The 56,445-nt window shown below is 63.6% G+C and carries 55 protein-coding genes and 1 pseudogene (1 of these 56 only partly in view); 30 read left to right on the forward strand and 26 right to left on the reverse strand.

The annotated features are described in order from the left end of the window. A pseudogene (locus F3H26_RS19655) lies at positions 1-245 on the forward strand (hypothetical protein); the annotation flags it as partial. On the opposite strand, the gene speB reads toward F3H26_RS19655, so the two are convergent. From speB to F3H26_RS12635, 10 genes are all read right to left on the reverse strand, one after another. Then, positions 242-1,084, reverse strand: a complete 843-nt coding sequence (speB, locus tag F3H26_RS12590; RefSeq protein ID WP_149776393.1) for an agmatinase — start codon at positions 1,082-1,084, stop codon at positions 242-244. The pseudogene F3H26_RS19655 and the gene speB overlap by 4 nt on opposite strands. Continuing rightward, positions 1,081-2,250 carry a carboxynorspermidine decarboxylase gene (gene nspC / locus F3H26_RS12595; RefSeq protein WP_149776394.1) on the reverse strand — a complete coding sequence of 390 codons (1,170 nt, stop codon included), beginning with the start codon at positions 2,248-2,250 and terminating at the stop codon, positions 1,081-1,083. The genes speB and nspC overlap by 4 nt, the downstream gene beginning before the upstream one ends. A gap of 104 nt (positions 2,251-2,354) precedes the next feature. Beyond that, positions 2,355-3,566, reverse strand: a complete 1,212-nt coding sequence (locus F3H26_RS12600) for a saccharopine dehydrogenase family protein (protein ID WP_149776395.1) — start codon at positions 3,564-3,566, stop codon at positions 2,355-2,357. Between the two features lie 23 nt (positions 3,567-3,589). Further along, positions 3,590-5,479, reverse strand: coding sequence for a biosynthetic arginine decarboxylase (gene speA / locus F3H26_RS12605; RefSeq protein WP_149776396.1), 1,890 nt, complete (start codon positions 5,477-5,479; stop codon positions 3,590-3,592). Between the two features lie 99 nt (positions 5,480-5,578). After that, positions 5,579-6,667, reverse strand: a complete 1,089-nt coding sequence (locus F3H26_RS12610; RefSeq protein ID WP_149776397.1) for a DUF1513 domain-containing protein — start codon at positions 6,665-6,667, stop codon at positions 5,579-5,581. Between the two features lie 3 nt (positions 6,668-6,670). Further along, a complete protein-coding gene (locus tag F3H26_RS12615) occupies positions 6,671-7,681 on the reverse strand; it encodes an imelysin family protein (protein WP_149776398.1) in 1,011 nt (336 codons plus the stop codon). 3 nt (positions 7,682-7,684) lie between these two features. Further along, positions 7,685-9,178: a di-heme oxidoreductase family protein gene (locus F3H26_RS12620; protein WP_149776399.1), complete on the reverse strand. Its 1,494-nt coding sequence runs from the start codon at positions 9,176-9,178 to the stop codon at positions 7,685-7,687. A 13-nt stretch (positions 9,179-9,191) separates the two neighbouring features. Further along, on the reverse strand, positions 9,192-9,677 hold the full coding sequence (gene bfr, locus F3H26_RS12625; RefSeq protein ID WP_149776400.1) for a bacterioferritin: 486 nt from the start codon (positions 9,675-9,677) through the stop codon (positions 9,192-9,194). Then, complete coding sequence (locus F3H26_RS12630; RefSeq protein ID WP_149776401.1) at positions 9,625-9,918, reverse strand: (2Fe-2S)-binding protein; 294 nt, start codon at positions 9,916-9,918, stop codon at positions 9,625-9,627. Before F3H26_RS12630 ends, bfr begins: the two co-directional genes overlap by 53 nt. 120 nt (positions 9,919-10,038) lie before the next feature. Next, positions 10,039-11,310, reverse strand: coding sequence for an imelysin family protein (locus tag F3H26_RS12635; RefSeq protein WP_149776402.1), 1,272 nt, complete (start codon positions 11,308-11,310; stop codon positions 10,039-10,041). A gap of 254 nt (positions 11,311-11,564) precedes the next feature. On the opposite strand from F3H26_RS12635, the gene F3H26_RS12640 reads away from it, so the two are divergent. Together F3H26_RS12640 and F3H26_RS12645 are read left to right on the forward strand one after the other, a co-directional pair. Then, positions 11,565-12,077: a ZrgA family zinc uptake protein gene (locus F3H26_RS12640; protein ID WP_149776403.1), complete on the forward strand. Its 513-nt coding sequence runs from the start codon at positions 11,565-11,567 to the stop codon at positions 12,075-12,077. 428 nt (positions 12,078-12,505) lie between these two features. Further along, positions 12,506-16,165, forward strand: coding sequence for a flavoprotein (locus tag F3H26_RS12645; RefSeq protein ID WP_149776404.1), 3,660 nt, complete (start codon positions 12,506-12,508; stop codon positions 16,163-16,165). On the opposite strand, the gene F3H26_RS19660 is transcribed toward F3H26_RS12645, so the two are convergent. From F3H26_RS19660 to F3H26_RS12655, 3 genes are read right to left on the reverse strand one after another with little or no spacing between them, the layout of a single operon-like run. Then, a complete protein-coding gene (locus F3H26_RS19660) occupies positions 16,162-16,824 on the reverse strand; it encodes a hypothetical protein (protein ID WP_223162497.1) in 663 nt (220 codons plus the stop codon). The genes F3H26_RS12645 and F3H26_RS19660 overlap by 4 nt on opposite strands. 30 nt (positions 16,825-16,854) lie before the next feature. Then, on the reverse strand, positions 16,855-17,358 hold the full coding sequence (locus tag F3H26_RS19665) for a hypothetical protein (protein ID WP_223162498.1): 504 nt from the start codon (positions 17,356-17,358) through the stop codon (positions 16,855-16,857). Positions 17,359-17,361: 3 nt separating this feature from the next. Beyond that, positions 17,362-20,649 carry an adenylate/guanylate cyclase domain-containing protein gene (locus F3H26_RS12655; RefSeq protein ID WP_188127761.1) on the reverse strand — a complete coding sequence of 1,096 codons (3,288 nt, stop codon included), beginning with the start codon at positions 20,647-20,649 and terminating at the stop codon, positions 17,362-17,364. Positions 20,650-20,953: 304 nt separating this feature from the next. Between F3H26_RS12655 and napF the strand changes: the two genes are divergently transcribed. From napF to F3H26_RS12695, 8 genes are read left to right on the forward strand one after another with little or no spacing between them, the layout of a single operon-like run. Continuing rightward, positions 20,954-21,460, forward strand: a complete 507-nt coding sequence (gene napF, locus F3H26_RS12660) for a ferredoxin-type protein NapF (protein ID WP_149776406.1) — start codon at positions 20,954-20,956, stop codon at positions 21,458-21,460. After that, on the forward strand, positions 21,457-21,750 hold the full coding sequence (locus tag F3H26_RS12665) for a chaperone NapD (protein ID WP_149776407.1): 294 nt from the start codon (positions 21,457-21,459) through the stop codon (positions 21,748-21,750). Before napF ends, F3H26_RS12665 begins: the two co-directional genes overlap by 4 nt. Beyond that, complete coding sequence (napA, locus tag F3H26_RS12670) at positions 21,747-24,239, forward strand: nitrate reductase catalytic subunit NapA (protein ID WP_149776408.1); 2,493 nt, start codon at positions 21,747-21,749, stop codon at positions 24,237-24,239. Before F3H26_RS12665 ends, napA begins: the two co-directional genes overlap by 4 nt. Before the next feature lie 27 nt (positions 24,240-24,266). Continuing rightward, positions 24,267-25,085: a ferredoxin-type protein NapG gene (gene napG / locus F3H26_RS12675; RefSeq protein WP_149776409.1), complete on the forward strand. Its 819-nt coding sequence runs from the start codon at positions 24,267-24,269 to the stop codon at positions 25,083-25,085. Further along, entirely contained in the window at positions 25,082-25,999 is a 918-nt protein-coding gene (gene napH / locus F3H26_RS12680; protein WP_188127762.1) for a quinol dehydrogenase ferredoxin subunit NapH, read from the forward strand. Before napG ends, napH begins: the two co-directional genes overlap by 4 nt. 39 nt (positions 26,000-26,038) lie before the next feature. Further along, complete coding sequence (locus F3H26_RS12685; protein ID WP_149776476.1) at positions 26,039-26,449, forward strand: nitrate reductase cytochrome c-type subunit; 411 nt, start codon at positions 26,039-26,041, stop codon at positions 26,447-26,449. A 30-nt stretch (positions 26,450-26,479) separates the two neighbouring features. Beyond that, positions 26,480-27,175: a NapC/NirT family cytochrome c gene (locus F3H26_RS12690; protein ID WP_149776410.1), complete on the forward strand. Its 696-nt coding sequence runs from the start codon at positions 26,480-26,482 to the stop codon at positions 27,173-27,175. Positions 27,176-27,187: 12 nt separating this feature from the next. Beyond that, positions 27,188-27,445 carry a hypothetical protein gene (locus F3H26_RS12695; protein ID WP_149776411.1) on the forward strand — a complete coding sequence of 86 codons (258 nt, stop codon included), beginning with the start codon at positions 27,188-27,190 and terminating at the stop codon, positions 27,443-27,445. A gap of 29 nt (positions 27,446-27,474) precedes the next feature. Here F3H26_RS12695 and F3H26_RS12700 read toward each other — a convergent pair whose 3' ends face one another. Both F3H26_RS12700 and F3H26_RS12705 read right to left on the reverse strand, forming a co-directional pair. Then, positions 27,475-27,945, reverse strand: coding sequence for a hypothetical protein (locus F3H26_RS12700; RefSeq protein ID WP_149776412.1), 471 nt, complete (start codon positions 27,943-27,945; stop codon positions 27,475-27,477). Positions 27,946-27,956: 11 nt separating this feature from the next. Next, positions 27,957-28,229 carry a hypothetical protein gene (locus F3H26_RS12705; RefSeq protein WP_149776413.1) on the reverse strand — a complete coding sequence of 91 codons (273 nt, stop codon included), beginning with the start codon at positions 28,227-28,229 and terminating at the stop codon, positions 27,957-27,959. Between the two features lie 269 nt (positions 28,230-28,498). On the opposite strand from F3H26_RS12705, the gene F3H26_RS12710 reads away from it, so the two are divergent. From F3H26_RS12710 to F3H26_RS12720, 3 genes are all read left to right on the forward strand, one after another. Beyond that, on the forward strand, positions 28,499-28,975 hold the full coding sequence (locus tag F3H26_RS12710) for a hypothetical protein (protein ID WP_149776414.1): 477 nt from the start codon (positions 28,499-28,501) through the stop codon (positions 28,973-28,975). A gap of 231 nt (positions 28,976-29,206) precedes the next feature. Further along, complete coding sequence (gene rpsD, locus F3H26_RS12715; RefSeq protein ID WP_149776415.1) at positions 29,207-29,827, forward strand: 30S ribosomal protein S4; 621 nt, start codon at positions 29,207-29,209, stop codon at positions 29,825-29,827. A 102-nt stretch (positions 29,828-29,929) separates the two neighbouring features. Beyond that, positions 29,930-30,502: a TIGR00645 family protein gene (locus F3H26_RS12720; RefSeq protein WP_149776416.1), complete on the forward strand. Its 573-nt coding sequence runs from the start codon at positions 29,930-29,932 to the stop codon at positions 30,500-30,502. Positions 30,503-30,557: 55 nt separating this feature from the next. Here F3H26_RS12720 and F3H26_RS12725 read toward each other — a convergent pair whose 3' ends face one another. Further along, the gene (locus F3H26_RS12725) at positions 30,558-31,019 is read right to left on the reverse strand and encodes an Lrp/AsnC family transcriptional regulator (protein ID WP_149776417.1); all 462 of its coding nucleotides are present in this window, start codon (positions 31,017-31,019) and stop codon (positions 30,558-30,560) included. A 103-nt stretch (positions 31,020-31,122) separates the two neighbouring features. Here F3H26_RS12725 and F3H26_RS12730 point away from each other — a divergent pair, with 103 nt between their 5' ends. From F3H26_RS12730 to F3H26_RS12745, 4 genes are all read left to right on the forward strand, one after another. Further along, positions 31,123-32,538 carry an aminotransferase class V-fold PLP-dependent enzyme gene (locus F3H26_RS12730; RefSeq protein WP_149776418.1) on the forward strand — a complete coding sequence of 472 codons (1,416 nt, stop codon included), beginning with the start codon at positions 31,123-31,125 and terminating at the stop codon, positions 32,536-32,538. Between the two features lie 64 nt (positions 32,539-32,602). Beyond that, a complete protein-coding gene (gene hisC, locus F3H26_RS12735; RefSeq protein WP_149776419.1) occupies positions 32,603-33,688 on the forward strand; it encodes a histidinol-phosphate transaminase in 1,086 nt (361 codons plus the stop codon). Further along, positions 33,685-34,605: a prephenate/arogenate dehydrogenase family protein gene (locus F3H26_RS12740; protein ID WP_149776420.1), complete on the forward strand. Its 921-nt coding sequence runs from the start codon at positions 33,685-33,687 to the stop codon at positions 34,603-34,605. The genes hisC and F3H26_RS12740 overlap by 4 nt, the downstream gene beginning before the upstream one ends. Further along, positions 34,602-35,459, forward strand: coding sequence for an extensin-like domain-containing protein (locus tag F3H26_RS12745; RefSeq protein ID WP_149776421.1), 858 nt, complete (start codon positions 34,602-34,604; stop codon positions 35,457-35,459). Before F3H26_RS12740 ends, F3H26_RS12745 begins: the two co-directional genes overlap by 4 nt. Here the strand turns inward: F3H26_RS12745 and F3H26_RS12750 are convergent. After that, entirely contained in the window at positions 35,456-36,457 is a 1,002-nt protein-coding gene (locus tag F3H26_RS12750) for a DUF2125 domain-containing protein (RefSeq protein WP_149776422.1), read from the reverse strand. The genes F3H26_RS12745 and F3H26_RS12750 overlap by 4 nt on opposite strands. A gap of 67 nt (positions 36,458-36,524) precedes the next feature. Between F3H26_RS12750 and F3H26_RS12755 the strand changes: the two genes are divergently transcribed. The 3 genes from F3H26_RS12755 to F3H26_RS12765 all read left to right on the forward strand — a co-directional run bounded on the left by F3H26_RS12755 (position 36,525) and on the right by F3H26_RS12765 (position 40,049). Further along, positions 36,525-37,055 carry a gamma-glutamylcyclotransferase gene (locus F3H26_RS12755; protein ID WP_149776423.1) on the forward strand — a complete coding sequence of 177 codons (531 nt, stop codon included), beginning with the start codon at positions 36,525-36,527 and terminating at the stop codon, positions 37,053-37,055. A 69-nt stretch (positions 37,056-37,124) separates the two neighbouring features. Then, positions 37,125-38,303, forward strand: coding sequence for a biopolymer transporter ExbB (locus F3H26_RS12760; protein WP_149776424.1), 1,179 nt, complete (start codon positions 37,125-37,127; stop codon positions 38,301-38,303). Between the two features lie 3 nt (positions 38,304-38,306). Continuing rightward, positions 38,307-40,049, forward strand: a complete 1,743-nt coding sequence (locus tag F3H26_RS12765; protein WP_149776425.1) for a peptidoglycan -binding protein — start codon at positions 38,307-38,309, stop codon at positions 40,047-40,049. A gap of 3 nt (positions 40,050-40,052) precedes the next feature. Here the strand turns inward: F3H26_RS12765 and F3H26_RS12770 are convergent, their stop codons facing one another. From F3H26_RS12770 to gloB, 3 genes are all read right to left on the reverse strand, one after another. After that, a complete protein-coding gene (locus F3H26_RS12770) occupies positions 40,053-41,015 on the reverse strand; it encodes a M23 family metallopeptidase (RefSeq protein ID WP_149776426.1) in 963 nt (320 codons plus the stop codon). Beyond that, positions 41,016-43,340 (reverse strand): ATP-dependent Clp protease ATP-binding subunit ClpA, encoded by a 2,325-nt coding sequence (clpA, locus tag F3H26_RS12775; protein WP_149776427.1) that lies wholly within the window; start codon positions 43,338-43,340, stop codon positions 41,016-41,018. Positions 43,341-43,517: 177 nt separating this feature from the next. Then, positions 43,518-44,285 (reverse strand): hydroxyacylglutathione hydrolase, encoded by a 768-nt coding sequence (gloB, locus tag F3H26_RS12780; protein ID WP_149776428.1) that lies wholly within the window; start codon positions 44,283-44,285, stop codon positions 43,518-43,520. A gap of 61 nt (positions 44,286-44,346) precedes the next feature. On the opposite strand from gloB, the gene F3H26_RS12785 reads away from it, so the two are divergent. From F3H26_RS12785 to F3H26_RS12815, 7 genes are all read left to right on the forward strand, one after another. Beyond that, complete coding sequence (locus tag F3H26_RS12785; protein WP_149776429.1) at positions 44,347-45,081, forward strand: class I SAM-dependent methyltransferase; 735 nt, start codon at positions 44,347-44,349, stop codon at positions 45,079-45,081. A 314-nt stretch (positions 45,082-45,395) separates the two neighbouring features. Next, a complete protein-coding gene (locus F3H26_RS12790; protein WP_149776430.1) occupies positions 45,396-45,956 on the forward strand; it encodes a F0F1 ATP synthase subunit delta in 561 nt (186 codons plus the stop codon). Further along, on the forward strand, positions 45,957-47,495 hold the full coding sequence (atpA, locus tag F3H26_RS12795; RefSeq protein ID WP_149776431.1) for a F0F1 ATP synthase subunit alpha: 1,539 nt from the start codon (positions 45,957-45,959) through the stop codon (positions 47,493-47,495). Positions 47,496-47,507: 12 nt separating this feature from the next. Beyond that, positions 47,508-48,383, forward strand: a complete 876-nt coding sequence (locus F3H26_RS12800) for a F0F1 ATP synthase subunit gamma (RefSeq protein ID WP_149776432.1) — start codon at positions 47,508-47,510, stop codon at positions 48,381-48,383. 20 nt (positions 48,384-48,403) lie between these two features. Continuing rightward, positions 48,404-49,828 carry a F0F1 ATP synthase subunit beta gene (atpD, locus tag F3H26_RS12805; RefSeq protein ID WP_149776433.1) on the forward strand — a complete coding sequence of 475 codons (1,425 nt, stop codon included), beginning with the start codon at positions 48,404-48,406 and terminating at the stop codon, positions 49,826-49,828. Positions 49,829-49,840: 12 nt separating this feature from the next. After that, positions 49,841-50,251: a F0F1 ATP synthase subunit epsilon gene (locus F3H26_RS12810; protein WP_149776434.1), complete on the forward strand. Its 411-nt coding sequence runs from the start codon at positions 49,841-49,843 to the stop codon at positions 50,249-50,251. A gap of 114 nt (positions 50,252-50,365) precedes the next feature. After that, positions 50,366-50,716 carry an H-type lectin domain-containing protein gene (locus F3H26_RS12815; protein ID WP_188127765.1) on the forward strand — a complete coding sequence of 117 codons (351 nt, stop codon included), beginning with the start codon at positions 50,366-50,368 and terminating at the stop codon, positions 50,714-50,716. A gap of 84 nt (positions 50,717-50,800) precedes the next feature. Here F3H26_RS12815 and F3H26_RS12820 read toward each other — a convergent pair whose 3' ends face one another. Beyond that, positions 50,801-51,820, reverse strand: coding sequence for a ribose-phosphate pyrophosphokinase (locus F3H26_RS12820; RefSeq protein WP_149776436.1), 1,020 nt, complete (start codon positions 51,818-51,820; stop codon positions 50,801-50,803). Positions 51,821-51,927: 107 nt separating this feature from the next. Here F3H26_RS12820 and F3H26_RS12825 point away from each other — a divergent pair, with 107 nt between their 5' ends. Continuing rightward, entirely contained in the window at positions 51,928-52,530 is a 603-nt protein-coding gene (locus F3H26_RS12825) for a 2-hydroxychromene-2-carboxylate isomerase (protein WP_149776437.1), read from the forward strand. Beyond that, positions 52,527-53,339 (forward strand): alpha/beta fold hydrolase, encoded by an 813-nt coding sequence (locus tag F3H26_RS12830; RefSeq protein WP_149776438.1) that lies wholly within the window; start codon positions 52,527-52,529, stop codon positions 53,337-53,339. Before F3H26_RS12825 ends, F3H26_RS12830 begins: the two co-directional genes overlap by 4 nt. On the opposite strand, the gene F3H26_RS12835 is transcribed toward F3H26_RS12830, so the two are convergent. The 5 genes from F3H26_RS12835 to F3H26_RS12855 form a co-directional block, all read right to left on the reverse strand. Beyond that, positions 53,336-54,370, reverse strand: a complete 1,035-nt coding sequence (locus tag F3H26_RS12835; RefSeq protein ID WP_149776439.1) for a threonine aldolase family protein — start codon at positions 54,368-54,370, stop codon at positions 53,336-53,338. The genes F3H26_RS12830 and F3H26_RS12835 overlap by 4 nt on opposite strands. After that, the gene (locus tag F3H26_RS12840; RefSeq protein ID WP_149776440.1) at positions 54,370-54,843 is read right to left on the reverse strand and encodes a YcgN family cysteine cluster protein; all 474 of its coding nucleotides are present in this window, start codon (positions 54,841-54,843) and stop codon (positions 54,370-54,372) included. The genes F3H26_RS12835 and F3H26_RS12840 overlap by 1 nt, the downstream gene beginning before the upstream one ends. Next, positions 54,840-55,772: a bifunctional riboflavin kinase/FAD synthetase gene (locus F3H26_RS12845; RefSeq protein ID WP_149776441.1), complete on the reverse strand. Its 933-nt coding sequence runs from the start codon at positions 55,770-55,772 to the stop codon at positions 54,840-54,842. The genes F3H26_RS12840 and F3H26_RS12845 overlap by 4 nt, the downstream gene beginning before the upstream one ends. Before the next feature lie 80 nt (positions 55,773-55,852). Further along, entirely contained in the window at positions 55,853-56,296 is a 444-nt protein-coding gene (locus F3H26_RS12850; RefSeq protein ID WP_005981529.1) for a MaoC family dehydratase, read from the reverse strand. 101 nt (positions 56,297-56,397) lie between these two features. Next, positions 56,398-56,445 carry the 3' portion of an HAD family hydrolase gene (locus F3H26_RS12855; protein WP_149776442.1) on the reverse strand. Its footprint extends 828 nt past the window's final position, so 48 of the gene's 876 nt are visible here — the last part of the coding sequence; its start codon lies beyond the right edge, outside the window — the gene reads right to left on this strand; it ends in the stop codon at positions 56,398-56,400.

Below are 56,445 nucleotides of genomic sequence, written 5' to 3' on the forward strand. Positions count from 1 at the left end.
CAACCCGTCGCGACCAATCCCGGTCGCGGCATAACCGAGCGGGAAATCCACCTACAAAACGGCTCGAAACTGTTCAAACGAACCGAACCACCTCTAACTGCCGCTATTTCTGTCACGAATACGACCAGAAAGCCTTCGACCCGGACTATCCGACCAAACCGCTCGAGTTCTTCGAGCCCTTGCTGCGCCGCATCCTCAACAGGGGCGAGGGGCACATGGAACTCAACGAGACCTCGGACGGCTAGCAGGAGGCCATCAGGCGGTAGACGATCTGCGCGGCGGTGAAATCCCACGCTGCGTTGCCATCGGGGGCCAGTTCCACCACGTCGAAGCCCACGCAGCGGCGGCCCTTCAGGGCGTGTTCGACCAGATGCAGCGCCTGGTAGTATCCCAGCCCGCCCGGAACCGGGGTGCCGGTCGCGGGCATCAACGACGGGTCCAGCCCGTCGACGTCGAAACTGACATAGACCAGTTCGGGAAAATCCTCGGGCAGGTCGACTGCGTGGATGTTGCCGGTCACCAGTTCCTCGGCATCGACGTGAAAGACATGGTGGCGCAGGCGGCTCTGGGCCTCTTCCTCGCAGAAGGCGCGGACGCCGAACTGGGCCAGGCGGATGCCTTCCTCGGCCAGCAGGTGCATGACCGAGGCATGGCTGTGTTTTTCGCCCTGGTAGGCGTTGCGCAGGTCGGCATGGGCGTCGATCTGCACGATGCCGAGGGGCTGGCTCAGGGCGCGCGCCACGCCCATGACCGCCCCAAAGCTGAGCGAGTGTTCGCCGCCCAGCGTCACCGGCACCTTGCCGGCGCGGATGGCGGATTCGGTGCGCTGGGCCAGACGCTCCATGACGTCCGGCAGCGGGCCGTCGCAATCCAGCGGGGGCTCGGTGAAGATGCCTTCGACGCAGGGTTCGGCGTGGCCCGTGATGCGTTCGAGCTCATTGCTGGCCGCGATGATCGCGGCGGGGCCGTCTGCCGTGCCCGAGCCGTAGGAGACCGTGCGTTCCAGCGGCACCGGGATGACGCGGAACCGGGCGTCTTCGCTGCGTTCGGCCTCGGTCAGTTCGCTGTCGAGAAAAATGCTCATGATAGCCTCGCTTTGAAGTCGTCGTAGCCGAATTGCCGGATGATCTTCAGGTCATCGGTTTCGCTGTTCCACAGGGCGATGGTGGGCAGGGGCACGCCGTTGAACGTGTTGGTCTTGACCATCGAGTAATGGGCCTGATCGAGGAAGGCAAAACGTTGCCCGATCCGCAGCGGCTCGGCCCAGGTGTAGTCGCCGATCACGTCGCCCGCCAGGCACGAAGGGCCGCCCAGGCGATAGGTGTGGCCGGTCTCGGCCTCGTCCATCAGGGCGGGGCGATAGGGGGCCTCGATCACGTCGGGCATGTGGCAGGTGGCCGAGATGTCGGTGATGGCGAGGTCCATGCCGTTGTGCGGCAGGTCGAGGATTTCGCCCACCAGAATGCCCGCATCCAGCGCCACCGCCTCGCCGGGTTCCAGATAGACCTCGACGCCGTATTTGGCGCGGATGCGTTTGATGAACTCCACCAGCCCGTCGCGGTCATAGTCGCTGCGGGTGATGTGGTGGCCGCCGCCGAAATTCAGCCACTTCAGGCCGTTGAGGAAGGGGGCGAGTTTCGGTTCGACCGCCGCCCAGGTGCGCGCCAGCGGCTCGAACCCCTGTTCGCAGAGCGTGTGCATGTGCAGGCCATCCACGCCCTCCAGCGCCTTGGCGTCCAGTTGGCTGACCGGGGTGCCGAGGCGCGAGCAGGGGGCGCAGGGGTCGTATTTCGCGACCTCGCCTTCGGAATGCTCGGGGTTGATGCGCAGTCCGACCTGACGCCCCGCGGCCTGTGTCTTGGCGAGGAAGCGGTCTTTCTGGGCGGGGCTGTTGAAGATGATGTGATCGGACAGCGCGAGGATTTCGTCGATATCGGCGTCTTTGTAACCCGCGCAGAAGGTGGCGACCTCGCCGCCATATTCCTCGCGGCCCAGCCGGGCCTCGTAGATGCCGCTGGCGCAGGTGCCGCCGAGATACTGGCGGACCAGCGGGGCCAGGGCGAACATGGAAAAGGCCTTGAGCGCGGACAGGATATGTGCGCCGGAGCGCTCGCCTATGTCGGCAAGGATGCGAAGGTTCTTCTCCACGGCCTTCTCATCAACCACGAAGCAAGGCGAAGGAACGCGATTGAGGTCGAAGCTGCGGAAGGCTCCGGCGTCGCCGGCCTGTGTGGGCATCATTTCGGACAAAACCAGCGTCTCCTGATCTGGAGGAGCCGGGGGCGCTGCCCCCGGACCCCCGGGATATTTTTAGCCAGATGAAGCAGGGCGGTCGCGCGGACCGCCGCGAGGGTTCAAAACTCGACCGGGCCGTCGAGTTCGTGGACCTGCCAAGGCAGGCCGTGCTTGTTGAGCATGTCCATGAAATCATCCGGGTCCAACTGTTCCATGTTCCACACGCCCGGTTCGCGCCAGTTGCCTTTCAGCACCTGTGCCGCGCCGATCATGGCGGGGACGCCGGTGGTGTAGCTGACGGCCTGGCTGCCGACCTCGCGGTAGCATTCCTCGTGGTCGCAGATGTTGTAGATGTAATAGGTCTTTTCGCCCGAGCCGTCCTTGGCCTGGCCGGTGGCGATGTCGCCGATGCAGGCCTTGCCCTTGGTTTCGGCGCCCAGATCGCCGGGATCGGGCAGCAGGGTTTTCAGGAACTGGATCGGGATGATCTCGACCCCGTTGTGCACCACCGGGTCGATGCGGGTCATGCCGACATTCTGCAGCACCTTGGCATGGGTGATGTAGGCATCGCCGAAGGTCATCCAGAACCGGGCGCGCTCGATCTCGGGGAAGTGGGTGCTGAGCGACTCGAGCTCCTCATGATACATCAGGTACATGTTCTTCGGGCCGATGCCGGGGAAGTCGAACTCGACCTTGTGGGTCATGGCCGGCGTCACTTTCCACTCGCCGCCTTCCCAGTGGCGGGCGTCGGCCAGCACTTCGCGCAGGTTGATCTCGGGGTTGAAGTTGGTGGCGAATTCCTGATCGTTCTGGCCGCCATTGGCGTCCAGCACGTCGATCTGGCGGATCGTGTCCAGCTTGTGTTTCTTGAGCCACTTGGCGAAGACGGATGTAACGCCCGGATCGAAGCCCGAGCCCAGAATGGCGGTCAGGCCGGCCTGTTTGAACTTGTCCTGATAGGCCCATTGCCAGTGGTATTCGAACTTGGCCTCATCCTCGGGCTCGTAATTGGCGGTGTCGAGGTAGTGGCAGCCGGCCTTGAGGCAGGCATCCATCAGCACCAGGTCCTGATAGGGCAGGGCCAGGTTCACCAGGATCTCGGCCCCGGTTTCCTTGATCAGCTTGACCGTGTCGGCAACCTTGTAGGCGTCGAGCTCGGCAGTCTTGATGTCGACGCCGGTGCGTTCCTTGACCGATTTGGCGATGGCGTCACATTTCGCCTTGGTGCGGCTGGCCAGCGTGATCTCGGTGAAGATGTTGGAATTCATCGCCATCTTGTGCACGGCGGCGTGGCTGACGCCACCCGCGCCAACTACCAGTGTCTTGCCCATGGGAAATTCTCCTTTCGCCGGGGTTATTCGTAGTAGGTATAGCCGTTGATGCTGTCGCGATAGGCGCTCATCAGGGTTTTGCGTTCATTCGCCTTGAGCGTGCCGGTCGAGATCGCCTCGTCCACCATCTTGCGGAAGGCAGCGATGCAGTTGCTCGGGTCGAACTCGACATAAGACAGGACTTCGCTGATCGTGTCACCCTCTTGTTCATGCAGCAGGTCGAACCCGCCATCGGGGCGCAGGTCGATTGTGACCACGTTGGTGTCGCCGAACAGGTTGTGCAGATCGCCGAGGGTTTCTTGATAGGCGCCGACGAAGAACACGCCCATGTAATAGTCGCGGTCTTCCGGCAGGGAATGCACGGGCAGGCTGGGCGAGACGCCGTCGGCCAGAATGAAGCGGTCGATCTTGCCGTCGCTGTCGCAGGTGATGTCGGACAGCACCGCGCGGCGGTCGGGGGCCTGGTTCAGCATCTGCAGCGGCACGATCGGGTGCAGTTGGTCGATCGCCCAGACATCGGGCAGCGACTGGAACAGCGAGAAGTTGCAGTGATAGATGTCGGCCAGCTTTTCCAACTGGTCGTCCACGTCGGTTTCGACCTCGTCCGAGGCCGCCAGCGCCTTGATCCGCGCCATCAGCGACAGGTAGATGCGCTCGGCCCGGGCCATCTGGCGCAGGTCCACGTAGCCACGGCGGAACAGGGCGCGCAGCTCGTTGCGGTAGAAAGTGGCATCGTTCCAGCATTCCTGCAGGCGGTCATGGCTGAGGTACCCGTTCACCGCCGCCAGATCGGACACCATGTGGTGGTCGCCGGGTTCCACCTCGGGGCCGTTGGGCGCGTCATAAAGCGTGCTTTCAAGCACGTTGAACACCAGCATCGACGAGGTCGCCACCACCGCGCGGCCGCTCTCGGTCACCAGCGTGGGGTGGTCCACTTCGGCCTCGTCCATGGCATAGGCCACGGTTTCCACCACATTGGCGCAGTATTCCTCGACCGTGTAGTTGATCGAGTTCTCGGTCGCCTTCTTCTCGCCCGTATAGTCCACACCCATGCCGCCGCCCAGATCCAGGTGCGTCAGCGGCACGCCCTCGCGGGTCAGTTCGGTGTAATAACGGCAGGCCTCGCCCACGGCGCGGCGCACGTCGTTCACGTCGGGCACCTGGCTGCCCAGATGCGAATGCTGCAGCTTCAGGCAATGCAGCAGGCCCGCATCGCGCAGCTTGTCGACGACCGCGACCAGCTGATCGGTGTTCATGCCAAAGGTCGAGCGATCCCCCGAGCTTTCCTGCCATTTGCCGCTGATCTGGTTGGTCAGTTTCACCCGCACGCCAAGCAGCGGTTCGATGCCCAGCCGTTCGTAGACCTCGATGACCGTGTCGGCCTCTTTCGGGCTTTCCAGAACGATGACCGTGTTGAATCCGATCTTGCGGCTGAGGATCGCCAGTTCGATGAACTCCGCGTCTTTGACGCCGTTGCACACGATCAGCGCCTCGGGGGCCAGACGGTGCGCCAGGGCGATCACCAGTTCGGGCTTCGATCCGGCCTCGAGCCCGTAATTGTATTGCTTGCCGAACTCGACGATCCGGTCGACGACCTGCGCCTGCTGGTTCACCTTGATCGGGAACACGCCGCGATAGGATCCCTTGTAGCCGGTGCGCGCAATCGCGTCGCCGAAGCTTTCGTTGATATGCGCGATCTCGCGTTCCAGATACGAGCTGATGCGCAGGATCATCGGCGCCTTGATCCCGCGCTGATCAAGGTCGTGCAGAATGCCGGGCAGGCTGATGGGGGCGGCATCGGGGGCCATCGGGTTGCGCAGGCCGATTTCGCCTTCGCCCGTCACCTCGATGAGACCCTTGCCCCATTTTTCAACTCCGTAGACGGAATGCGGCGCGTCAGGCGTCTGTTTCAACCAAGTCGGTCCTTGCGTTGCTGGCGTGGAAATTTCGCCCGCCAATACGGCAGCCGTTCGATTCTTCCAAGCGCATTCTGCATCGCAGGTTAGCTCAATTCAGACCAATGGGCGAATGGGAACCAGATGGTTGTCCCATCGGATCCGCGAATGGGGCGATACCTCCGGGTTTGACCCGACCAGATGCCCCACATCGCCATACCCGGTGGTAAAGACAAAGCCGGATGGCCCGGGGCCCAACCCGCACACGTCGGTCAGCGAATGGGCGCGGTCAAAACGGGTGGACTCGGCATCAAAGACGTGCAGGGCGTTGCCGCGTGGGCAAGTGATGGCGACCTGCCGTCCCTCGGCGGAAAAGGCGACACTGCCCGCATAGCCGGCCAGCGTCGCCTGAATGTCATCCGGCGCGGACAGCAGGTGGTACCGGCCCCCCCGCCGATGCAGCCCCAGCAGGGCCGGCTTGTGGGACAGGTCGCCCTGCCACTGCATCGCAAAGGCCAGCAGGCCATCCGCACGAACGCCCAGATGCCGGATCGAGTTCTTGTGCAGCGCCGCGGGCAGTTCGACCTGATCCAGAACCGATCCGTCGAGGCTGACATAGGTCAGGTTCGGGCGCATGGTCGGCAGGTTCAGCTTGGTGCGCCCTGTGTCCGGATGGGTTTCGATGCCGCCGTTGGCGATGGCCAGCGATTTGCCGTCGGGCATCAACACCACGTCATGGGGGCCGACCCCCGCCGAAGAGAACTCGCCCATCCGGGCATAGCCCGTGGTCGCGTCCCAGACGCCGATGACCCCGGTGCCGGCCTCATAGTCGTTTTCGGTGGTGAACAACCGGCGGCCGTCGGGCGAAAACGCGCCGTGACCGTAGAAATGACGCCCGTCCGGCGCGTCGAGCCGGGCCAGCTGGTCCCCGGTCGCGCAATCGATTACCAGCGCAAACCGCCCCGGACGGCGCGCGAATGCAACGGCCCGGGCCAGATGGGGATGGGCGGCGGCGGCATGCCCCCGGCCGGGCATTGGGATCGAGAACCGAACCTCTCCCGTACTGGTCAGCCCGACCACGCGGTACGTCCCATCGTCGAACAGCGCAGCCGACAGGAAATCGGGTGATCCGACCGCAGACCAGCCCGGCAGGGGGGCAAGAGTGGCCGCTGCCAAACCGGCCAGAAATCCTCGGCGGCTGGTCATGTATCAGTCTCCGTCCAGCGAATTGAACCCGGCACTGATGCCGAGGGTCGGGCCAAGCTGTGCGGCGGCCAGGCTGCGGATGTCATTGATCGACTGTTGCAGCGCCTCGACCCGCAGCCGCCCCTGGGGCTCGGCCACGCCGGCCAGCGCGGGATCGTCCAGCGCCTGCGCCCGGGCGATGCTGCGGGCAAAGGCATCGTCCAGCGCGGCGGCAATCTGCGGGTGGTCGGCCGCCAGCCGCGCCGCCAGATCGCGCAGCGCCACCAGCGACAGTTCCACATGCCGCAGCGACCGCAGCGACCGGCGGGCCTCGGCCCGGTTGGGGCGGGGGCGGTCGAAACTGCCCATCGGGCGGCCCAGACGCGTATCGGCCGTAAACTCGAGCCCGGTGACAAGGGCCTTGTAGAGCTCCTGCAGGGCTTCGTCGGAGGACCGATAGGGGCTGTCCGGCCCGGGTTGGGCAAGGATGCTGGCATAGCCGTGCCAGTCCCGGTCGATGGCCCGGGCGGTGCGGTGGATGTCGGTGGCGATGGCGCGGATCAACCCGCAGCGATAGGCCGCATCGCCCTGATCGGCAAAGGCCAGGTCGTACAGCATCCTCTCGAGCGCGAGGAAACCGCGACCGGCGATCGAGGTTTCGGCAAAGGCATCGGGGTCGGCAATGGCCGGGTCTTCGGCCGCGATCATCGCCGACAGCGCCTTGGGCGTGAACCCTTTGCTGTCGGGCCAGAAGGTCAAGGCAAAGGCGCGGTCTCCGACCTCGGTCGGGCCGAACCGCAGATGGCTGGCGGATATCCAGGCGTCGAAGGCGGCGTGGTAGGCCGCGCGCAGATCGGCGGACCCCGGCGCGCAGTCGGCTCGTGCGGTAGCATCCAGCGCAGCCGTCGCTTCGACAAGGTGATCGAAACGCGGCAGGATATGGGCTTGGGTCACGTCGGTCAGGATCGCATCGCGGCTTTGTGCCGCCGCGCAGAGCGGCATCAATGCGGAAAGGATCACGGCAATCAGGCGCATCGGTCAGAGACTCTCCAGGAACCGGATCAACGCATCGCGGTCGGGTTTGGGCATGGAAACGACTGCATCGCGCGCGGCCTGCGCCTCGCCGCCGTGCCACAGGACCGCTTCGAGAAGCGAGCGCGCCCGGCCGTCATGCAGGAACTGGGTGTGTCCCGAAACCCGCCGGGTCAGGCCAATCCCCCACAGCGGCGCGGTGCGCCATTCGCGGCCCGTGGCGCGGGCCTCGGGGCGGTTGTCGGCCAGTCCCTTGCCCATGTCGTGCAGCAGCAGGTCCGTGTAGGGCCAGATCAGCTGGAAACTGTGCTCGGGGCGGTCGGGCAGGCGGTGGGTGACGAAAGCGGGCGTGTGACAGGACGCGCAGCCAATGGTGTGGAACACCTCTTTCCCGCGCAGAACCTTCGGGTCATCCACATCGCGCCGGGCGGGAACGCCCAGGTTGCGGCTGTAGAAGGCCACCAGGTCCATGCCCTGCTGGTCGATCTCGAAGCCGCGTTCGTCGCCGTCACCATGCGGGGCGGTCTGGCAATCGGCCTGCGCCGGGGTGCAGTCGCCAAATGGCGCGGGGTAGAGCGGGCTGGAAATGCCGATATCGCCGGCGAAGGCCGCGGCCGACTGCTCCATGATCGTCGGCATGCCCGCCTTCAGCCCGAACCGGCCCAGCATGGGTTCGCCGAATTCCGTCGACCACACGATGTTGGGCCGCCCCGAAATGCCGTCTCCATCGGCATCGTCGGGGTCGGCCTTGGCCAAGATGTCCTCGGCCGGGATCGCCTCGAGCAGGCCCAGCCCGATCATCTGCGGCGCCACGCGCGGGCTGAGCATCGCGTCGGGGTGCAACGGCCCATAGCCCAGATCGGCCGCCCTGTAGGTGGGCTTGCGCAGCGACACGGTTTCGCCATCGGACAGCTCGACCGGGATTTCCTGGTAGGTGATGTCCAGCCGGTATTCGGCCTTGTGGCCGGGCAGGGCAAAATCCTGCATCTGACCGCCATATGTGGGTTCGGGCAGGGTGGCGAGATACCCCTCGATCTCGGCGGGGGCGTCGTCGGGCGAACCGGGGATCGAAACGCGCAGGAACATCGAAATGGCGTTGTCTTCGGGTCCGGCCGGGGTGTGGCCACGCCCGTCCTTGATGTGGCAGCGCTGGCACGACCGGGCGTTGAACAGCGGCCCCAGCCCATCCGAGGCCAGAGTCGAGGACGGGGCCGACACCCAGACCTTCTTGAACAGCCCGTTGCCGACTTTGAAATCCAGCTCCTGCTCAAAGCTTAGGTTGGCCGAGGGTTGCGAGAACGCATCCGCATCTGTTCGCGCCCGCACCGTCGCGGCGCCTGCCGGCAGGTCCTCATAGCGCTGGGGCTGCGTGAAATCCGACGGCGCTGCGGTGACTGTGGCGATCCGTGCCCGTTCGGCGTCGGTTCGGGGGAGGGGGTTCAAATGACTGTCCCGCAGATCCTGAGACAGGGAAGGGGTGGCCGCAAAAACGGCCGCCATGAAGAGGCCCGCCTTATTCGGCCTCGTCCATTTTCGATGCATTGAGTTGCGCATAGTTTGCTTCGCCAAGCCTTTCATACAGGTCAAGCTGGGTTTCGAGGAAATCGATATGCCCTTCCTCGTCCGCCATGAGTTGTTCGAACAGCGCCATCGACACGAAGTCGCCGGCCTGTTGGCAGTATTCGCGCGCTTCCTTGTACAGGGCCCGGGCGTCGATCTCGGCCGCAAGGTCGCATTCCAGCGTTTCCTTGGGCGTCTGGCCGATGCGCAGCGGGTCGAGCTTCTGCAGGTTGGGGTGGCCGCCCAGGAAGATGATCCGTTCGATCAGCTTGTCTGCGTGCTGCATCTCTTCGATGCTTTCCTCGCGGCTTTTCTTGGCCATGTGGCCCAGGCCCCAGTCCTCTTGCAGGCGGTAATGCAGCCAGTACTGGCTGACTGCGGTCAATTCATGCCGCAGGGACTTGTTGAGGTATTCGATGACTTTGGGGTCGCCCTTCATTTGCACTCTCCTGTGTTGACCCCGCACGAAGTGCGCGGAGTTGCATGGGTACCCCAAGGGTATCGGTTGCTCGCATCGTGTCCAGAAATAGTGGCATGCAACCGCCGCAATCAGCCGATTTTCCCAAGGCGTGGTAGATTTTTCCGGGCGTGACGATCGCCTGCGGGTCTGCCGCGCGCATCCAGTCGATCGCGGCGCGGATGTCGTGGTCGGTGATGTTGGTGCAGTGGCAAACGATCATGGGCGAGCCTGACGGTAGGATTTCTTAGTTAAATAGTCGGATAATGAGAGGGCGTCCATAGCCACCTTGTCGCAGGGCACCAGAGCGCGGGCGGTTTGCCGCGCTCTGGTTGGTCGTTTTTCATTGGAAAACGGCATCGGGGTTGTCGAGGCTGTCAGACCCTTCGAACGCGATCTGGTCCAGGTCCAGTGCTGTCACGATCCGCTCGATGGTCTTGGTCTGGTCGATCAGGGCGTTGACGCCCCCCATGATCAGCGCCTCGCCGCCCGCATGGCCGCGTTCCAGCATCTGGTCATAGGCCAGCCCGGCTTCGGCCGTGGTCTTGATCCGACCCAGGGCCTGCATAGTGTGGGCCAGCTTGGTCTTCATCTCGTCGTCCAGTTCAGGGGCCGAGGCCAGAACCAGATCCGACAGCGAGGGGCCGGACACCAGCGTGCCGTCGATGCGGACATAGCTGCCCAGATACACGTTCTGGATGCCCAGCCCGTCATAGTAGTGGCTGTTGTGGGTGTTGTCCGAGAAACAGTCGTGCTCCTCTTCCGGATCGTTCAGCATCAGGCCCAGGCGCATCCGCTCGCCGGCCTGTTCGCCGTAGGACAGCGACCCCATTCCGGTCAGCATCGCAGTCAGACCGGCGCCTTCATTTTCGAACAGGGCTGCGCGTGCGGCGCCGCCATCCTGCCATTGGGCGGCCATCCATTCCAGGTCACTGACCAGCAGATCGGTTGCGGCCTGAAGGTACTGCGCGCGCCGGTCGCAGTTCCCGTTGGTGCAGGCATCGCCCTGCGCATAGTCCGTCCAGGGGCGGTTTCCGGCGCCGGGACCATGGCCGTTCATGTCCTGTCCCCACAGCAGAAATTCGATGGCGTGATATCCGGTGGCCACGTTGGCCTCGATTCCGTCCGCCTCGTGCAGGGTTTCGGCTAGCAGAGTCGGCGTGATCTCGGTGGCATCGATGGTTTCACCCGACAGCTGGAAGGTCGGGTTGGCGATCACGTTCAGGGCCGCAAACGCGTTTTCGTCGGTGGCCCCGCCATAGGCCGCATCGACGTAGTCGATCAGGCCTTCGTCCAGCGGCCAGGCGTTCACCTTGCCTTCCCAGTCATCGACGATCGGGTTGCCGAACCGAAAGACCTCGGATTGTTGATAGGGCACCCGAGCCGCGATCCACGCCGCGCGGGCGGCCTGCAGGGTCTGGGCCGAAGGGCGTTCGATCAGCGCATCCACGGCCGCCCGCAGACGGTTGGCTGCGGTCAGGCTGTCTTCGTAGGTGGCTTGGGCGATATCGGCATAGGTGTCCAGCACGGCAGGAGTCGCAGGTGCGTCGCCGGCCGATGCGGCCGAGGAGATCAGCAAGGTCAAGGTGCTGGCGGCGGAAAGAAAGCGGGGCATATTTTCGGAGTCCTGTTTCAATGAAATTTCGGTGCGCGAACTCGGTGCGCGGCGCTGAATTACTGACTTAAATTGTCGGATATGTCAATCCGAGTATTTTTGTCAATTTTGGGGCGTGGCGAGGCCCGTGCTTTGCATGGCCCGTCTGACTGGCCTCCCCATATCCGGCGAGGCTGCGGCCGGCTGTTCTTTGTTGTCTGACGGTCCGGGCCGGGTAGAATGACACAGTGATTTCGGGGTAGGTGGTGCCTGTCGTGTTCAAGTATCTGGTCGTTTCCTTGTTGGTTCTGTCCACCGCCTCTTTGGCGCAGGAGACCGAAAGCGAGACGGGTTCCGCAACGCTTGAGATCGGCATCCAGGCCATGGGCCTTGCACTGTCTCTGTCGGCGCCCGGTCTGGATATCGTGGGCTTCGACCTGCCCGCGCGCGACAATGCCCAGCGTGCCCAGGTGGCGGTGGCGGTCTCGGAACTCTCTCGGCCGCTGAAGCTTTTCGTCGTGGCGTCCGAGGCGGATTGCGTGACGGTTTCCGCCAATGTGGCGCTTGTCGAAACGCCCGGCGGCGCGGGCCGTAAGGGGCCCGAGTTCGAGGCCGAGTATCTGATCCGTTGCCGCGACATCAGCGCGGTCACCGACCTGCGCGCCGACTATTTCGACCGGTTCCCCAAGGCCCGCCGCCTGGTTGTGCTTGTCCGGTCCGAAACCGGCACGCGACGGTTCGACCTGACGCGTCAGAGCCCAGGTGCCGATCTGACCGGGTTGACCTGATCCCGGCCACCCGGCTTTCGGGCCTTTTGAAGGACGATGCAGAGCAAAACATCAATGGCGGCCGCGCCTTTCGACTCCGCGCGCCTTCGGGCGGGCCATGTATCCGAATTCAGGCATTTCAGTTCCGTTCGCCGGGTGGAATGGCCTCAATCAAGCGCCCAGCAACATCGTCGGCGCATCCAGTTCGCTCCTCGCATGCGGACCCAAAGTAGACATATTTGGAAAAATATCGGTGATTGTCTGCCCATTATGCACTAGTCTGGCCTGATACATGCCATTTAGCCTGTGCATAATGTCGGGATGGCACTTTCATTTCCCGCTCTGCGGGCTGGACCTGCCGACTGGGCAGATCCGCCGTTTCCAAGTCTTGAAACGTGAAAACCCGACACAAGAGTTTGCGCCATTTGTTTTGGGGGAAGGGAACGGCCGTGACCACGGAAACGAGTTCAAATTCCAAGCCGATCAACGCCACTGTCGAGGACTGGAGCAAGATCTTTGCCGTTCTGCCCAGCGCGTTGGCCAGGAAAAACCCCGACCAGTTGCAGAGCCGCTTTGAATTGTTCGAGGTGACCGAAGATGCGACCCTTCCGCCGGACGGAATGTATGTCGTGCTGGAAGGGATCGTGAAGCTGCGGCAGGACGGGATCAACCTGGCGACGGCCGATGACGGCGACTATTTCTATGAGGAACATCTTGAAATCCCGGATCTTCCCGTCAGCCTGCAGGCCGTCGCGCTGCCGGGGGCGCGGATCGCCTATCTCGCGCGCGGCAAGTGGCATGAAATTCCGTCCGAGATCCGCGCAGAGTGTTTTGCGACCCTGTTCGGCGATCTGGTCAGCGTGCACATGCAGAATTTCCAGCAGCCGATCAACTGCTGCAGCGTGACCGCGGCCGCGCTGAGCATGTCGGCGCTGGGCTTCAGCTGCGAGGTGAACGACATCTTCCGGGTCTGCGAACTGCCCACCAGCTTTGTCGTCAATGACGGCATCTCGCTGGGTGAACTGTTCGACGTGGCCTGCACGTACATCCATTCGCAGGGTCTGCGCGATCTGGTGCAGGTCCAGGCCTATTTCATGGACGAGGCCACGACCTCGGTGCCGCTGCTGCTTGAGGCGATTGACGAATCCAACCGGCTGGGCGGGGACAACGACATTCTGGTGGCGAATTTCCAGGTGGGCATGGCGCATGGCAAGCCCACCATGCCCGGCGGCCATTTCGCCGTGATCGCCAAGTGCAACCCCAGCACCGGGTTGGTGCACATGATGGATGTGCATCCCGAAAAATACGGCAAGCTGTGGGTCACCACGATCGACCGCCTGTACGCGGCCATGTCCGACCGAGACGGCACTTCGATGCGGGCGCGCGGGCTGCTGCGGTTCTCGGCGCGCGAAGCGGTCAAGACCACGCTGCAGACCTTCCGGCAGGACTGCAACTATGTGGACAGCACCCGGTATCTGGCCCGCGACCCCAAGAAACGCCGCAACCTGTTCCGGCGGGCCAGCCCGAACATGAACAGTCTGGGCGTTCTGGCCGAAAGCCTGCAGATCCTGGGCGATGTCCAGGTCACCGAAGACAAGCTGCTGATCGCGACCCAGACCTCGTACACCGAGGCGCTGAGCCGGGTTTCGACCGCCAAGAAGATGAGCGAGATGGCCCAGCGGTATCTGGCCGGCACGTCCGAGGCGCATATCGGCAGCACCTTCCGCAGCTACGCCGAACGACCCGACAAGGACAAAAGATCGCCGCAGGACTGGTTCCGGGATCAGCTGCGCAGTCTGAACGAACATGAGGGGCGCCACCTGATGATCAACATCGACTTCAACCGCGTGTTGGGGTTCGAAGTGATCCGGCCGCCCGAAAACGTGTTCCGCGAGACGGCGCTGCTGGAAGAGTTCTGGTGCCTGTGCATCGCCTATGACGAAAAGGCCGACCTTGTCACCGTCGTCGACATGAGCCCGGCGACTTCGCAGGTCTGGCAGGCCCCGCGCGGGCATATCTTTCGCGGGCTGCGCGACCTGAAAAGCACGGCCATGCTGGTGATCGAGGAGACCCAGCCCCCCGAAGACCCCAGCGACGTGGCGCGGATCGTCCGGGAAAACCCGCTGGTTCTGTTCTACGAGGACGAGGACCCGTGGTCGCATATGCTGAAGAACATCCTGGCCAATATCGGCGCGACCTCCGTCAAGCTTGTCGATGTCGCCGGGCACGGGGCCAACGCCATGAAGATGCGCCGGCAACTGGTGGCCGAAAGCGGCAAGGAAAAGGTGCCGTATCTGTTCTTCAATGGGAAATGCCTGGGCAAGCGCAGCGACATCGTCGACACGATCCTGGACGGCAGCCTGCAAGAAGACATGAAGAAAGCCGGTCTGCCGGTCTTGCTGCGCCACGAATCGCCGAGCCTCGACAAGAACATCTTCGGCTATCCCAAGGGCGGGTTGACCGCGCCGCCGAACGGGCGGCGGAACGTTCTGTTGTGCGCCTGCGGCTCGTCCGCGGCCGACAAGGTGCCGGAACTGGTGGCCCGGATCACCAAGGCGGGCCACAACGTCAAGCTGATCCCCTCGGTCGCCGCCGAGAAGTTCTTTCGCGACATCGGAACCGACAAGGACGCCGAGGCCCGGAAAGCAAGGCGGAACGGCAAAAAGTCCAAGACCCGGAAGGTCGAGGACTACATCACCCACAACGATTACTACCGTGACGATGACGAGTGGAATTTCCGCTATACCGAGTTTGCCATGCCGTTGTGCGCCTCGCATCTGGCGCTGTGCGATTGGGCCGATTGCGTGATCGTCGCGCCGGTCACCTGCAACACGATGGGCAAGATCGCCAACGGCATTGCCGACAACCTGCTGACCTCGGTCTTTGTGGCCTGGCAGTACCGCAACAAGCCGGCGATCCTCTGCCCGGCGTGCAACACCAACATGTGGAACAACGTCACCACCCGGAACAATGTCGAAAAGCTGCGCGATCTGGGGATTGATCTTGTCGGTCCCCGCAAGGGGCGCCTGTCGAACGGGATGATGGGCATCGGCATGATGGCCACGCCCGACCAGATCATGGAGGTGCTGGAAGAAGCCTTCGAAGAGTTGGAAAACCACGAACACAACATCTGCAAATGGGCGCAGGAGGCCGCGGCCTCGGACGATTTCAAGCGGTGGGAACCCGTGCTCAAGGCCATCGACGACGGGATTGCCGGCATCGACATCGTGGACGACAACAACGGCGACACGCTGCTGCACTATGCAGCCGGCGGCGAGGGCGAGCTGACCGAGAACGGCCAGGACCTGGGCAAGCCGGACATCGAGGCCGCCAAGGCCCTGATCGCCCGCGGCATCAACGTGAACGCAACCAACGATCACGGCTTTACCAGCCTGCATGTGGCGGCGATGAACAACTCGGCCGAGATGGTCGAAACACTGCTGGCGGCGGAGAGCATCGATGCAAGCCCTCTGATCCACTTCCTGCAGGATCCGGTGCGGTCCAGCGGCATCAGGGTGTCGGACGAGATCCGCGCGATGCTGGAAAACTGGGCCAACACCCATGGCCTGTCAGAGCCGGAAGAGGTGGAAGACGAAGACGACCTGATCGAGGACCGCGAGAAGACCTATCTGTACTTCACCTACGGATCGCTCAAGAAAGGTTTTCCGAACCACGACGCCCACGCGGATGTGCTAATTGATCTGGTCGGGCCTGCGATCACCCGGCAGCCGATGCCCCTGATCGTTCCCAAAGAGCCGTTCTGCGACAACCCGAATTGCGCCTATCTGCACCGCATGGCCACGCTGGTCGACCGCAAGGGCACCGGGCGTCCGATCAAGGGCGAGGTCTATCGGGTGACCTCGGCCGGGTTGAGGGAGTTGGACAAGCTCGAGGGCTTTCACGGGCCGGGCGCGGCCGACAACGTCTATGTCCGCAAGCGGATCAACGTTCTGATGGATGGGGTGAAAAAGCCCGCCTATGTCTATGTCATAGCCAATCCTGAAAAATACCTGGCCGACCTGGAGCGCGGCACGTCCGAGCTGGTGGACGAGTACACGATCGACATGGCGACGGGCACGCTGAAGCCGGGGTACGAGGCGGCGACCTAGCCGCTCTGGTGCGCCACCGCCGGGGGCGCGCCGGTGGCCGGCCGCGTCTTCAGGCCGAGGTTCCAACCGGTGATCGCGATCATGCACAGCAGGACGAAGGGCCAGAAGGCGGCCTTGGGGATCAGATTGTCCCTGTAGTGGATGACCCACAGCGACGGCGCGGATTCCGAGGCGAACAGATAGGTGTTCACCGAGACCGCAAGCAGCATGAAATACATCAGGAAAAAGAACGATTCCATGTAGATCACCGGCGACCCGGCAAAGCCTTCGCGCAGCTGCACATGGGCCAGCAGGATCACGAAGAACAGAACCGAGCAGGTTCCGATCACGCCCGAGGTGCTGAAATCGTGCCGCTCGACCAGGCTGGGCTTGCGCGTCACGGTCATCACCGCGCCGAACAGCAGCATCGTCACCACGATCAGCGGGATCATGTGCACCACGAAGGCGTTGGCGAAATTGCGTTTGATGACGAAATTGTAGTGCAGTTCCGGCAGATTGGTCTGAAACTCGTTCTCGCCGATGCCCAGCGTCGTATCCAGATCGGACAGTTTGTAGTCGAAATAGGTGTTCTCGCGCTCCCACGTCCCCATGACGATGCGGTTGTCGATGCCAAAGATGTCCTGCGGTCCGGTGGCGGGGTAGGCGGTGAAATCCGGCACCAAGGCCACGTTGACGTCGAACCTGCCCGGCTAGAACCGGACCCAGACGGTTTTGTGATCGAACGGATAGCTGGTGTAGTCGAAGGACTGGCGCAGGGTCTGTTCGAAATACCACCCGATCAGCGTGCTGCCGTCGCGTTTCATCCGGTAGGCTTCCTGGATCACGCCGTTTGCGACATCGACGGCTTCGGGCAGCAGAAAGCCCGCCTCGCCCCGGCCCGGCCGGATCGCATCATGTGCGCCATCCAGATAGTGCTGCCACACATAGCCCGAGACCCGCACGTCGCTGGCACCGACGAAGCTGAAGCTTTTGATGAAGATGCCGGTCTTGACCCGCAGGTCCGGCGCGTTGTCCAGCCCGGCCAGAAAGGCATCGACGGCGGCCACATCCGGCAATTGCGTCGGATCGTCGTCAAACCGGTTCAACGCGACCCACAGCTTGAACAGAACCAGCATCAAGACAGCGGACAGGATGCCCGACAACAGCCAAATCTTCTTTTCGATCGACATCCGGGTGCTTGCGTTCCGAGGCATCGGTCACTCCGCGGGTTCCGGCGCCGGGAAATCCAGGCTGCCGGTCAACGACCGCGATATGCCCATCTGCGCGAACCCGGATTGCAGCGCGTCGAATTCCGCATGACTGCGGGGGTCCACCCCGGCGCGCCCGGCCTCGGCCAGGATCCGGGTCTGGCGGATCGACAGGTCCACCATCGGCAAGGGCTCCGCGGCGGTGAAGGCCGCAAGATCGTCGGCAAAGGCGATCGCACGGTCCCAGCCATTTCGCGCCAGCATCACCGCGCCGGCGTCGGTATAGAAATGCAGGTGGCTGTGGCCCACGCAACCCTCGGCGAGGATGGCGGCGCCCTGCGCCAGCAGATCGTCTTGCTGATCGGGGTCATCCAGTGCCAGCGCCAGCGCCGAAAGGGCCTTGGGGCCGACAAAGTTGCGTCCGTGTTCCAACGCGATGTCAACGGCCTGTTGCCCCGTTTCGCGCGCCGCGCTGACTTCTCCGGCATAGGCCTGGGTCCGGGCAAGATGTTCCAGCGCCTGCGCCTCGAGCCGTTTGGCCCCGACGCGCTGGGCGATCGCGGCGGACCGGGCGAATGCGTCGCGCGCGCCGTCGAGGTCGCCCTGAAATGTACAGGCCACACCCAGACAGGTCTGGGCCACGCATTCGGGGACGAAGGCGAAATATTTCCGGCTGATCTCGATGGCTTCCTGCGCGTCGGCGCGGCCCTGGGTGACGTCTCCGGTGTAGCTGCGGGCAACGCTCAGATTGTGCAGGTTGGCGGCCAGATCGCGCACCAGACCGTGTTCCCGTGCCCGTTCGACCGCCTGTGAGTAGAAACTGGTAGCCGTCCGCATGGTGGCGTTCATGAAATTGGCGTCGCCAAAGCCGCTGAGCGCGCCGACCTCCAGCCGCGCCGACCCCAGCTTGCGGGCCAGCGTCAGGGCAATTTCGTTGCTGTCCATGGCGTCCTGAACCCGGCCGAGCGGGAAATAGATGTTGCCCCGCACGTAGTTGATCTGCGCCAGATCCCGCTCCAGGCCGCTGCGCCTGGCGGCGGCTTCGGCAATGTCCAGGCTGTTCAGCGCATCCTGATACCGGCTGGCCTGTCGGGCGGCCTGCGCCAGGCCGACATGGACCCGGCAGATCTGTTCGTCGCTTTCCGCCAGCACCGCCGCTTCGCCGAATTCCCGCAGGGCGTCGTCGGACCGCCCCTGCAGCCGGTGGATTTCGGCGCGCGCGCAGTACAGGTCCAGCCGAACGTCCGGCGGGGCGGGCAATTCCAGGGCGCGCTCGATCAGGGGATTGGCGTCGTCGAACTGGAACGACTGGATCAGGTTTTCCGCCGCGTGCAGATAGGCCTGGGCCGCAGTCGGGGCGCCGGCCCGGTCCAGATGCCTTGCCCGCAAGGTGGCGTCGGTGCCCTCGTACCACCTGGCGGCCTGTTCATGCAGCCTGGCGCGCTCGGATTTGACCAGCGTCGCATAGGAGCCGTCGCGGATCAGGGCATGGGCGAACATCAGGTCGGACCCGGTTTCGCGGATCAGCGCGGTGCGGGTCAGGGCCGCGATGTCCAGTTGATTTTCGCCCAGAACGAAGCTCAGAATCTCGGGCGCGAACCGTTGCCCCAGAACCGAGGCCGACTGGATCGCCGTCCGGCTGCCCCGGTCCAGCCCGTCCAGCCGTGATTGCACGATACCCTGGATGCTGCCCGGGACGGTTTCGCGGGTCAGGGCATCGATGTTGCGCAGCAGTTGCTCCAGAAACAGGGGGTTGCCTCCCGCACGCCGGACGCAGGTTTCCAGAAGTTCGGGGTCGATGGCCGTGAATTCCTCGACCAGCTTGCGGGCCTGCGCGTCACCCATCGGCGACAATTCAAGTTTCGAGATCAGCGCGCCGTCGGTGGCCATTTCCCAGTTGCGGTCAATCGGATCACCTTCCACCCGGCTGGTCATCTGGAGGACGCAGGGCAGATCCCGCGTTGCCGCAGCGATCTGGCAGCATTGGGTCAGGATCTCGGGCGAGGCCCAGTGGATGTCTTCGACCTGGATCAGCAGGGGGGTCTCGCGGCTGCGGGCCCTCAGCAGATCTTCGATGACCTGACGCCGGCCGCGCATGCGCGCCGCGTTGTCCATTGCCGCATACACCTCGGCCAGGCCGGGCTCTTGTTCGAGGTCCAGCAGGGCGCTCAGATGGGCCGAACCGGCCGGGCTGACCCAGCCCCGGTCGATGGTTTGCCGGACGGCGTCGGCTCCTGCACTGCGGGCGTCCGAAGGATCCAGCCCCATAAGGCTGCGGGCGATCGACTGGATGGCGGAATGCCCTTCGCGGGTGCCGAAATCCATCACCACGCCCGAGTGCAGGGCATAGGACAGGCTTTCGGCCAGGTCCGCCACCTGTTCGGAAAAGTGGGTCTTGCCGATGCCGGGTTCGCCCAGAACGATATGGACCTCGCCCTTGCCATGTTGCTTGCAGCGGTCGAACGTGGCCGAAAACAGCGACAGCTCGCGCGCGCGTCCGACGAACTTGTGCCGGCGCGCGCGGATGTTCCGGGCCAGGCGATCCAGGCGCCAGACCTCGACATCCTTGTTCAGGCCTTTGATGGCCTTCGTGCCGACCGCCTCGCCCACGAACAGCGGCCCCAGGGCCCGCTGGATGTCGTGCGACACCAGTGTTTCGCCAGGGGCCGAGATATCGGTCAGGCGCGAGGCGAGGTTCACGCCGTCGCCCGTCACCGTGTATTCGGTATGGGCCGCGCTGCCGGTATTGCTGGCGATGACCTGCCCCGAGGCGATGCCGATATGGCACGAAAGCGGTGGGTCCAGCGTCGGCAGGGCGGCGTGGATCTCCAGCGCGGCGCGCGCGGCCCGTTCGGTGTCGTTTGTATGCGAGATCGGCGCCCCGAACACCGCCATTACGGCGTCGCCGATATGCTTGTCGATCCGGCCGCCGTACTTTTCGACCGCGCGATCGACCTTGCCGAAGAATGCGTTCAGCAGGGCATGGACATCCTCGGCATCGCGCTCGCTGGACAGTTTCGTGAACCCGGTCAGGTCGGCGAACAGAACGGTGACCTGTCGCTTGGCCGGTTCCGGCTCGGCCGCAGGCTGGTAGGGGGTGACGGTTTCGGGTTCGTCCAGTTCGGCGATGGCGCGCAGCAGCCGCCGGCGGTCGCCCACGGCGGTAACTCCGATCTCGCGCAGGTCCTCTCCCGTCAGTTCGGGAAGGATCGCCAGATCGATCTTGTTGTCCGTGAACGCCCGGGCGTAGTCCGACAACCCAAGCGCGCTCAGCCAGTCCTTCAGGTCGCCAGACATCGGGGCCCTCAGAAGCATCCACCCAAGCGCAGCCTAGACCAGAACACAGGGTTGAGTCTGCATTTTTCATGCCAAAGGCGCATAAAGTCTGTGCATTTAGTGGAGTGCCCTCCCCAAGACCGACCCTGAACAAGAGTCAAACTCCAAGCCAGCGGACTTGCAAAAACCCAATTGCAGGTCTGACGATTCGTCAGGGCGATTTCGGAGGCGACCTGATCCAGATCAAGTCAACATTGACTCGGGCAGGCTATGCACGCAGCATGAACGGAGGACCACGCATGTTGACCAAACAGGTGGGCGCCACATGTCTGCAGTAGCAAGCAGACGGGCGTTCCTGACGGGGCGCCTGTCCAGCGAAGACGACAGCGCAATGTGGCCGCCGGCAGCGGCCCGCGAAAACTTCCCCGATCTCTGCACCCGTTGCGGCGACTGTGTCTCCGTGTGCCCCGAGAACGTTTTGGTGCTGCACGCCCAAGGCCTGCCAGTGTTCCAGCCGCAGGATGCGGGCTGTACCTTCTGCGGCGACTGCGCCGAGGTATGCAAGACCGAGGCGCTGGACCTGGCCCGGTTTGCCGCCTGGCCGTGGCGCGCGCGGGTGGCCGATACCTGCCTGTCGCTGAACGCCGTCAGCTGTCGGGTCTGTCAGGACAGTTGCGACCAGGGTGCCATCGGGTTCCGCCTGAAAACCGGCGGATCGGCCGACCCCGTCCTGAACGAAGACGCCTGTATCGGCTGCGGAGCCTGCGCCACCGCATGCCCTGCGGGCGCGATTTCGCTGCAGCGGGCGCAACAACTGGAGGCTGCCGAATGAATATCTGCGGATGCCTTGTTCACGTCGCGCCGACCTACACCGCCTCGGCCCGGTCGGCAATTGCCGGGTTCGACGGGGTCGAGATCCATGCCGAGGCCGAGGATGGCCGGTTCGTCGTCGTCGTCGAGGATACGCCCGACCGCCTGGCGTCGGAGACGATCATGGACCTGCATCAGATCCCCGGGGTCGTGTCGCTGACCCTGACCTATCACCATTTCGAAGATCTCGCGGAGACCCGTCCGCGTCCTGAAACTCCCAGCCAAGATTCCAGCCGGAGGCCCTTGCCATGACCATTTCCGAATCTCGCCGCACGTTTCTGAAAGCAACCGCCGCCGCCGCGACCGCGTCCGCGGCCGGTATCCCGTTGGCAACGGGTCAGGCCTCGGCCCAGGTCGCCAAGGCCGACATCCGCTGGGACAAGGCACCGTGCCGGTTCTGCGGCACGGGCTGCTCGGTTCTGGTGGGCACCAAGGAAGGCCGCGTGGTCGCCACCCAGGGCGACCCGGACGCGCCGGTGAACCGGGGGCTGAACTGCATCAAGGGCTATTTCCTGTCCAAGATCATGTACGGCAAGGACCGTCTGACCACCCCGCTGCTGCGCAAATCGAACGGCGTCTATGACAAGAACGGCGAGTTCGAGCCCGTCAGCTGGGACGAAGCTTTCGACGTGATGGCCGAAAAGTGGAAAGAGGCGCTGGCCAAGAAAGGTCCGACCAGCGTGGGCATGTTCGGTTCGGGGCAGTGGACCGTCTGGGAGGGCTATGCCGCGGCCAAGCTGATGAAGGCCGGGTTCCGTTCGAACAACATCGACCCGAACGCGCGGCACTGCATGGCCTCGGCCGTGGTGGGCTTCATGCGCACCTTCGGCATCGACGAGCCGATGGGCTGCTATGACGACCTCGAACATGCCGACACGTTCGTGCTGTGGGGCTCGAACATGGCCGAGATGCACCCGATCCTGTGGTCGCGCCTGACCGATACGCGCCTGACCAAGCCGGGCGCGCAGGTGCATGTGCTGTCCACTTTCGAGCACCGCTCGTTCGAGCTGGCCGACAACGGGATCATCTTCAAGCCGCAGACCGATCTGGCGATCCTGAACTACATCGCCAACTACATCATCCAGACCGGCGCGGTGAACGAGGAGTTCGTCAAGAACCACGTCAACATCACCAAGACCGCCACCGATATCGGCTATGGCCTGCGCGAGACACACCCGCTGCAACAGGCCGCCGCGCACCCGGATTCGGGCAAGCTCGAGGAGATCTCGTTCGAGGAATATGCCGCCTCGGTCGCCGACTACACGCTGGAATACGTCTCCGAACTGTCGGGCGTACCGGCGAACCAGCTCGAGCGGCTGGCCAAGGAATATGCCGACCCGAACCGCAAGGTCATGAGCCTGTGGACCATGGGCTTCAACCAGCATACCCGCGGGTCGTGGGTGAACTCGTTGATGTACAACGTGCACCTGCTGGTGGGCAAAATCTCCGAGCCCGGCAACTCGCCGTTCTCGCTGACCGGTCAGCCCTCGGCCTGCGGCACCGCGCGCGAGGTGGGCACCTTTGCGCACCGTCTGCCCGCCGACATGGTGGTGATGAATGACGAGCACCGCAAGATCGCCGAGACCAAGTGGAACATCCCCGAAGGCACCATCCCGGCCAAGCCGGGCTTCCACGCGGTTCTGCAGCACCGCAAGCTGAAAGATGGTGACCTGAACGTCTATTGGGTGCAGTGCAACAACAACATGCAGGCCGCGCCCAACATGAACGAAGAGGGCTATCCCGGCTATCGCAACCCCGACAACTTCATCGTCGTGTCGGACCCGTACCCCACCGTCACCGCGGTGTCGGCCGACCTGATCCTGCCCACCGCCATGTGGGTCGAGAAGGAGGGGGCCTATGGCAACGCCGAACGCCGCACCCAGTTCTGGCGCCAGCAGGTCAAGGCCCCGGGCGAGGCCAGGTCGGACCTGTGGCAGCTGATGGAGTTCTCGAAACGCTTCACCGTCGAGGAGGTCTGGGGCGAAGAGCTGCTGGCCAAGATGCCCGAGCATCGCGGCAAGACCCTGTTCGAGGTGCTGTTCGCCAACGGCAAGGTCGACAAATACCCGCTGTCGGAAACCGCCGAGGGGTTCCACAACGACGAATCCGAGCATTTCGGTTTCTACGTCCAGAAGGGCCTGTTCGAGGAATATGCCGATTTCGGCCGCGGCAAGGCGCATGACCTTGCGCCCTTCGAAACCTATCACCAGGCGCGCGGGCTGCGCTGGCCGGTCGTGGACGGGAAAGAGACACTCTATCGCTTCCGCGAAGGTTACGATCCTTATGTGCCCGAAGGCGCCGACGTGAAATTCTATGGCCACAAGGACGGCAAGGCCAAGATCATCTTTGCGCCCTACGAGCCGGCGGCCGAGGAGCCGGACGAGGAATACGATCTGTGGCTGTGCACCGGCCGGGTGCTGGAGCACTGGCATTCCGGCTCGATGACCCGCCGCGTGCCCGAGCTGCACCGCGCCTTCCCCGCCGCCGTTGTGTTCATGCACCCCGAGGACGCCAAGGAACGCGGCGTGCGCCGCGGGCAGGAGATCGTGCTGTCCACCCGCCGCGGCGAGGTGGTCAGCCGGGTCGAGACCCGCGGTCGCAACAAGGTGCCGCGCGGACTGGTGTTCATGCCGTGGTTCGACGAAGGCCAGCTGACCAACAAGCTGACGCTGGATGCGACCTGTCCGCTGTCCAAGGAGACGGACTTCAAGAAATGCGCCTGCAAGGTCGAGCGGGCGTAAGGGCAGGGGTCGCAAAGGTCGCGTGTGATGTCTCTGGTCGGCAAACCTCTCTCGCCGCAACGGCGCCGGTTCCTGCAGGACTCGGCGCGCGCGGCGGGCGGCTGTCTGGTCGCCGGGTCGTTGCTGGCCTATCTGGGCCGCGACGCCCGCGCCCTGCCGGCCGAGGCCCTGCGGCCGCCGGGGGCGGTGCCCGAGGATGACTTTCTGGGCGCCTGCATCCGCTGCGGGCTGTGTGTCCGCGACTGTCCCTATGACACGCTGAAGCTGGCCGAACTGGGCGTGGACGCGGTGGCGACCGGCACGCCGTATTTCATCGCCCGCGACGTGCCTTGCGAAATGTGCGAAGACATCCCCTGTGTTGCGGCCTGCCCGACCGGGGCGCTGGACAAGGGGTTGCAGGACATTGACGACGCCAGGATGGGTGTTGCGGTTCTGGTCGATCAGGAGAACTGCCTGAACTTCTTGGGGCTGCGCTGCGACGTGTGCTATCGCGTCTGCCCCGTCATCGACGAGGCGATCACGCTGGAACTGTCGCACAACGACCGGTCCGGCCACCACGCGATCTTTGCGCCGACGGTTCATGCCGACCGTTGCACCGGCTGCGGCGTCTGCGAGAAAAGCTGCGTTCTGCCCGAGGCGGCGATCAAGGTTTTGCCCGCCCGCCTGGCGCGCGGCAATTCGGCCGAGCATTACCGCAAGGGATGGGAAGAAAAGGCCGAGAAGGGCGGGCCGCTGGTCGAAGGCATCATCGACCTGCCGGATCGCCTGCCCGGACCGGGCGCGGACAACCTTGCCACGCCGGGCGGGTACGAACCGGGCTACAACCTTCCGGGGGCAGGCCAATGACGGCGCGAACGCATATGCCCGTCGGGCACGAGGCCCGCGAGGTCAAGGGATGGGTCGGCGCCCATCGGTTCCTGCTGCTGCGGCGGTTCAGTCAGGTGTTCTTTCTGGCTCTGTTCCTGCTGGGGCCGTGGTTCGGCATCTGGATCGTGAAGGGCACGCTGGCCGGATCGCTGACGCTGGACGTGCTGCCTCTGACCGATCCGTTCATCCTGCTGCAGGGGCTGGTGGCCGGCCACTGGCCGGAAATGACCGCGCTGATCGGTGGGCTGATCGTTCTGGTGGCCTATGCGCTGATCGGAGGGCGGGTCTATTGCTCGTGGGTGTGCCCGATCAACCCGGTCACGGACGCGGCGCATTGGCTGCACCGTCGGCTGGACCTGCCCAAAGGCTGGCAGCCCAAACGCAGCACCCGATTGTGGATATTGGCGACCGTTTTGATCGTGTCGGCCCTGACCGGCGTGATTGCATGGGAACTGGTGAACCCCATCACCATGCTGCACCGCGGGCTGGTCTTTGGCATGGGGTTTGTCTGGGCGATGGTCGTGGCGATCTTTGTCTTTGACCTGTTCGTGGCCCGGCATGGATGGTGCGGCCATATCTGCCCGGTCGGGGCCTTCTACGGCCTGATCGGCGCCAAAAGCCTGCTGCGGGTCAGCGCCACCAACCGCGCCGCCTGTGACGACTGCATGGATTGCTATGCGGTCTGCCCGGAAAACCAGGTGATCTCGCCCGCACTGAAGGGCAAGCCGGGATCCAGCCCGCTGATTCTGTCGCCCGATTGCACCACATGCGGCCGCTGCATCGACGTGTGCTCGGTCGATGTCTTCAAACTTACCCACCGGTTCGATGACGCCGTCGTCGCGCCACCCGATCCAGCCGCCGCGCCCCAGACGCGCGCCGCCAGACCTGTATAAGGGAGTGCCAAGATGAGAAAATCGATAGCGACAGGCGCAATGGCCCTGATCCCAGTGCTTCTTGCAAGCGGGCTTGCCTTTGCGCAATCCGCCCAGGTGTCAACCTTGCGCGGTGCGGATGTGGATGAGCCCGTCATCCTGGACGAGGTCCACCGCAACGTCGAAGGGCGCATGCAGCGCAACTATCGCCAGCAGCCGCCGTTGATCCCGCACAAGATCGACCAGTATCAGATCGACATCCGCACCAATCAGTGCCTGTCCTGTCACGACTGGACCAAGGCCGGTGAGCGCAACGCGCCGACCCTGTCGATGACCCACTATCTGGACCGCGAAGGCAACGAGCTCGATCAGATCGCGGGCACCCGGTATTTCTGCAACCAGTGCCATGTGCCGCAGGCGGATGCGCCGGCCCTGGTCGACAACCTGTTCCAGCCCTCGGCCGGAAACTGATCCAGCTTTGGACCGAAAGGAGCACCCGAAATGGCAGACTCTCCTGAAAAGCGCGGCTTGATCGGCCGCATCTGGGCGTGGATCTGGGCACCGGCCGCCGCGTTCAGCGCAGGCTTTCTGGTTCTGGCGGGCTTTCTGGCCGGCATCCTGTTCTGGGGCGGGTTCCACTGGACGCTCGAGATGACGAATACCGAGGAATTCTGCGTCTCGTGCCACACGATGGAAACCAACCTTGGCGAATACCGCGAAACGATCCACTACAACAACCATTCCGGCGTACGGGCCATCTGTTCGGATTGCCACGTGCCCAAGGAATGGAGCTTCAAGATCGAAGCCAAGATCATGGCGGTCAAGGACGTCTATCACGAGTTGATGGGTACCATCAGCACACCCGAAAAATACGAGGATCACCGCCTGCAGATGGCCTCGGCCGTGTGGAAAAAGATGAAGGCCTCGGACAGCCGCGAATGCCGCAACTGTCACAATTTCGAGTACATGGACTTCACCATCCAGGAAACGCGCGCCGCCAACGAGCACCAGCGCGCGATCGACGAAAACATGACCTGCATCGACTGCCACCAGGGCATCGCGCACAGCCTGCCGCCGGGGTACCTGGAAGAGTATCAGAAGGTGGTCGCGTCGCTGGAACCGGTGACCGGCACCGAGGTGGCGCAAGACAGCGGTGCGGCCGAGATCCGGTCCTTCCTGAACAGCAGAACCGACTAGGAGTGGAACGCCATGCTTGAGATTTTGGGGACGATCGGCGGCAACATCCTGAGCCTGCCCGGCATTCTGGGCCTTGCGCTGGGCATGATGACGCGCAAGCTGTGGCTGGGTGCGATGCTGGGCGCGGCTGTGGGCTTGCTGGAAACCCTGGCCTTTGCTCACTGGCAATTCGGCAACGTCGAAACGTTGGAGCTGTCGATCGGTATTCTGGTCGGCGTGTTGGCGGGCACCGTCGGCAGCGCCATCCGGATCAAGGGCGCCACGGTCTGAGGTTCGGGGCGCGGAGCGGGGACCAGATCTCAGTCCCTGCGCTTCTTGAGGTGCCGGATGACCGCGTTGGCAATCAATCCGGCCAGCCCCGGCGTCAGGGCGCCAAGCGGGTCGCGTGAAACGGCCTTGAGGCCCTGCACCGTGTCACGGGCTTCGGCCAGCGTGTCCTCCAACTCGGCCTCGATATCCGCGATCGCCATGTCGCGCAGCTCGGCCACCGGCGCGGTGTCGGTTTCGGCGCTGATCGAATTGGCAACGGCCAGAAAAACCAGCGCCACACCAAGATTGACCAGCCCCACGACCAGAGCGGCCATCGGTTGCGACATGGCGGTCGTCAGGGCAAGATAGCCCGCGATGTTCAGCATCACGACGGCCAGCGCCGCCGCCAGCCCCGCAGCCGCGAAAAAACCCGTCCGTTTGGCCAGAACCGTCAGGTTGCGCTGGGCAATCAGGCGTTCGGTGCGCAGAATGATGGATATGTTTCGTGAAATGCGGCTCATCTGTCACCCTCCTAGCGCGCGCGGCCCATCATGTAGCCCAGGGCAAACACCCCCAGGGCGAACAGGATCGCCTTCTTGTGAGGCAGCGAATCCAGTTCGGTCAGGACGTCATCAAGCTCGCCGGCCCATTCGTCCAACGTTTCCGACAGCTTCTCGGAAAGGTCGCTGGTGGTGTCCATCGTGTCGGCCTCTGGCGCGGCTTGGGCGGGCGCTTGCTCCGAGCGTTCTTCGAGCTGGCGTTTCAATTCGGTGACCTGCTTTTCAAGCTCGGCCTTGGTGACCATGGGGCTTCCTCTCTGCTGTCCGGGCGGCGCGTCGCCACGTCGGTGACAGTTATGACGGCGCGACAGTTCCATGTCGAGACATCGGCCCGGCGGCGTGCCCGGACCCAGGAAATCCGGCTTCCGCAGCAGGAAGTATCAATTTGATTTGACAGAGGTGCAACATTTTTTTGAAGGCTACATTTCCGTCTTTTTTCTGCCCGATTCTTCCTTGATAGAGGTCCCCGCGTAAAGGGTTAAAGGGTGATGCGGTGAAAGGTTCGGGCAGGCAGATGAACGCCGGGTATGACAATCGCGCAGCGGTTTTTTGGTCTCAGACGGAAATCGACGGTTTGGAGGCGGCACCTTTGGCCGATTTGACGGTCGGGTCCGTCTGGTCTTTGCTGGGTCGGGTCACCTATCTGCGCGACGCCTACCGCGTGATGTCGTCGCAAGCCGTGGCATCAGCCAGCAGGGCGTCGCAGTCACGGTCAGCTTCGCAGTTGGCCGGGCTTGAACCGTCTTCGTCGATTGCCAGGGTCGTGCTGACGAATGGCGCGCAGAGTTTCGAGGCGGAGTTGGCGCTTGTCGATGGCGCAGAAAAACCTGTGCTGTTCTTCGACAATGGGTGCCCCGCCCCCGGTCAGGAATTTTGGGTCAGCGAGATGAACGCGGTCACCCAGACCGGTGCGAACGGTACATCCCGGGCGAACGTGCTTGTCTTTCCGTCGCAGGTCGCAGAGGTTTCGGGGCGGGTTCCCGCAAACTAGGCCGTAGCCTGCGACGCGGAATGTCCTGGTCCGCCGGGATCGGCCGCCGAGAACCTTTCGAACGGATTTGTCGTCCATGTGTGTTGACTCTGCGGCTTCGGCGGATATAAGCGCGGCTTCATTGGTGTTGGTGGCCCCCGCAAGGGGATGCCTGTCATGGGGGAAACCCCAAGAGGACAACGCCCTTCATAGTGGCCCCGCGGGGCCTCGACCTGACGAAGGAGATCAGCCGTGACCAAACGCACGTCTGCCAAGTACAAAATCGACCGCCGGATGGGCGAAAACATCTGGGGTCGTCCGAAATCCCCGGTCAACCGCCGCGAATACGGCCCCGGCCAGCATGGCCAGCGCCGCAAGGGCAAGCTGTCGGACTTCGGTCTGCAGCTGCGCGCCAAGCAGAAGCTGAAAGGCTACTACGGCGACCTGACCGAAAAGCAGTTCCGCCGCATTTACGCCGAAGCCGAGCGTGTGAAGGGCGATACCGGTGAAAACCTGATCGGCCTGCTCGAGCGCCGCCTGGACGCCGTCGTCTATCGCGCCAAGTTCGTGCCGACCGTGTTTGCCGCACGTCAGTTCGTGAACCACGGCCACGTCAAGGTGAACGGCAAGCGGGTGAACATCCCCAGCTACCGCGTCAAGGAAGGGGACGTGATCGAGGTCCGCGACAAGTCCAAGCAACTGGCCGTCGTTCTGGAAGCGGTTGCCCTGGCCGAGCGTGACGTGCCGGATTACCTGGACGTCGACCACTCGAAAATGACTGCGACCTTCGTGCGCACCCCGTCGCTGAGCGACGTGCCGTACCCGGTCATGATGGAACCGAACCTGGTCGTCGAATTCTACGCCAAGAACTAAGGCGGCGGCATTCGCGAATTTTGAGGCCGTACGCCACAAGGCGTGCGGTCTTTTCACTTGTTGCGCCCGCGCCCGTTTCAGCGGTCAAAGAAAGGGAACCCAATGCCTGCCAAGCTCCGCATCGAGCATGTCCTCGAACGTACCATCTTTGCGCTGCGCTGGCTGATGGCGCCGGTCTATCTGGGCCTGGGCCTGACCATCGGTCTGTTGATGGTCGTGTTCCTGCGCGAGCTTGTCCACTATCTGCCGCAGGCCATGGAGATGAGCGCCGAAACCGCGATCCTGACGGCTCTGACGTTGATCGACCTGTGTCTGGTGGGCAACCTGATGGTCATCGTGCTGATGTCGGGCTACGAGAACTTCGTGTCGAAATTCGATCTGGACAGCGTTGCCGACCGGCCGGCCTGGTTGGACAAGATCGATTTTTCAGGCTTGAAGATCAAGCTTTTGGGCTCGATCGTGGCGATTTCGGCGATCCATCTTCTGAAGCTGTTCATGGAGATCAGCAAGGAAAAGGACACGCCCGTCGATGCCGAACAGATCCGGTGGTTGTTGGCGATACATGCGGTGCTGGTCGTCTCGGGCCTGCTGCTGGCGGGCATGGATTGGCTGAAGGAGCGGGCCGTCCCGGCCCATCACGGCGCAATCACGAAAAGCGGGGCGTCGGATCATTGACACCCCGCGCGGGCCGCCGGGGTCGTGTGTCGGCCCGGCCTCGGCCACGCAGTGCCTACAGAGGCAGCGGTCGCCCTTCGGCAATTGCCTCCATCGCGAAATATGAGGTCACGCTGTCCAGTTCGACCTTCTCGATCAGGCGCTGGTAAACCTTGTCATAGCTCGTCATGTCCTGCGTCACGACCTTCAGCTGATAGTCATAGTCGCCGCCGATCCGGTGGAAATCGACAACCTCGGGAATGGTCAGGACGTGGCTGCGAAAGGCCTGCAGCCACTCGGCCGAGTGGTGGCGGGTGCGCAGCATCACAAAGACCACCAGGTTCAGCCCCAGTTTCTCGCGCGCGATCCGGGCTGTCGAGCCCCTGAGCACACCCGCGTCGTTCAGCGCCTTCAACCGCCGCCAGCATGCGTTCTGCGACAGGCCGACTCGTTCGGCCAGTTCCCGCTGGGACAGGGTCGCGTCCTTTTGCAGTTCGCGAAGAAGGTGCCTGTCAATTTGATCTATTTTTTCGAACATATCGGATCATACGACCCAAGATCGTAACAAATCAAGCGAAGAAAGGTGAGGATTGTTCACGGCAAGGCGATCATGCTCAGAGAAGCAATATGGAGCCAATGACATGACCCTGTCCCATTTTCGTGCAGAAATCCAAGCCGCCACTCACAATTCGACCCTGCGCGACGGGCTGATCGGAGAGAACGTTCTGATCCCGGGTCTGCATGGGGACGTGCCGCTTGTGTACGCGGACTACGTTGCCTCGGGCCGCGCATTGCGGCAGGTCGAGGATTTCGTGGCCCGGCATGTGTTGCCATTCTATGCGAACAGCCACACCGAAGCCTCCTATTGCGGTTCCTACATGACGCGACTGCGCCGCGAGGCGCGCGCGGAAATAGCCCGCATCGTTGGCGCGAGGGGAGATGACGCGGTGATCTTCACCGGGTCCGGTGCCACTGCGGGGCTCAACCGGCTGGTCAGTCTGATGGGAGTGCAAGAGGCTGACCGGCCGGTTGTCTTGATCGGTCCGTACGAGCACCATTCGAACATCCTGCCCTGGCGCGAGAGCAAGGCGCAGGTCATCGAGATCCCCGAAGGCCCCGAGGGCGGGCCGGACATGGCGGTGCTGGAACAGACGCTGATCGAGCATTCGGATTCGGATCTGGTGATCGGGTCATTCTCGGCGGCGTCGAATGTCACGGGCGTGATCACCGACCCCGATCCGGTGACGCGGCTGCTGAAACGGCATGGGGCGCGCGCGGTCTGGGATTATGCCGGGGGCGGGCCCTACCTGCTGATGGATATGGGGCCGGACGATGCGCGCAAGGATGCCATCGTCGTGTCTCCGCACAAGTTTCCGGGCGGGCCGGGGGCCTCGGGCGTTCTGATCGTGAACCGGGGCGCCGTGCGCCGCACCTGTCCCAGCTGGCCGGGCGGGGGCACGGTCAGCTTCGTTTCGCCCTGGCGCCACGATTACAGCACCGATCTGGCCACCCGCGAAGAGGCCGGAACCCCGAACGTGATCGGCGACATCCGCGCGGCCCTGGCCTTCATCGTCAAGGATGCCGTGGGCACCGACGAGATCGCCCGGCGCGAGGCGCTGTACAACCGCATGGCGTTGGATGGGTGGCGGGACAACCCGAACCTGACCCTGCTGGGCGTGGATCACCCGCACCGCCTGCCGATCTTTTCGTTTCTGGTGCGCGACACCACCGGGCAGCCGGTGCACCAACAGCTGTTCACCCGGATGCTCAGCGACATCTACGGCATTCAGGCGCGCGGCGGGTGTGCCTGCGCCGGCCCCTATGCGCATCGGCTGCTGGGCATCGACAAGGCGGCCTCGGAGGCGCTGCACGTAGCGTTGTCGGCCGGGGAAGAGATGAAGAAACCGGGTTGGGTGCGGCTGAATTTCTCGTACATGATGACCGAGGACACGGTTCAGTTCATCATCGACAGCGTCAATGACCTGTCGCGCCGCACGCAGGAATACGCCCCGTTCTACGCCGTCGATCCGGCAACCGCCCGCTTCAAGGCGGCGTGACGGAATTGCCGCTTTTCCCAAGGCCTTGAGACCTGTATGAGGGGCGCAACCAACGGAGCCCCTCATGAACAAGATCACCCCGCAACCCGGCATCATGGATATCGCGCTGTATCAGGGCGGCCAGTCGCATGTCGAGGGCGTGGAAAACGTCATCAAGCTGAGTTCCAACGAAAACCCCTTTGGCCCCAGCCCCAAGGCGATCGAAGCCGTGCGCGACAGTGCCACGATGCTGCATCGCTATCCGGTGACCGATCACTACAACCTGCGCGCGGCGATCGGCGAGCGGCACGGGCTGGACCCCGACCGGATCATCTGCGGCGTCGGCAGCGACGAGGTGCTGCAATTCGTGGCCCAGGCCTATGCCGGGCCGGGGGACGAGGTGATCCATACCGAGCACGGCTTCTCGATGTACCCGATCATCGCCCGCATGGCCGGCGCGACCCCGGTCGAGGTGCCCGAGCGCGACCGCAAGGTCGATGTCGATGCGATCCTGGCCGCGGTGACCGACCGCACCCGGATCGTGTTCGTGACTAACCCGGGCAATCCGACCTCGACCATGATTTCGGACGCCGAGCTGACGCGCCTGGCCGAGGGCCTGCCGCAGACCTGCCTGATGGTTCTGGACGGCGCCTATGCGGAATTCGTGCCGGGCTTTGACGGCGGTGCCGGTCTGGTGGACCGGTTCGACAACGTGATCATGACCCGGACCTTCTCGAAGATCTACGGGCTGGGCGGGATGCGGGTCGGCTGGGGCTATGCGCATCGCGAAATCATCGACGTGCTGAACCGCGTGCGCCAGCCCTTCAACCTGTCGCTGACGGCCATCGCCGCGGCCGAGGCCGCCGTGGCCGATGTGGAATATGTCGAGTTCTGCCGGGCCGAAAACGCCCGTTTGCGCGAATGGCTGTCGGCCGAACTGGCCAGGATCGGCGTTCCGTCCGATCCGTCCTGCACCAATTTCATCCTCGCGCGGTTCGCGGATCAGGCCGAGGCAGAGGCCTGCGACGCCTATCTGCAATCGAAAGGTTTGATCGTGCGCCGGGTTGCGGGCTACAAGCTGCCCAACGCGCTGCGGATCACTGTGGGCGACGAAAAGGCCTGTCGCCGCGTGGTTGCGGCCATCACCGCGTTCAAGGGGGGCGCCGCATGAGCCAGATCTATGACCGCGTGGCGCTGATCGGGTTGGGTCTGATCGCTTCGTCGATGTACTGGGCGATCAAGCGTGCCGGGCTGGCGGGCGAGGTGACCGGCTATGCCCGGTCCGAGGCCACCCGCGACACCGCGCGGCGCATCGGTCTGTGCGACCGGGTCTGCGACACCGCGCAAGAGGCGGTGGAAGGTGCCGATCTGGTCGTGCTCTGCGTGCCGGTGGGCGCAATGGGCCCCGTCGCCAAGGACATCGCGCCGGTGCTCAAGCCCGGCGCGACCGTTTCGGATGTCGGCTCGGTCAAGCGGCATGTCATTCAGGATGTCGGCCCGCATATTCCCGAAGGCGTGCATTTCGTGCCCGCCCACCCGCTGGCCGGGACCGAGCATTCCGGCCCCGAGTCCGGCTTTGCCGAACTGTTCGACAACCGCTGGTGTCTGCTGGTTCCGGTCGAAGGGTCTGACCCCGCGGCCATCGCCCGCCTGCGCGCCTTGTGGGAGGGGATGGGATCGAACGTCGACGAGATGGATGCCGATCACCACGATCTGGTTCTGGCCGTCACCAGCCACGCGCCGCACCTGATCGCCTATACGATGGTGGGCGTGGCCGACGACCTGCGGCGCGTCACCGACTCCGAGGTCATCAAGTACTCGGCCGCCGGTTTCCGTGATTTCACCCGGATCGCGGCCTCGGACCCGACCATGTGGCGCGACGTGTTTCTGACCAACAAGGACGCGACGCTGGAAATCCTCGGCCGTTTCACCGAAGAGCTTTTCGCCCTGCAACGCGCGATCCGCACGGGCGATGGTCAGCACCTGTTCGACTATTTCACTCGCACAAGGGCGATCCGGCGCGGCATCATCGACGCGGGTCAGGACACCGATGCCCCCGATTTCGGGCGCGTAAAGGCCAAGTCATGAAACTGATCAAAGGCAAAGCCCTGTCCATGGTTGCGGTGGTTTGGGCTGGCGCGGCCCTTGCTGCCGCCCCCGACACATCATTGGTCCCGGTTGCGCGGCCATCCCCGGCGGCAGAGCCGGTGCGGGTCGCTTATGTCTCGGCAAGTCCGGCGACGTCGATTGCCGTGCCGGCGAATATGCGACCCGTGGTGCGACCCGTATCCCCTCAGGTTCTGGCCGTTGCAGCGCGCCCGGCCGACCTTCCGCTGCTTGGACCGGATAGGTCGCTGAAACCCTACCTGCGGCCCGAGACACTGGAACAGGAAATTCTTTTCAGGAAACGCAAACTGCGCAAGGGATCGGTGTGCGGTGACATCGCCATCCAGGGAAAACCGGTCGGAACGGTTCCGGGCAAGATCAAGGCCTGCGGGATCAAGGAGGCGGTCCAGATCACCTCGGTGTCCGGCGTGGCGCTCAGCCGGCCTTCGACGATGGATTGCGGAACGGCCATCGCGTTGAACAAATGGGTCGACAAGACCGTAAAGCCAACCTTCAAACGGCGCGGGCCGGTGGTCGAACTGCAGGTCGCAGCCCACTATGCCTGCCGGACGCGGAACAACCGCAAGGGCGCGCGGATATCGGAACATGGCAAGGGGCGGGCCATTGATATCTCGGGGTTCAAAATGGCCGATGGCGAGGTGGTGACGGTTCTGGACGGTTGGCGCAAGAACCCGTCGAAAAAGCAGCTGACCAGGATCTGGCGCGGGGCGTGCGGGCCGTTCGGTACGGTTCTGGGGCCGAATTCCGATCGCTATCACCGGGATCATTTCCATCTGGATACCGCCCGTTACCGCAGCGGCCCCTACTGCCGCTAGCGCAGGATCAGGCGCGGAGCGGGCCCCAAAGGCAACGGACCCAGCGCCACGAACCCGTCGCGGAAATTCAGCTGCAGGTCCAGCGCATTGGGATTGCCCCCCAATCCCGCCAGCAGCTTCAGTGCCCGCGTGACCGGATCAACGGCTTGATCGGGCAGGGCACCGGCAGCATTGGCCATGGCGATCATGTCGCGCCAGTTCTCGGCCTTGATCGCCACGTCACCGACTGGGATACCCTGTTCATCAACCTCCAACGCGCCGGTTGCCAGCAGGCGCAGTTCGCCACATTGCACCTCGGCAAGGTGCAGGTCGATCAGCCGGGGTTGCGGACGGCGTTCTTCCAGCGCGGAACGATCCCAGGTTTTGTCGAAGGTTACGTTCATGTCCAGTTTCAGCGTCTCGAACGCCTGCGGCAGGGACGTGGCCGAGCGCATGAGTGCGCGCAGATCGTCCCCGGGCGAGAACGCATCCGAATTGATCTTGACGGCATAGGTTTCGGGTGTTTCGACCTGTTCCATCATCAGATGCAGCGATCCGGCGGCCGCGGACTCGGTTCCGTCGCGCATGACCGACCATGGACCCGCCGACAGGGCCATCCGTTCCAACTCCAGCGCCACGCCCGGCCGAAGGTGAAGTTCGGCCTGCAGGTCCCGGGCCTGAATGGTCGCCGTCTGGTCGAAATACGACAGTCTCTGCGGCGTGTCGGCAAAGCGCAACACTTGCCGTCCGGGCCAGATGGCGGGGCTTTGAAACTCGATCCAGTCGGCGCTCCAGGCCGTGCCGGTCGCCGGATCCGCCAGCGCCGGGCTGTCCAGCCGGGTGCGGTGATGCAGAGGATAGCCCGAGGTGTGGACCTGCGCGAAATCCGCCAGCCAGCCCCGGGCCTGCTGATGGTCGAACCATCCGGTGATCGCGCTGCGCAACCCGTACCCGGCGATGGCCCAATACGCGCTCCAGACGACCGCAAGAAAAATCAGAACTCGTATCAGTCGGCGCATGGGGAATGGCCCTTTTTCCTGCCTCGGAATTGATGTTTATAGACCCAAACGGGCAAGGACCAGAACTATGACGATGTGGGTTTTCGGATACGGGTCGCTTTTGTGGAATCCGGGCTTTCCCGTGGCGCGGCGCGAACACGCGACGCTGCATGGCTATGCCCGGTCGTTCTGCATGCGGTCGATCCACCACCGGGGAACCGAAGAAAACCCCGGGCTGGTCCTGGCGCTGGACGAACATCCCGGCGCGCACTGCAAGGGCCTGGCGCTGGCGGTCGAGCCGGGACACGAGGCGCGCACCCTGGACGAGCTGCGCGAGCGGGAGTTGATCTCGTCGGCCTATGTGGAAAAGATGCTGGACGTACAGTTGGAAGCCGGAGGAACCGTGAAAGCGGTGACCTATGTGATCGACCCCGACCATGTGCAGTATTGCGGCGGTCTGCCGCTGGAAGAGCAGGCGCAGATCATCGCCGAGGCGGTCGGCGGGCGCGGCCCCAACACCGAATATCTGTACAACACCGCCGCGCATCTGGCCGAGATCGGCCTGCACGACCCCGAGCTTGAGTGGTTGTCGCGACGTGTGCGCAGCCTGACCGCATAAAGCCTTGGCGTCGCCGGTGGAAATTCTGTAGATTCCCGGCAAAGCAGGCAAAAACCGGGAACAACGCGCATGGCGCAGGCACAGCACGGCGCGAGACCACATTTCTCGCAACCGATCCGGCAAATCGTGATGATGCTGATCGCAATCGGGCTTTCGGGGCTGGGCGTGTTCCTGGCGCTTCCCTATGTGCGGCCGGTCTTCGAAGCGAACCCCTATCTGAACGGATTCATCCTTCTGGTCTTTTTCATCGGGGTTTTGGCCTGTTTCTACCAGGTGACGCAGTTGATCGGTTCGGTTCGCTGGATCGAGGCCTTCGTGGGCGGCGTCGTCCGCGAGGACGCCCAGACCCCGCAATTGCTGGCCCCGTTGGCGTCGCTGCTGCGGTCCCGCGGGGCGCGGTCCCAGATCAGCGCCAGCTCGGCCCGGTCGATTCTGGATTCGGTGGCCGTGCGGATCGAGGAAGAGCGCGAGTTCACCCGCTACATCACCAACCTTCTGATCTATCTGGGGCTGTTGGGCACGTTTTTCGGTCTGGCCACGACGGTTCCGGCCATCGTCGATACGATCCGCAGCCTGAACCCGCAGGAAGGCGAAGAAGGCCTGGCCGTGTTCAACCGTCTCATGTCCGGTCTGGAAAGCCAGCTTCAGGGCATGGGCGTGGCCTTTGGATCTTCGCTGCTGGGGCTTGCGGGGTCGTTGATCGTCGGGCTGCTCGAGCTGTTCGCGGGTCACGGCCAGAACCGGTTCTACCGCGAGCTTGAGGAGTGGTTGTCCTCGATCACCCGGGTGGGGTTTGCCGCGGGCGACGAAGGCAGCGCCGAACTGGCCGTTCTGACGCCGGTTCTGGATGCGATGTCCGAACAGATGGACGCGCTGCAGGATCTGTTCGTCGCCCAGCAGGAGGACCGGGCCGAGGTCTCGGCCAGGTTGGGCAGTCTGGTCGACGTCATCGCCGAGATGAACCATCGCCAGGCGCAGGGCGAGGACGTGACCGCCGCGCTGGAACGTGTTGCGCTGGGTCAGGAGGCGTTGTTGGATCACATGCGCGAGCACGGCGCGGGCGAGGGGATCGATGCCGAAAGCCGCATGCGCCTGCGGTCGATGGACGTGCAGTTGCTGCGCATTCTCGAAGAGATTTCGGCTGGCCGGCAGGACAGCATGAACGAGTTGCGCAAGGATTTCGAGGTGCTGATCAAGGCGTTGACCACCTCGCGCGGGGCGGTGCGACCGGCCACCGGAGGAGACTAGATCATGGCCCTGTCCCGCCGCACCGGTCAGCGTTTTCAGGGCTCGGTCTGGCCCGGATTCGTCGATGCGATGACGGGGCTGTTGATGGTGCTGACCTTCGTGCTGACCATCTTCATGGTGGTGCAGTTCGTTTTGCGCGAAACGATTTCGGGGCAGGAGGACGAACTGACCCTGCTGTCGGACAAGGTCGCGGCGCTGGCCGACGCGCTGGGGCTGGAAGAGCGGGAAAACAGTCGCCTTCAGGCCCGCCTGGGCGCCTTGAATGCAACCCTGTCACAGACGGAACAGGATCTGGCGCAGGCACGGGCGCTGGTGTCTTCGTTGACCGCCGAGCGCGACCAGCGCGCCGCCGAACTGGAGGCCGCCCAGACGCGGATCACCGGGTTCGAGGCGCAGGTGGCCGCGCTGCTGGCCGAACAGCAGCGCACGCAGGCCCGAATCGGCGCGCTGGAAGATCAACGTCAACAGTTGCTGTCCGAACAGGAGGCGCTGAACCTGGCGCTGGCCCAAAGCCGGCAAGAGATCGACGCCCAGACCGAGGCCGCGCGGCTGGCGGCGGCGCGGCGCGAGGCGCTCGAGGCGATGGTGGCGGATCTGGAAAAGGCCGGCGAGGAGCAGGCGGCGCAGATTTCCCAGTTGCAGTCCCGGTTGACCGAGGAAGAAGCTGCCCGCCTGGCCGAGGCTGCGGCCGCCGAAGCGTTGCGCGACAAACTGCAGGACGCGGATGCCGAGCTGACGGCTATGACGCTGGCGCTCGAGGCGCAGCGGAAAGAGGCCGAGGAAACCCTGACCCTGCTGGCGGCGGCCGAGGCCGCCAAGACCGAGCTGGAGCGGCAATTCGGTGAATTGAACCCCGAGGAACTCAAGGCCCGGCTGGAGGCGGCGCTGGCCGCCCGAACCGAGGCCGAGACAGAGGCCGACCAGCAACGGCAGCTGGCCGCCGAGCGCGAGGCCCTGTTGGAGATTGCCCGTGCCACGCTGGCCGAGGAAAAGGCCATATCGACCGAGGCGCAGCGCCAGACGGCTCTTCTGAACCAGCAAATAGCCGCCTTGCGCAATCAGTTGGGGTCGCTGCAGGCCCTGTTGGATGACTACAAGGAACGCAACGCGGCCGCCGAAGTGCAGATTCAGACGCTGGGACAGGACCTGAACGCAGCGCTGGCGCGGGCCGCTTCGGAAGAGAGGAAACGGCGGCTTCTGGAAGAGGCGGAACGGATCCGCCTTGAGGCCGAGGCCGAAAAGCTGGCCGGCCAGAACCAGGAGCTTGCGCGGCAGGCCGAGGATCTGCAACGCTATCGCTCCGAGTTCTTCGGCCGTCTGCGGGACGTTCTGGGCAACCAGGAGGGGGTGCGCATCGAGGGCGACCGTTTCGTGTTCTCCTCCGAGGTTCTGTTCCCGACGGGGTCGGCCGTCCTGTCCGAAGACGGCAAGCGTGAGGTGGCCAAGGTGGCCAGGATCCTGCGCAGCGTGGCGGCGGAAATCCCATCGGAACTGAACTGGGTGATCCGCGTGGACGGTCATACCGACAACGTTCCGGTAACGCCCGGCGGGCGGTATCGCGACAATTGGGAGCTCAGTCAGGCACGGGCCTTGTCGGTCGTTCGCTACATGGTCGACGAACTGGGTATCCCGCCCAATCGGCTTGCTGCCAACGGCTTTGGAGAGTTTCAGCCAGTGGATACCGCCGACACGCCCGAAGCCCGCGCAAGAAACCGCCGGATCGAGCTGAAGCTGACCGAGAAATGATCGTCAGGGGATGAAGATCGAAACGTTCTTGCTGCTTAAAGGTCGCCCGTCCCGGACCATTTCAACCGTGCCGGTGTACGCTCCGGCGGGCCAGCGCGGTGCTGTCAAAGGTCTTCCTGCGGCGCGAAACAACTGCGCCTGCGCCTTTTCCAGAACGGACTCGTGAGATAGAATCGTCCCATCGGGGCCGGAAATACGCAACCGGATGATGTCGCCTTTGCGGCCGCCAAAGGCGTGGCCGAACAAGACCATCGCCGGCGATGCGGGTTCAAGGGTTTCCTTGGCGGCCGTTCCTTCCAGAACAGTTTCGTATTTGGGGATGGCATCCGAGAACCCGGCCGTCAGCAAGCCTCCGGGCTGATAACGCGGGGCGACATCCCACAGGTCGTCTTTGGGCGCACCGCAACTGGCTGAGGGGGCATCTGGGTCAAAAGGGTCCACCTCCTGACCGTTCCTGCGCACTGACAGGTGAAGATGCGGAAACTGGGTTTTTCCGCTGAGACCGATCTGGCCCAGCACGGTTCCGGCCGAAACGCGGTCTCCGGGGGCCACCTCGACCGAACCTTGCCGCAAGTGGCAGTACTGGGTTTCCCAGCCGCCCTCGTGGACGATTGCCACTCCGTTTCCGCATTCTCGGTCTGCTATTCGCGAAGCGTTTTGCGGAGAGTATTTTCGATCAGGCATCCCATCCCGCACTCCACGCACTATTCCGTCTGCAGCCGCCAGAACAGCGACACCTTCGCGCATTTCGGCCAGTGTCGGCAACGCAAAGTCGGTGCCCTTGTGGCCGTCATAGCTGAGCCCGCCGCAACGGTAGTCCTGCGCCTGGGGTGATGGGAGATGATCGAAATAGTTTTGGATGTGGCAGCTTTCGCCAGGCACGCAATCCACCGGCAATCGCAAAACAAAGTCGCCCGCTGCCGGGGTGGCAGCGAGCGCTGTTGCAAAGGCCAGGCTGATCCGCATTCAGTCCGCTGTCAGCAGTGGCGGCTTGTTGCCGGAAATCCGCGGGTTCTCGGGGCCGAGAATCTCCAGATCCAGCTCGCCCTTCTTGACCGACACGCGAACCACGCCGCCCTTGGCAAGCTTGCCGAACAACAGCTCTTCGGCCAAGGGCTTCTTGATGTGCTCCTGGATCACGCGGCCCAACGGGCGGGCGCCCATCTTGTCGTCATAGCCCTTGTCGGCCAGCCACTCGGCGGCTTTGGGGGTCAGGTCGATGGTCACGCCACGATCCAGCAACTGCGCCTCGAGCTGGAGAACGAATTTCTCGACCACCTGCAGGATGACCTCTTTCGGCAGCGGCGCGAACGAAATCACTGCGTCCAGACGGTTGCGGAATTCAGGGGTGAACGTCCGCTCGATGGCGGCGGTGTCCTCGCCCTCGCGCCGGTCGCGGCCAAAGCCGATGGCGGCCTTGGCCTGTTCCTGCGCGCCCGCGTTCGAGGTCATGATCAGAACCACGTTGCGGAAATTCACCGTCCGGCCGTTGTGGTCGGTCAACTCGCCGTGGTCCATCACCTGCAGCAGGATGTTGAACACGTCCGGGTGGGCCTTCTCGATCTCGTCCAGCAGCAGCACGCAATGCGGGTGCTGGTCGACGCCGTCGGTCAGCAGTCCGCCCTGATCGAAGCCGACATAACCCGGAGGCGCGCCGATCAGGCGGCTGACCGCGTGTTTCTCCATGTATTCCGACATGTCGAAACGCAGCAGTTCCACGCCCAACTGGTCGGCCAACTGCTTGGCGACCTCGGTCTTGCCGACACCGGTCGGGCCGGCGAACAGGTAGTTGCCGATCGGTTTTTCCGGCTCGCGCAGACCGGCCCGCGCCAGTTTGATCGCGCTGGCCAGCGCTTCGATCGCCTGATCCTGCCCGAACACCACTCGTTTCAACGAGTTCTCAAGGTCCTTCAGAACCTCGGCATCGTCCTTGGTGACGTTCTTCGGCGGAATGCGCGCGATCTTGGCCACCACGGCCTCGATCTCCTTGACGCCGATGGTCTTGCGCCGCTTGCTTTCGGCCACAAGATGCTGGGCCGCACCGGCCTCGTCGATCACGTCGATCGCCTTGTCGGGCAGCTTGCGGTCGTTGATGTAACGCGCGGACAGCTCGACCGCGGTTTTGATCGCGTCGGCGGTGTATTTGATGTCGTGGTGCTCTTCGAAATAGGGTTTGAGACCGCGCAGGATCTTCACGCTGTCCTCGACCGAGGGTTCGTTCACGTCGATCTTCTGGAACCGGCGCGACAGCGCGCGGTCCTTCTCGAAGTGCTGGCGGAACTCCTTGTAGGTGGTCGAGCCCATGGTGCGCAGCTTGCCGCCCTGCAACGCGGGTTTCAGCAGGTTCGAGGCATCCATGGCCCCGCCCGACGTGGCACCCGCACCGATCACGGTGTGAATCTCGTCGATGAACAGCACGGCGTCGGGGTGATCCTCAAGTTCGGTCACCACGGCCTTGAGCCGCTCTTCGAAATCGCCGCGATAGCGCGTGCCGGCCAGCAGCGCGCCCATGTCCAGCGAATAGATGGTCGTGTTCGACAGCACCTCGGGCGCGTCGCCCTGAACGATCTTGTAGGCCAGTCCTTCCGCAATCGCCGTCTTGCCCACGCCCGGATCACCCACCAGCAGCGGGTTGTTCTTGCGGCGGCGGCACAGAACCTGGATGCAGCGCTCGACCTCGTCGGCGCGACCGATCAGAGGGTCGACGTCGCCGGCGCGGGCCTTGGCGTTCAGATCCACGCAATACTTGCTCAGAGCGCTTTCCTTCTGATCGGCTTCGCCGGCAGAGGACTGGGTTTCCTCTTCGCCCTGATCAGCCCCGGTGACAGGGCGATTTTCGCCATAGGCCGGATCTTTGGCCACACCATGGGCGATGAAATTCACCGCGTCATAGCGGGTCATGTCCTGTTCCTGCAGGAAATAGGCGGCGTTGCTTTCGCGCTCGGCAAAAATGGCCACCAGCACGTTTGCACCGGTCACTTCGGTCCGGCCCGAGCTTTGGACGTGGATAGCCGCCCGCTGGATCACGCGCTGGAAGGCCGCGGTCGGCACCGCCTCGGATCCGTCGATGTCGGTGACCAGGTTCGACAGGTCTTCGTCGATGAATTCGACCAGAGATCGGCGCAATTCATCCAGATCCACGCTGCACGCCTTCATGACGCGCACCGCGTCGGGTTCCTCAAGCAACGCCAGCAGAAGATGTTCCAGCGTTGCGAATTCGTGACGCCGTTCGTTCGCCGCCGCCAGGGCCGCATGGATGGCTTGTTCAAGTGTGCTCGAGAATGAAGGCACGCGGGTGCTCCTCTAGTATTGGGCCGGACAGGGGGTTCGAGAATGGGTCGGATCCCCATCCCAACCATGACCTCATACTATTAGAGTTTGGTTGATCAGGCCGACGCTTCAAGGGTTTTCTTTCACTTGACAGTCACATTTAATGTGACCGTGTCCGTGATGAAGGGCATCTGGGCATCAGAAACGGTCTTTTCCAGCCCTGATCTCGGCAAAAACCTGGGCGGGGTCTGCGCCCAGCATGCCCAGGTGCGCCTGAATCGCGGGATCCGTGGCGCGCAGAAACGGGTTCGTCGCCTTTTCCAGCCCCAGCAGTGACGGAACGGTCGGCCGGCCCGCCGCCCGCGCCGCGTCGATTTCGGCCGCGCGTCGTTGCAGGGCCGGGTTTTCGGGATCGACGGTCAGGGCAAACCGCGCATTGGATTGGGTATATTCATGCCCGGAACAGACCAGCGTGTCGTCAGGCAGGGCGGCCAGTTTCGACAGCGAAGCCCACATCTGTTCGGCACTGCCCTCGAACAGGCGACCGCAGCCCAGCGCCATCAGGCTGTCGGCGGTGAACACCGCATGGCTTTGCGGCATGTAATAGGCAACATGGCCGATCGTGTGCCCCGATACGTCAAAGACCTCGACCGGTTCGCCGCCGATGTCGAACCGGTCACCCTCGGACACCTGCACATCCAGGCTGGGAAGGCGATGCGCGTCGGCCGCGGCGCCGACAACCTTGGCCGGGTGCCGATCCAGTATGTCGGCCAAGCCATCGACGTGGTCCCAGTGGTGATGGGTCAGCAGCACATGGGTCAGGCGCCAGCCGCGCGCGTCCAGTTCGGACAGGATCGGGCCGGCCTCGGGGGCGTCGATCAGGGCCGTGTCGCCGCTGGCCGCGTCATGGGCCAGAAAAGCGTAGTTGTCGCTGAGGCAGGGAACGGTGACGATTTCAAGAGGCATGGCCTTTTGCCCTTTCGTTGCTAGACTGCGGCCAGCTAAGCCGATTGACCGGGTGTCCGCAATGCATCTCGATGTGCAGGATCTGAGGAACTTCTACTATCGCAGCACGTTGGGGCGGGCCGCGCAGGCCGCAATTCGCGGACGGTTGATCGAGCTGTGGCCCGAAGCCAAGGGCCAGACGGTTGCGGGGTTCGGCTTTGCGGTGCCCTTGCTGCGCCCGTATCTGGCGGATGCGCGGCGTGTCATCGGCTTGATGCCCGGCCCGCAGGGGGTCATGCCCTGGCCCGCGGGAATGCCCAACGTGTCGGTCCTGACCGAAGAAACCGCTTGGCCCATCGAGACCGGGCATGTGGACAAGCTGGTGGTGATGCACGGGCTGGAAACCTCGGAACGGCCCAGCCAGTTGCTGGAAGAATGCTGGCGCGTGCTGGGCCCCGGAGGTCGGGCGATTTTCGTGGTGCCCAACCGGGCCGGGCTGTGGTCGCGGACCGATCGCACGCCGTTCGGGTATGGCCACCCGTACTCGGCGACCCAGCTGGACAAACAGCTGCGGGCCCACCATTTCCTGCCCGAGAAACATTGCTCGGCCCTCTACATGCCGCCGTCGTTCCGGCGCTTCTGGCTGCGCTCGGGCAGCCTGATCGAGAAAGCCGGCCAGCGCATTCCGACGATCATGGCCGGCGGGGTGCTGATGGTCGAGGCCGGCAAGCAGGTGTTTCCCCCCAGCGGCAGTGTCACGAAAGACCGTCAGAAGCGCCCGATCAAGGCGCTGGACGGGCTGTTGAAACCGGCGTGACCGCGTGGGTGCGGCAGGTTGGACGCAGAGGTGAAAAGCTGAGGGAAATCGGCCACAGGAATCGCAAAAACCTGCAACCTGGTAACATTTTTCACCGCCCTTGATGGGTTCAAAGGGTCGCAATTGGCGTAAGTGCATGAAATGAAAGGTTTTGTGGATAAGCCGCCATCCGGCATAACATATTGCTAGGTTGGATTGGCTCTGCTACATCCCCGGTGATTTTGATCCCCGCCCTTCAAGGACGGGGTTTCTTCACGCCCCCGGGTTGGCTGCTGCCGTGCAAATCCGGGGCCCAAAATATCGGAAGGGTGGACGTGTCCGAACCAGCTTCGATTTCCACGGGCATCGCCAAGCGCTATGCCACGGCGATCTTCGAGATCGCAAAAGAGAACAATGACCTTGCGGGCCTGGAATCCGGCATCAACGACCTGTCGGAGGCCCTGAGCGAGAGCGCCGAGTTGCGCGACGTGATTTCCTCGCCGTTGATTTCGCGCGCCGACCAGCAGAAGGCGATCACCGCCGTTGCCGACAAGATGGGGCTGAACCCGATCCTGCGCAACACGCTGGCGCTGATGGCGCAGAAACGCCGGCTGTTCGTGCTGCCGCAGTTGATCAAGGTCCTGCGCGAGATGCTGGCCGAGGAGCGCGGCGAAGTCACCGCCGAAGTCGTGTCGGCCAAGCCGCTGACCAAGACCCAGCTGGAAAAGCTGTCCAAGACACTGTCCGAGCGCGTGGGCAAGGACGTGACCATCAATGCGACCGTCGATGAAAGCCTCATCGGTGGTCTTGTCGTCAAAGTGGGCTCGCAGATGATCGACAGCTCGATCCGCTCCAAGCTCAACTCCCTACAGAATGCAATGAAAGAGGTCGGATAAATGGGTATCCAAGCTGCAGAGATTTCTGCGATCCTGAAGGACCAGATCAAGAATTTTGGTCAAGAAGCCGAAGTGGCTGAAATCGGCCGCGTGCTGAGCGTCGGTGACGGTATCGCCCGTGTGTACGGCCTGGACAACGTGCAAGCCGGTGAGATGGTCGAGTTCCCCGGCGGCATCATGGGCATGGCGCTGAACCTCGAGGCCGACAACGTCGGTGTCGTGATCTTCGGCTCGGACCGTGACATCAAGGAAGGTGACACTGTCAAGCGCACCAAGTCGATCGTGGACGTTCCGATCGGTGACGAACTGCTGGGCCGCGTCGTCGACGGTCTGGGCAACCCGCTGGACGGCAAGGGCCCGATCAATGCCAAGCAGCGCGGCGTCGCAGACGTCAAGGCGCCGGGCATCATCCCGCGTAAATCGGTGCACGAACCGATGGCGACCGGCCTGAAGTCGGTTGACGCGATGATCCCGATCGGCCGCGGCCAGCGCGAGCTGATCATCGGCGACCGTCAGACCGGCAAGACCGCCGTGGCTCTGGACACCATCCTGAACCAGAAGGTCTACAACGACGCCGCCGGCGACGATGAATCGAAAAAGCTGTACTGCGTCTACGTGGCCATCGGCCAGAAGCGTTCGACCGTGGCTCAGCTGGTGAAGAAACTGGAGGAATCCGGTGCCATCGAATACTCGATCGTCGTGGCCGCAACCGCGTCCGACCCGGCGCCGATGCAGTTCCTGGCGCCCTATGCCGCAACCGCGATGGCTGAATACTTCCGTGACAACGGCCGCCACGCCCTGATCATCTACGATGACCTGTCGAAACAGGCCGTCGCCTATCGTCAGATGTCGCTGCTGCTGCGCCGTCCGCCGGGGCGTGAAGCCTATCCGGGTGACGTTTTCTACTTGCACTCGCGCCTGCTGGAGCGTTCGGCCAAGCTGAACGAAGACTTCGGCGCCGGTTCGCTGACCGCTCTGCCGGTCATCGAAACCCAGGGTGGCGACGTGTCGGCCTTTATTCCGACCAACGTGATCTCGATCACCGACGGCCAGATCTTCCTGGAAACCGAGCTGTTCTACCAGGGCATCCGCCCCGCCGTGAACACCGGTCTGTCGGTTTCGCGTGTGGGTTCGTCGGCTCAGACCAACGCGATGAAGTCGGTTGCCGGTCCGGTGAAACTGGAACTGGCCCAGTATCGTGAAATGGCCGCGTTCGCCCAGTTCGGTTCCGACCTGGACGCCGCGACCCAGCAGCTGCTGAACCGCGGTGCGCGCCTGACCGAGCTGATGAAGCAGCCGCAGTACTCGCCGCTGACCAACGCGGAAATCGTCTGCGTGATCTTCGCTGGCACCAACGGCTATCTCGACAAGATCGACGTTTCGGACGTTGGCCGTTATGAGGCCGGTCTGCTGGCGCATCTGCGCGGCAAGCATGCCGATCTGCTGCAGTGGATCACCGACGAAGATCCCAAGATCAAGGGCGAGGCTGCCGACAAGATCAAGGCTGCGCTGGACGAATACGCCGCAACCTTCGCTTAAGGAGACGCGGCGATGCCAAGTCTTAAGGACCTTAAAAACAGGATCGAGTCGGTCAAATCGACCCGCAAGATCACCAAGGCCATGCAGATGGTCGCGGCCGCGAAACTGCGCCGCGCCCAGGAAGCTGCGGAACAGTCGCGCCCCTATGCCGAGCGGTTCAATGCCGTGATGGCGGGGCTGGCAGCATCGGTCGGGGGCAGCGACAGCGCCCCCAAGCTGCTGCGCGGCACGGGCAGCGACGATGTTCACCTTCTGGTCGTGATGACGGCCGAGCGTGGGCTCTGCGGCGGCTTCAATTCGAACATCGCCCGCCTGGCCCGCGCCAAGGTGGACGAGCTGCGCGGCAAGGGCAAGACGGTCAAGATCCTGACCGTCGGCAAGAAAGGCCGCGACGCGCTCAAGCGTGAATATGGCGATCTGTTCGTCGGTCACATCGACCTGAGCGAGGTCAAGCGCATCGGCTATGCCAATGCGCAGGACATCGCAAAGGACATCCTGTCGCGTTTCGACGCGGGCGAGTTCGACGTTGCCACGATCTTCTACGCGAAGTTCCAGAACGTCGTGACCCAGATCCCGACGGCCCAGCAGATCATCCCCGCCTCGTTCGAGGAGACCGAAGGGGACGACAGCGGCGCCGTGTTCGATTACGAGCCCAGCGAAGAGGCCATTCTGGCCGAATTGCTGCCCAAGGGGGTCGCCACGGCGATCTTCTCGGCTCTGCTTGAAAACGGGGCCTCGGAACAGGGTGCACGGATGTCCGCGATGGACAACGCGACCCGCAACGCGGGCGAGATGATCGACAAGCTGACGATCCAGTTCAACCGCTCGCGTCAGGCCGTGATCACCAACGAGCTGATTGAAATCATTTCCGGCGCCGAAGCGCTGTAGAGACAAACCGGAGACGAAACATGGCGAATGCAAAAGGCAAAGTCACACAGATCATCGGGGCCGTCGTCGACGTGCACTTCGACGATCAGCTGCCTGAAATTCTGAACGCGCTGGAAACTGAAAACAACGGCAAGCGCCTGGTGCTGGAAGTTGCCCAGCACCTGGGTGAAAACACCGTCCGGACCATCGCGATGGACGCGACCGAAGGCCTGGTCCGCGGGGCCGAGGTCGTTGACACCGGCGCACCGATCTCGGTGCCGGTCGGCAACGCCACCCTGGGCCGCATCTTGAACGTGGTCGGCGAGCCGATCGACGAAAAGGGCCCGGTCGAGGCGACTGAAACCCGTGCCATCCACCAGCCCGCGCCCGAGTTCGACGAACAGTCGACCGAGTCGGAAATCCTGGTCACCGGCATCAAGGTGGTCGACCTGCTGGCGCCTTACGCCAAGGGCGGCAAGATCGGCCTGTTCGGCGGCGCCGGCGTGGGCAAGACCGTTCTGATCATGGAACTGATCAACAACATCGCAAAAGTGCACTCGGGTTTCTCGGTGTTCGCCGGTGTTGGTGAACGGACCCGTGAAGGCAACGACCTGTACCACGAGATGATCGAATCGAACGTGATCAAGCCCGACAACCTGGAAGAATCGCAGGTGGCTCTGGTCTACGGTCAGATGAACGAACCTCCGGGGGCGCGTGCCCGTGTTGCTCTGACCGGCCTGACCCTGGCCGAGCAGTTCCGCGACCAGTCCGGTACCGACGTTCTGTTCTTCGTCGACAACATCTTCCGCTTCACGCAGGCGGGTTCCGAGGTGTCGGCTCTGCTGGGCCGTATTCCTTCGGCCGTGGGCTACCAGCCGACGCTGGCCACCGACATGGGCGCCCTGCAGGAACGCATCACCTCGACCAAGAAGGGCTCGATCACCTCGGTGCAGGCGATCTACGTGCCTGCGGACGACCTGACCGACCCCGCGCCGGCAACCTCGTTCGCGCACCTCGACGCAACCACCGTTCTGAACCGTGCGATCTCGGAAAAGGGTATCTACCCGGCCGTGGACCCGCTCGACTCGACCTCGCGCCTGCTTGACCCGGCCATCGTCGGCGAGCGTCACTACAAGGTTGCGACCGACGTTCAGCAGATCCTCCAGCGCTACAAGTCGCTGCAGGACATCATCGCGATTCTCGGCATGGACGAACTGTCGGAAGAGGACAAGCTGACCGTGGCCCGCGCCCGCAAGATCGAGCGCTTCCTGTCGCAGCCGTTCGACGTGGCCGAAGTCTTCACCGGTTCGCCGGGTGTGCAGGTTCCGTTGGAAGTCACCATCGACTCGTTCGAGCGTGTCGTGGCCGGCGAGTTCGACCACCTGCCCGAAGCGGCCTTCCTGATGGTTGGCGGCATCGACGAAGTGATCGCCAAAGCCGAGAAGATGGCCGCAGAAGCTGCCTAAGGAGTATCCCCGATGGCAAACACGATGCAATTCGACCTCGTCAGCCCGGAGCGGAGCCTTGCTTCGCTTCAGGCCAGCGCGGTCCAGATTCCCGGTGCGGACGGGGATATGACGGCGATGCCCGATCATGCCCCCACCATCACCACGCTGCGTCCGGGCATCCTGAAGGTCGAAGCGCCCGAAGGGTCCAGCGAATACCTGGTTACCGGCGGGTTTGCCCAGATCAACGGAGATGCCCTGTCGGTGCTGGCTGAAAAGGCCATCCCGGTTGACGAAGTGACCCGCACCCATCTGGACGAGCTGATTGCCGAGGCGCGCGCCTCGCACGAGGCCGCGAAGGAAAACGGCGAACAGACCATTGTCGACGAGGCAGCCAAGCTGCTGGCCGACATGGAAGCGCTGGGAACGCATATGAGCCTGTAACGGCTGATGTGCTGTCAGAATTGGAAACGGCCCTGCTGTTGCGGGGCCGTTTTTTTGTCGTGATTTTGTCAAGGCGCAGGGCTAAGCTGCGGAAATTCAAGGCAAAGAAGAATGATGAAGAAATTTCTGACCCACCCTATTGGAATTGACCAAGGCGAGACGGTCCTGTTTTCGGAATTCGCCGACGGCGGCGATATGTGGACAGGCGAGGGGCCGCGCGAGCGCCGCGCCGCCATTCGCTTCAACGAAGCTTTCCGCGCGGCCCCGGTCGTTCAGGTCAGCGTGTCCTTGTGGGATGTGGATACGTCCTCGGCCCTGCGCGCCGAGTTGTTGGCCGAGAACATAACCCCGCAAGGATTTGACGCTGTGTTTCGCACATGGTCCGACACCCGCATAGCCCGAATTCGGGTCGCATGGACTGCAACCGGCGAGGTTTCGCACCCGGATGACTGGGACATCTCGTGACCGGCTTCCCCGGCCAACGAAAAAAGCGAAAACCGGCTGAGCGGTTTTCGCTTTGGGCTCGTGAAGGTCCAGGCGGCCGCCCGGTCAGTTCGTGTGGTACAGCGTCTCGTAGATCGGGGTCAGGGTCTTGTCTTCGAAAAGGGACGACACCGAGGTTCCGTTCCAGATGTTCAGGATCGCCTGAGTGAAGATCGGCGCGGTCGGAACCGTGCGTATGTTCTTGGCGTCCCGGATCTCTTGAGTGGGCTGAATCGTGTCGGTCAGAACCAGCGACTTCATCACCGAGTTCGACACCCGCTCGACGGCGGGGCCGCTCATGACGCCGTGGGTGATGTAGGAATGCACTTCCTTGGCCCCGTTGTCCATCAGGACCTGGGCCGCCTTGCACAGGGTCCCGGCGGTGTCGCAGATGTCATCCACGATCAGGCAGATCTTGTCGGTCACGTCGCCGATCACGGTCATCTCGGCCACTTCTCCGGCCTTTTCGCGGCGCTTGTCCACGATCGACAGCGGGGCGTTGATGCGTTTGGCCAGTTCGCGGGCACGGGCCACGCCGCCCACGTCGGGCGAGACGACCATGATTTCGTCCAGCCGGTCCTTGAACTGGTTCTTCACGTCCAGCGCAAAGATCGGCGAGGCATAGAGGTTGTCGACGGGGATGTCGAAAAAGCCCTGGATCTGGGCGGCGTGCAGATCCATGGTCAGAACCCGCTCGATCCCGGCGCCGGTCAGCATGTTGGCGACCAGTTTGGCGCTGATCGGGGTGCGGGCCTTGGTGCGGCGGTCCTGACGGGCGTAGCCGAAATAGGGGATCACGGCGGTGATCCGGCTTGCCGACGACCGGCGCAGCGCGTCGGCGATGATCAGCAGCTCCATCAGGTTGTCATTGGCCGGGTTCGAGGTCGGCTGGATGATGAACATGTCCTCGCCGCGGACGTTTTCGAACACCTCTACGAAGATTTCTCCGTCGTTGAAGCGTTCGACGCGGGCATCGACCAACCCCTGCTCGACGCCGCGGTGCAGGCTCATGCGGCGGGCAATGGATTCGGCAAGCGGAAGGTTTGCGTTCCCAGCGATAAGCTTGGGTTCGTGACGTGTCGGCATCGGCTGAGGTCCCCGGGCAGCAGTGGCAATGTGACAGATTCGTGATGTTGACACCGCTTAGCATGGCCTTAACGTCACGCAAAGATAACAGGGGGGAGAAACTGCACATGGCCGACATTGACTACTTTTTTGCGACACTGTCGCCCTATTCCTACCTGGCCGGACTGCGGTTGGAGGAAATCGCGGCCAGGCACGGCGCCACCATCGCCTACAAGCCGGTCGACATCATTGCGCTGTTCGGGCGCACCGGCGGCGTGCCCCCCAAGGACCGCCACCCGTCGCGCATCGAATACCGGGCGCAGGAACTGGTGCGTCAGGCCAGGAAGACGGGCTTGCCGTTCAACCTGCAACCTGCACATTGGCCGACCAACGCGGCGCCGTCCTCATACGCCATCATCGCGGCCATTCAGGATGGGTCGGGTGATGTGGGCAAACTGTGCCATTCCTTTCTGCGCGCCTGCTGGGCCGAGGACAAGGACATCGCGCAGGACGACGTGATCCGCGACTGTCTGGCCGGGGCGGGCTTTGATCCGGCGCTGGCCGACAGCGGACTGCTGGTCGGGGCCGAGACCTATGCCGCCAACCTCGAAGAGGCGGTGGAGCGCGGCGTATTCGGCGCGCCCTTCTACATCACGCAAGACGACCAAAGGTTCTGGGGGCAGGACCGGCTTGAGGATCTGGACGCGCATCTGGCGACGCTCAAGGCATGACCGTGGCCAAGGCCGTGCTGCCACCCGTCCATGTCCGCACTCTGGGCGCGGGCGCCCGCAAGGTGCTGGCGCTGCATTGCTCGATCGCGCATTCCGGTGCCTGGTCCGGTCTGGCCACTGCCTTGGGCGATCAGGCCACGCTGATCGCCCCCGACATGCTGTCACACGGGCGCAGCCCGGATTGGGACGGGCAGAGGGATTTCTTCGACCTGACCACAGCCCTGTCGCGGGCGCAGCTGAGCGAACCGATGGACGTGATCGGGCACAGTTTCGGCGCGATGGTCGCGCTGCGGCTGGCCATCGAATACCCTGCACTGGTACGCAGCGCAGCTCTGATTGAACCCGTGTTCTTTGCTGTCGCCCACCAGGACGCCCCCGAGCTTGCGGCGCAGCACCTGACCGAGTCTCAGCCCTACCGGGACGCCCTAGCCGAAGGCGACGCGCCCCGGGCCGCCCGTCTGTTCAACCGCATGTGGGGCACGACCGACCGTAGCCCGCGCTGGCCGGACCTGCCGGAGCGAACCCGAAATGCGATGATCCGGGGTGTTGGCGTGGTCGGCGCGGTCGAGGGGCCGCTGTTCCGCGACACCACCGGCCTGCTGGCCCCGACGGCCATGGCGCGGGCGGACATGCCGATCCTGCTGCTGCATGGATCGGCCTCGCACCCGATCATGGCCGTGGTCAATGCCGGGCTGCGCGCCCGCCTGCCCATTGCGCGGCAGGGCGTTGTCGAGGGGGCAGGGCACATGCTGCCCATCTCGCACCCGGATGAGACGGCCGCGCAGATTGGGGCGTTCTGGCGCGCCTAGAGCAGGGCCAGGAAGCGGTCGACTTCCTCGGTCGGAGTCGACCAGTCACAGACCAACCGGCAGGCCAGCATCTCGTCCTCGTCCGGGCCATCCAGCGGGTCGCCCCACAGGTGATAGACCGCACCGGCCGCGTGCAGCCGCTTATGCAGGCTGCGGGGAAAGCTGGCAAAGATGATATTGGCCTGGGGCTCATGCAGGAACTGCGCCCCGGCAGCCCGCAGCCCATCGGCCAGACGCGCGCAATTGGCGTTGGCCTGACGGGCCGAACGCAGCCACAGATCATCGCGCAGATAGGCCGCCATCTGGGCGGACAGGTACCGGTGCTTTGAAAACAGATGCGCCCCGCGCTTGCGGCGCAACTCGAACTCCCAGGCCTTGCTTTCATCGAAGAAGATCACCGCTTCGACCCCCATCAGCCCGTTCTTGGTGCCGCCAAAACTGACCGCATCCAAGCCCGCCTTCCACGTCATCTCGGCCGGGGAACAATTCAGCGCGACCAGCGCATTGGTGAACCGCGCGCCATCCATGTGGACGGGCAGGCCGAACGCCTTGGCGACCCCGCACAGTGCCTGCAGTTCGGCCAGCGAATAGACCGAGCCCCGCTCGGTCACCTGCGTGATCGACACCGGACCGCGTTGTGGCCCATGCACGCCGCGGGTCTCTTCAGCGGCGATGGTACGGCGCAGTGCATCCGGCTGCATCTTGTCGCCACCGGGAACCAGCGTCAGCTTGGCGCCGGTGTAGAATTCGGGCGCGTTGCACTCGTCCTCGTGAATATGCGCGACGGGCGAGCAGAATATGGTCTCCCACGGCTGCGACAGGGTTGCCAGAGCCAGCGAGTTTGCCGCCGTTCCGGTCGCCACCAGATAGACCGCCGCTCCGGGCGCCTCGAATATGCCCCGGATCCGGTCGCGCACTTCGTTCATCAGGTCATCGGCGCCATAGGCCATCTGATAGCCCTGATTGGCCTCGGCCAGCGCGGTCAGAACCTCGGGGTGAACGGGCCCGGAATTGTCAGAGGCGAAATGCATCAGGTTGGCTCCTCGATAATGTGATCTTCCCACTCTTCCTCGGGGGTCTCGAATTCGGAAACGGTAAGCCCCTGAACCGAAACGCCGGCGGCGTGGACGCTGTCGGGCGACCCTGACAACAACGGGTGCCAATCGTACAGGGGCTTGCTTTCCCACAACAGACGGTAGGCGCAGGTCTGCGGCAACCAGTAGGCGTGTTCGTGAATGTTGTCCGGGCGCATGACGATGCATTCCGGCACGAACTGGTGGCGGATGTCATACTGGGTGCAGCGGCAGGTCGCGTCATCCAGCAGCCGGCAGGCGACACGGGTCAGGGCAACCTCGCCACTGTCCTCGTCTTCCAGCTTGTTCAGGCAGCATTTGCCGCAGCCGTCGCACAGGGCTTCCCATTCGCGCGGGTTCATCTTCTGCAATGGCTTGCGCTCCCAGAAACGCGGGGCCAACCCGGCGCGGTCGATCGGATCCTTGCTCATGTCGCGGCCAGGATCTTGCGCGCGCTATCGCAGTCTTCGGTCATCTGGGCGATCAGAGCATCGAGGCCGTCAAAGGTCATCTCGGGGCGCAGGAATTCGACCAGGCCCACCGAGAGGGTCGCGCCGTAAAGATCGCCTGAGAAGTCGAACAGGAAGGTTTCGATATTCGGCACCTCGCCATGGAACATCGGCCGCACCCCGACCGAGGCCGCACCGTGATAGCTGCCGGCATGCGGGCCATCCAGCACGTCGACCAGAACCGCGTAGACGCCGAATTTCGGCGGGTGGATCCCTTCGATCGACATATTGGCCGTGGGAAAGCCCAATTCGCGGCCGCGCTGTTCGCCGCCGATCACCTCGCCCTCGATCCGGTGCCAGTGGCCCAGCATGGCCGCCGCGTCCCGTGGGCGGCCGTCGCTCAGGGCTTGCCGGATCGCGGTGGACGAGACCACATGATCGGATTGCTGCATCAATGGGGCGATGGTGACGCCGAACCCCATCTGCTGGCCGAACTGCACCATGTCCTGCGCAGTGCCGCTGCGGCCCTTGCCGAAACAGAAATCGGCCCCGATCACGACATGGGCCAGACCCAAACCTTTGCAGATCACGTTGCGGGCGAATTCCTCGGGCGTCAGCCCGGCAAGCGCGGCGTTGAACGGCAGTTCGTACAGTTTCTGCACGCCCAGCTTCTCCAGCCGATGCGCGCGCGCATTGCCGCGCATCAGACGAAAGGGCGGGGCATCGGGGGCGAAATATTCGCGCGGGTGTGGCTCGAAGGTCAGAACGCCCAAGGGCGCATCGGGACATGCCTTCCGGGCCAGATCGATCACCGACTGGTGGCCAATATGAACGCCATCGAAATTCCCGATCGCGGCGCTGGCGCCGCGGTCCTCTGGATCGACATACTTGTAGTCCCGGATGATCTGCATGTGGCTTGCCTAGCGGGACTGCCCCCCGGGTTCAAGCGGCAGTTCCCAGGCGGGGCTTGGCTGGCCGATAAAACCTGCCGTCAGTCGAACTTGCGCGAGGGGGCCAGAACCATGGCCTCGCCCACCAGAACCTTCTTGCCATCGACCGAGCAATGGCAATCCAGCTTGACCCGGCGCTTGGCAAAGTCGATGTCGATCACCTTGACCTCTGCATAGACCATGTCACCGGGGCGGACCGGCGCCAGGAACTTCAGCGACTGACCCATGTAGACCGTCCCATGGCCCGGAAGCTGTTCGCCGATCACAGCCGAGATCAGACCAGCTGTCAGCATCCCGTGGGCGATGCGCCCCTCGAAAATCGTATCGCGGGCATAGTCGTCATCCAGATGCACCGGATTCCGGTCGGTCGAGACCTGGGCGAACATCTCGATGTCTTCATCCGTCACCACTTTGCGCAGGTGCCGGGTCATGCCCATTTCGATGTCTTCGATACAGATCGTTCCGCGCGGAAGATTGTCCAACATGTCGCCCTCACTTTGCATTGGCTGGGCAACAAAAAATCACCGACAGCCACAAGTTGGCAACTTTATTACTTCGCAGTTGCAGAAAATCAAGCTTTTTCTGACTATCTCAGGCGGCCGATCGTGTAAGTCGGGTTGATTTTTTCTTTTTC

This window comes from Ruegeria intermedia (genome assembly GCF_900129345.1).
Taxonomy (GTDB): Bacteria; Pseudomonadota; Alphaproteobacteria; order Rhodobacterales; family Rhodobacteraceae; genus Ruegeria; species Ruegeria intermedia.

Bases quoted from the DNA above. Each gene is read 5' to 3' on its own strand.
- speB (WP_149776393.1), bottom strand. From the start codon at position 1,084: ATGAGCATTTTTCTCGACAGCGAACTGACCGAGGCCGAACGCAGCGAA.
- F3H26_RS12600 (WP_149776395.1), bottom strand. From the start codon at position 3,566: ATGGGCAAGACACTGGTAGTTGGCGCGGGTGGCGTCAGCCACGCCGCC.
- F3H26_RS12610 (WP_149776397.1), bottom strand. From the start codon at position 6,667: ATGACCAGCCGCCGAGGATTTCTGGCCGGTTTGGCAGCGGCCACTCTT.
- F3H26_RS12615 (WP_149776398.1), bottom strand. From the start codon at position 7,681: ATGCGCCTGATTGCCGTGATCCTTTCCGCATTGATGCCGCTCTGCGCG.
- F3H26_RS12620 (WP_149776399.1), bottom strand. From the start codon at position 9,178: ATGGCGGCCGTTTTTGCGGCCACCCCTTCCCTGTCTCAGGATCTGCGG.
- bfr (WP_149776400.1), bottom strand. From the start codon at position 9,677: ATGAAGGGCGACCCCAAAGTCATCGAATACCTCAACAAGTCCCTGCGG.
- F3H26_RS12630 (WP_149776401.1), bottom strand. From the start codon at position 9,918: ATGATCGTTTGCCACTGCACCAACATCACCGACCACGACATCCGCGCC.
- F3H26_RS12635 (WP_149776402.1), bottom strand. From the start codon at position 11,310: ATGCCCCGCTTTCTTTCCGCCGCCAGCACCTTGACCTTGCTGATCTCC.
- F3H26_RS19665 (WP_223162498.1), bottom strand. From the start codon at position 17,358: ATGCCTCGGAACGCAAGCACCCGGATGTCGATCGAAAAGAAGATTTGG.
- F3H26_RS12655 (WP_188127761.1), bottom strand. From the start codon at position 20,649: ATGTCTGGCGACCTGAAGGACTGGCTGAGCGCGCTTGGGTTGTCGGAC.
- napF (WP_149776406.1), top strand. From the start codon at position 20,954: ATGTCTGCAGTAGCAAGCAGACGGGCGTTCCTGACGGGGCGCCTGTCC.
- F3H26_RS12665 (WP_149776407.1), top strand. From the start codon at position 21,457: ATGAATATCTGCGGATGCCTTGTTCACGTCGCGCCGACCTACACCGCC.
- napA (WP_149776408.1), top strand. From the start codon at position 21,747: ATGACCATTTCCGAATCTCGCCGCACGTTTCTGAAAGCAACCGCCGCC.
- napG (WP_149776409.1), top strand. From the start codon at position 24,267: ATGTCTCTGGTCGGCAAACCTCTCTCGCCGCAACGGCGCCGGTTCCTG.
- napH (WP_188127762.1), top strand. From the start codon at position 25,082: ATGACGGCGCGAACGCATATGCCCGTCGGGCACGAGGCCCGCGAGGTC.
- F3H26_RS12685 (WP_149776476.1), top strand. From the start codon at position 26,039: ATGGCCCTGATCCCAGTGCTTCTTGCAAGCGGGCTTGCCTTTGCGCAA.
- F3H26_RS12690 (WP_149776410.1), top strand. From the start codon at position 26,480: ATGGCAGACTCTCCTGAAAAGCGCGGCTTGATCGGCCGCATCTGGGCG.
- F3H26_RS12695 (WP_149776411.1), top strand. From the start codon at position 27,188: ATGCTTGAGATTTTGGGGACGATCGGCGGCAACATCCTGAGCCTGCCC.
- F3H26_RS12700 (WP_149776412.1), bottom strand. From the start codon at position 27,945: ATGAGCCGCATTTCACGAAACATATCCATCATTCTGCGCACCGAACGC.
- F3H26_RS12705 (WP_149776413.1), bottom strand. From the start codon at position 28,229: ATGGTCACCAAGGCCGAGCTTGAAAAGCAGGTCACCGAATTGAAACGC.
- F3H26_RS12710 (WP_149776414.1), top strand. From the start codon at position 28,499: ATGAACGCCGGGTATGACAATCGCGCAGCGGTTTTTTGGTCTCAGACG.
- F3H26_RS12720 (WP_149776416.1), top strand. From the start codon at position 29,930: ATGCCTGCCAAGCTCCGCATCGAGCATGTCCTCGAACGTACCATCTTT.
- F3H26_RS12725 (WP_149776417.1), bottom strand. From the start codon at position 31,019: ATGTTCGAAAAAATAGATCAAATTGACAGGCACCTTCTTCGCGAACTG.
- F3H26_RS12730 (WP_149776418.1), top strand. From the start codon at position 31,123: ATGACCCTGTCCCATTTTCGTGCAGAAATCCAAGCCGCCACTCACAAT.
- hisC (WP_149776419.1), top strand. From the start codon at position 32,603: ATGAACAAGATCACCCCGCAACCCGGCATCATGGATATCGCGCTGTAT.
- F3H26_RS12740 (WP_149776420.1), top strand. From the start codon at position 33,685: ATGAGCCAGATCTATGACCGCGTGGCGCTGATCGGGTTGGGTCTGATC.
- F3H26_RS12745 (WP_149776421.1), top strand. From the start codon at position 34,602: ATGAAACTGATCAAAGGCAAAGCCCTGTCCATGGTTGCGGTGGTTTGG.
- F3H26_RS12750 (WP_149776422.1), bottom strand. From the start codon at position 36,457: ATGCGCCGACTGATACGAGTTCTGATTTTTCTTGCGGTCGTCTGGAGC.
- F3H26_RS12755 (WP_149776423.1), top strand. From the start codon at position 36,525: ATGACGATGTGGGTTTTCGGATACGGGTCGCTTTTGTGGAATCCGGGC.
- F3H26_RS12760 (WP_149776424.1), top strand. From the start codon at position 37,125: ATGGCGCAGGCACAGCACGGCGCGAGACCACATTTCTCGCAACCGATC.
- F3H26_RS12765 (WP_149776425.1), top strand. From the start codon at position 38,307: ATGGCCCTGTCCCGCCGCACCGGTCAGCGTTTTCAGGGCTCGGTCTGG.
- F3H26_RS12770 (WP_149776426.1), bottom strand. From the start codon at position 41,015: ATGCGGATCAGCCTGGCCTTTGCAACAGCGCTCGCTGCCACCCCGGCA.
- gloB (WP_149776428.1), bottom strand. From the start codon at position 44,285: ATGCCTCTTGAAATCGTCACCGTTCCCTGCCTCAGCGACAACTACGCT.
- F3H26_RS12785 (WP_149776429.1), top strand. From the start codon at position 44,347: ATGCATCTCGATGTGCAGGATCTGAGGAACTTCTACTATCGCAGCACG.
- atpA (WP_149776431.1), top strand. From the start codon at position 45,957: ATGGGTATCCAAGCTGCAGAGATTTCTGCGATCCTGAAGGACCAGATC.
- F3H26_RS12800 (WP_149776432.1), top strand. From the start codon at position 47,508: ATGCCAAGTCTTAAGGACCTTAAAAACAGGATCGAGTCGGTCAAATCG.
- atpD (WP_149776433.1), top strand. From the start codon at position 48,404: ATGGCGAATGCAAAAGGCAAAGTCACACAGATCATCGGGGCCGTCGTC.
- F3H26_RS12810 (WP_149776434.1), top strand. From the start codon at position 49,841: ATGGCAAACACGATGCAATTCGACCTCGTCAGCCCGGAGCGGAGCCTT.
- F3H26_RS12815 (WP_188127765.1), top strand. From the start codon at position 50,366: ATGAAGAAATTTCTGACCCACCCTATTGGAATTGACCAAGGCGAGACG.
- F3H26_RS12820 (WP_149776436.1), bottom strand. From the start codon at position 51,820: ATGCCGACACGTCACGAACCCAAGCTTATCGCTGGGAACGCAAACCTT.
- F3H26_RS12825 (WP_149776437.1), top strand. From the start codon at position 51,928: ATGGCCGACATTGACTACTTTTTTGCGACACTGTCGCCCTATTCCTAC.
- F3H26_RS12830 (WP_149776438.1), top strand. From the start codon at position 52,527: ATGACCGTGGCCAAGGCCGTGCTGCCACCCGTCCATGTCCGCACTCTG.
- F3H26_RS12835 (WP_149776439.1), bottom strand. From the start codon at position 54,370: ATGCATTTCGCCTCTGACAATTCCGGGCCCGTTCACCCCGAGGTTCTG.
- F3H26_RS12840 (WP_149776440.1), bottom strand. From the start codon at position 54,843: ATGAGCAAGGATCCGATCGACCGCGCCGGGTTGGCCCCGCGTTTCTGG.
- F3H26_RS12845 (WP_149776441.1), bottom strand. From the start codon at position 55,772: ATGCAGATCATCCGGGACTACAAGTATGTCGATCCAGAGGACCGCGGC.
- F3H26_RS12850 (WP_005981529.1), bottom strand. From the start codon at position 56,296: ATGTTGGACAATCTTCCGCGCGGAACGATCTGTATCGAAGACATCGAA.